This is a genomic window from Paractinoplanes durhamensis (assembly GCF_016862175.1).
Classification (GTDB): Bacteria; Actinomycetota; Actinomycetes; order Mycobacteriales; family Micromonosporaceae; genus Actinoplanes; species Actinoplanes durhamensis.
The window spans coordinates 1-42284 of record NZ_BOML01000094.1; the positions used below are offsets into that span (position 1 = coordinate 1).

Here is a 42284-nt window from a genome sequence, read left to right on the forward strand (position 1 = left end):
CGAAAGATAGCACCCTCATCACCCCGGCCGGAATAACGGACATCAGCGGCATCGTCACCGATGGCACTCTGCTGTATGTCGCCGACCGCAGCAGTATCAAGAGCGTCACGAGCATTCGCGCGTTCCTCTACCCACCTGCCGCCACAACTCCTGTGATCAGTAGCGGGTCCGTATCGACGCTAGCCACCGCCCCCGAAATAGGCGCAGCGAATGGTGTTGCAGTTTTGGGAGGCGCCAGCTTTGCCGCAGACGGCACCCGGATTGTGCGGGTAGACAACGCCACTGGCGAGGTATCTCCGGTGGCCGGCCAGTCGGCGACCTCGGTCAGCTCATGCCAGAGTGGAACGAACGTCATCTTCAACACTTCGTCGACCACGCCGTTGCGGGTTGTCGGCTCGGACGGAAGATTTGTCTACGCCACCGACGTGTGCGGCATCCGCCGCATCGATCCCGGCACTCATGCCGTCACCATGCTGGCACTGAACGGCAACTTCACGTCCCGCACCGCGTCAGTGTCCATCGCCGGAAAATGGATGTACGTGGTCGACAACTACTGGGGATATTTCAACAGAATCGACCTCGACTCCGGAGTCTCCACCCGCATCGGCGGAGACCAGCGCTACTTCGCGGCCGTTGCCGCCGACGACAACTACATCTGGATGGTAAATTCTGACACCTTGTTCCAGATCAACCCCGATACTGGAGCCTTCCTCAACAGCTGGCCCGTCAACATAAACGGCAATGCCCCGAGTGCTTTGTTGTCGGTCGGCGGGTATCTCTATGCCGCCCAGTACGGCCCCGGAAACGCCTACCCCACCCTCGTCCGCATTACCAAATCGGGAGCAACTGCCGGCACCAGCACCACCATCGCCGGAGCCGGTCTGGTCGACATCACCGGCATCAATACCGACGGCAACCGGTTGTACGTCGCCGACCGCGGAGGAGTCAAGACAGTAGCCTAAACCGATAAGCGGTCCGGCTCTCCTGGCGCTTACCCGCCGGAGAGCCGGGCAGCTCAGTACCATTCGTGGAATGACCGGCACTGACGAGCTCACGGAAGACCTGACCGCCATCGACGGATGGCTCCAACGAAATGCCCCAACCAGCCATCGCACGCTGCGACCCGGCCTCGACCACGCACAGCTCGCGGCCCTCAACACTCGCTACGGCTTTCCCCTACACCCTGACCTGCAGACCCTGCTCTCCTGGCATGACGGCTGTACGCACAAGGCTCTGGCATTCCAAATCTGGACCGACTTCATATTCGAAGAATCCGCATTCATGTACGAGGAGACTCAAGATTTCCCTCCCGATTTCTGGGATCCTCACTGGGTGCCAATCGCCACCGACCTCGGACTCAAGATGATCATCATTGACCACAAGCCCCCAGCAGGTCGAGTAATGCTCTTCGACGGCGTCGACGGTATGTACGAGAAGCCGATATCACCCTCGCTGGGATCGATGATTAGCCGAGTTCGTCAGGCTCTGGAGAAGTCCGCACCTCTCAACGGTCGCCGCGCCGCTGTCAGCGACGGCGCCCTCAACTGGCCAGAGATACCCGCGCTGCCGCCTCGGTGACCCGGCCCGGTACACCGCGACCAAGTCGACGCCCGCCAGACCGCGATACCAGGTGCCCCGCGCGGCGACCAGCAGTACTCTCCCCTGGCTGCTCGAGCAACGTAGAGCGCGCAGGTGGTCTGCTATGACCAGGACTGCAGCGACGCGAAGGTGCCGGGTTCAGACACCTGGCAACTCACATGCCGCCGATAGCGCATGTCACCCGGGCGAGGCCCTCGCGTCGACGGGCTCCGACGTGGTGCGCCGACGGGCGGTTGCGGGTACAGCACCCCGCCGGCGCGATCAAGGGTACGAGACCCGCAGCCCAGGAACAGCGCGAGTATCCGGATCTGCCGCGATCCGATCGCTACGGGCGCGTCACGGGACGATCGTGGGTCGCTGAAGCCCAGGGCGTGCATCTTCTCAGCCGTGAAGACGACCATGATTCGGCGCTGCTGGCTCCGCCGCTCGCGCCGCCCGGCACCATCGAGGCCTGGCCGCGGGTCGGGGTCACCTCCGCGCTCGACGTGCCCTGGCAGTTCTGGCTGGCCGGCGACCCGACGGTCAGCACCTACCGGCGGCACACCCCCCGTCGGCGGGAAACGGCCCCGCGCGGCCGCTCGGGCGGCTAGCGTCTCGACTTGATGATCCCGCATCGGTTGTTGGTCGTGTGCAGCGCGATGTGCTCCGCCGGCATGGTCTGGGCGGCCGTGCTGATCGCCGGGCTGCTCGCGGGCGTACGCCTCGTGCCCACGCCCGCCGCCGTCGGCATCGCCGCCGTGCTCGCTATCCCCGGCGTCGTCGCCGGCGTGATCGGCAACCGCTGGAGTTACCGCACCACCCGCCCCCGGGCGCGCTGGGCGCTGACCTCGTGGGTGCCGCCGCACGTGCCGCACTGGGCCGCCATGCTGGCCGGGGTGATCTTCTTCGGCTTCTGGCTCGCCGTCGTGATCGCCTTCGCCGGGCTGGACGGCAACGCCGAGCAGCGCGACGGGCAGTACGTGGTGGAGAACAACGGCCGGGTCACGGTGATCACCGAGGCCGACTACGACCGGCAGCTCGACCACGAGCAGCAGATCTCGCTGGGCATCCTGGGCGCGCTCGCGGTCGGCGGCACGTTCATGACCGCGGCCGTGCTCACCCACCACGCCGCGCCCGAGCCGACCCACACCCAGTCGGCCGGCCTGCCGCTCGCGTGACTTTCGGCCCGTACTTCCGATTCGTTGGACCCGGGCCGGGCCGGGGCGGCCCTGAAACGATCACGACCATGTCCACGATCTCCGAGCCGTTCATGCTCAGCCCGGCGCAGATGGCCAAGGCGGCCGAGGATGCCGCGTACGGCAAGGCCACCAGCCGGCCCCTGAAGTCGTTCCTGCTCGGGCTCACCGGCGGCGCCTTCATCGCGCTCGGGTTCGTCTTCTACACCACCAGCCAGGTCGGGGCGGCGAGTCTTTCCTGGTCGGGCGGGGCGAAGGTGATCGGCGGCATCGTCTTCGCCACCGGCCTCGTGCTGGTCGTGCTGACCGGCGCCGAGCTGTTCACCTCCTCGACCCTGACGCTGACCGCGCGAGCCAGCGGGCGGATCACCTGGGCGCAGCTCTTCCGGAACTGGGGCGTGGTCTACGTCGCGAACTTCGGCGGCGCGCTGACCATGGTGGCGCTCGTCTACCTCGGCGGTGTCTGGCACAACGCGAACGGCGCCTGGGGCGGGGTGGTGCTGCACAGCGCGCTCACCAAGGTCCAGCACACCTACGTCGAGGCCGTCACGCTCGGCATCCTGTGCAATTTGATGGTGTGCCTGGCGGTGTGGGCCGCCTACTCCGGCCGCACCACCACCGACAAGATCCTGGCCGTCACCATGCCGGTCGCGCTCTTCGTCGCCACCGGCTTCGAGCACTCGGTGGCCAACATGTTCATGATCCCGCTCGGCCTGCTGATCAAGGACCACGCCGGTGCCGGCTTCTGGCGCGGCGCCGGACTCGACCGGGCCGACTTCGCCGACCTGACCTGGTCGAACTTCCTGCTGCACAACCTCGCCCCGGTCACCCTCGGCAACATCATCGGCGGTGGCATCATGATCGGCGTCTTCTACTGGACGATCTTCCGCCGGCATTCCTGATTGATCCGAGGGCTGCCCGCGATCCGTTCCCTCTGGCGAACGAAAGCCAGAGGGAAGGGGCAACGGTGCGCAAAGTTGTACGTCTGTTGGCTGTCGGCTGTGTGGTGGCGCTGGCGGGCTGCGCGCCGGCCGCAACCCCTGTCGGTGCGCCGCGGGACACCACGACCGGAGCGGCGCCGGCCCGCTCGGCGACCGCGGACTGCACCAAGGCCACCAAGGTCGCGATCGTGGACCGGAACTCCGGATACGCCTTCAGTCCGGCCGGCCTGACCATTCAGCGCGGTGCGTTCCTCGCGGTCACCAACAAGTCGAACGCGGCGCACCCGCTGGTGACCACCCCGGATGCCGGGATGGTCACCAGCGTCATCGACCTCAAGGAGCGGCAGGTCATCCAGTTCCCCGAGGCCGGCACCTTCACGGTGAAGACCGGGGCCGCGGTGCTGCGTCTCACCGTCGCCGGGGACAGCGGATGCGGCTCCCCCGAGCCGACGCTCACCATCACCGACGGCGAGAAATTCACGCCCGCGACCGCCAAGATCAAGGCCACCGAGAATTTCGCCGTGGTCAACCGGTCGGGGGCCACCCAGTCGGTGAGCTGCACTCCCGGCAACAACAAGGACCACACCCGGCTCGACGCCGGCGAGACACAGATTCTCGCCATCGACGAACCGGGCCGCTACGTCTGCGCCAGCCTTCAGCACCCCGCCGCGAAGGTCACGGTCACGGTCTATTGATACGGCAGGGTCACCGTGGAGAGGGCGCCCAGCGACACCGTGCTCGCCGCCGAGCCGATCGCACTCCAGATCTCCACCTTGACGGTGCCGTTTGTCAGGTTGCCGAAGGTTCCGGTCGTGGTGACCTGGCCGGCCGCCTCGGTGTAGCGCTCCCAGCCGGTCACCGGGTCGGTGGCGAAGTAGCGGAACGTCTCGACCCGGTCGAAGGTGCCGTCGCCGGTCAGGTCGTAGGAGACGCGGACCTGGGTGGCGTTGCCGACCGAGGTGCCGGCGTCGACCGCGATGCCGAACGCGGTCGCGGCGCCGGCGCGGTAGGTCAGGTTGAGGCCGGTCGCGGTGAACGTGGTCGGTGAGTGCGGCTGGTTGTCGTTGCTGCCCGAGGCCTTGGCGACGGTCGCGGTGCCGGCGCTGCCGGCGGCATCGGCCAGTACGCCGCCGGTCTGGAGGTAGCGGACAGGGTTTCCACCGGTCGGCGGAGTGGTGGTCGGGCTACTTGTCGGCGTCGGGCTCGTCGTCGGACTCACAGTCGGACTTGTCGGATTTATCCCGCCGCCGGTCGCGTTGCCGCCCGAGAAGCTTGTCGCGCCGGTGGCGACCGTCCGCCCGGCCGGGGCCGCCACCACCTTGCCGTCCGAGAACGTCACGGTCAGCGCGGCATCGGTGATGTTGGCTACGACGTACGTCCTAGCTCCGTTCTTGCTGAACACCCGGGCCAGCGGATGGTTCGCGGTGACCGTGCGATCGGTCGTGCCGAGCGCAGCGAGGTTACGAATCCAGTGGAACGTATGCGCCCTGGTCTCCCCCTCCTCGGGGGTGTAGCCGGGGTTGGCCCGGAGCTTGGCCAGCGCCGCGTCCCCGTCGCCGAGCGCCAGATACTGCCAGGCGATGTCCTGCCAGAGCGCCGGCTCGTGCCCCGCGTTGGTGACCATCTCGGCGTAGTTGCGCTTGACGTACGCCGGGTCGTTGCCCAGGTAGAAGTGCCCGCCGGTGACCGGCAGCATGTTGATGCCGTGGATCTGCTCCGGCGCCGAGGCGAACCAGGTCGAGTACGCGCCGCCGTCACCCCAGACCATGCCGACCGTCTGATGGCCGAACGCCGCCGGGAAGTTCTCGTCGTGGGTGTCGAACCAGTACTCGTTGATCGCGGCCGACTGGGTGGTCCAGATGAAGATGCCGGCATCCCGGATCGCGGTGTTGCCGGTCGCCTGCCCCCACTGGATCAGGCCGTTGGCGAAGTTCATCCCCTCCGACGAGGACTCCTGGTTGTTGCCGGCGAAGAACGCGCCGTGCCCGGCCGCCCAGTCATGCCCGGCATAAATATCGAAATCTCGGAGGTACGGGAACCGGTTGTCGCCACGGTCGTAGTTGTTGGCGTCGCGGATCAGCAGGTCGACCATCCCGCCGTACTGCGCGGTGGTGGCCCAGGACGGGTCGAACTTGGCCAGCGTCGCGGCCGCCGCGATGAAGTAGCCGTAGTGGAAGTGGTGGTCGTTGAGCTCGGCATCCGACCCGTACGACGCCGGGTAGCCGATCAGCGTGCCCCAGTTCTTGTCGTAGTAGAACAGCTTCTCCGCCTTGCCCGGGGTGGCCGTGAACCAGTCGGTCAGCTTGGCGCGGATGGCCGTCAGCGCCGTGTCCCGCACGTCGGTGCGGCCGAGCTGGTCGGCGATCTCGGCGATCCGGGCGCCGGCGCCGAGCGCCTTGCCGGTCCAGTAGGTGTCGTTGCCGAGCACGTTGACCGGGTTGTCCTTGACCTGGTCGAGGTAGCCGTTGAGGGTGGTCAGGTCGGTGCCGGTGCCGGTGGCGACCGCGGGCACCTCGGGGAGCACGCCGTCGAAGACCGCCGACGTGGTGTAGGACGAGGCGCCGACCAGGATCTTCATCGCGCCGCGGGCGGTCACGTAGGTCGGTGCGATCGGCGTCGCCCCGGTCAGCGCCCGCCACTGGTGCGGGTAGAGGCCGATCACGGTGCCGGTGCCGGAGCCCTCGCGGGCAGTGGTGGTGTAGGCGTACGTCGTGGTGACCCGGCTGCTCGCCTGGTCGTACGCGTAGGACACCCGGGTGCCGATGACATGGTTGTGCGCGTACGCGCCGTAGCTGTCGGCCAGCGCGACCTTGTCCGCGACGCCGGTGGGCAGCACGGCGATCGAGAAGTAGCCCTTGCCGGCCAGGGTGGACGTGATCACCGTGCCGCTGACCGTCCAGGTGGCACCGGTCGGCGCGTACGCGACGTAGTCCTTGCCGGCGACCGAGTAACCGATCCGCGAACCGCTGTTGGACCAGATCGTCGGGGTGCTCTTCGCGGTGATCTGGGCGTTGCCGCCGGTGATCTGGAAGTACGCGAACGGCAGGCCGTGCCCGATGGTCGCCTTCATGGTCCGGGTGCCGTCACTCCAGTACGGCGTGACGGTCCAGTCGGTCCAGCCGTCGACGAGGGTCCGCGGCGCGTTGAGCCCGGCCACCCCGGCGGTGAAATCCTCGGAGTAGATGTAGTGGTACTCGCCCACCCCGGTCGCCGAGCCACTGATCTGCGGCGTGGTGTTGTAGGAGAAGCCGAGCCCGCCCGCGGTCGTGTCGTAGCTGATCGGGTGCGCGTGCAGGTTCTCGCTGTAGGCGCAGTCGAACTTCTTGAAGACCAGCGACGACCACCAGTCGTTGGTGGGCACCGGCCCGGCCGGCGCGTTGGCGGTCATGAACTGGCGGGGGTTGGTGGCGAGGTCGCCGCAGCCGACCGGGAGGCTCCCACCGGCCGGCAGGGTCTCGGTGTAGCTGCCCGCCCCGACCGTGCCCGCTTCGGCCGGCCCGCTGAGGGCCACCGCGCCGAGGCCGGCGACGACAGCAACGGCAAATGCCAGAACGAGGGCCCTTGATCCCATCACGCCTCCACTGAGTCCGACCCGCGGCAGCCGCCCGTGAGAGCGCTCTCTCGTATCGAAAACAGTAAGTTGTGACAGTTAGTTTCGTCAATGTTTCCAGCTCGTGTGCAATGTGAATCGGCCGCCTCCCGACGGGGAAGCGGCCGACTGACGGTTACTTGGCGAACTTGGCGTACTTGGCCCGGAACTTCTCGATCCGCCCCGCGGTGTCGAGCACGCGGTTGCGACCGGTCCAGAACGGGTGGCTGGCGTCCGAGATCTGCACATCGACAACCGGGTAGGTGTTGCCGTCCGTCCACTCGACCGTCTTGGTGCTGGTGGCCGTCGAACGGCTCAGGAACGCGTAGTCGGCGTTCCGGTCGCGGTAGACGACGGCGTGGTAACCGGGGTGGATTCCGTTCTTCATGGCAGACCTCCAGAGGTGATCACCCGCCACAACCAGCCGGCCGACATCGATATTTCGCCGCGGAATGTGTCTTGCCAGACACCCTCTTCAGCGCCTCAGCAACCGCCGCCACCAGGGATAATCCTCGTCCGGATTGACGGTCCACCGGACCTTGCCGGTGGCGTCCCGGTCGACGAAGAGGTGATGATTCCCGGCCCCGATGGCCCGGATGCGTAGCGGGCATCCTCGGCGAACTTGCGATCGGCGTGATCCAGAACCTTACGGAGCGCCGGCACGAGGTCGCGCCGCAAGGAGTAAGCGAGCAGCCCGCACACGCGGTCGCGTCAACCTCCACCAGCCGCCGGATCTCACCCTTATCCACCACCGAATGGTCCAACAGCCGCCACCCGGCGACCGGGTTACGGTCAGTCCTGGCCGGGACTCGCTACCGGCATTCCGGCGATCTTGGCGCATTCGAGCAGTCGCCGGTCGTACGTCACGAACGCGATGAGTTCGGAGCCGGACTCGTTGGCGAGAACCTGAGCGGTAGCGAGATGGATCGCGTCCAGACTGCGCAACATCGGCTCGGTGAACGCTGCCGCGGTCGCCCGGATCGTGCTGTCGATCTCCATCCGAAAGAGCCGGCTGACCGCCGCCGGTACGCCGCTCAAGGCCTGCGGGGCCGATCGGCGCAGCGCCCTCGGTACCTCCACCTCGACGAGAGCGGAGGAGACCAGCGGCACCTTGTCGTGGTTGTTGAGCCAGGTGACGAGGTCGGCGCTGTGCGCCTCCTGCCGCACCAGCTTGACGACGGCGGCGGAATCGAGGTAGATCACCAGCGCTCCTCATCACGCATCTCGGCGACCGTCGCTGCCACGTCTACAACGTCGTCACCTAGTTTTGGCGGAAGCGGGACCGGACCGCTCCCGGCCGGAGGGATCGCGCGTCCCGCCGCCACCAGCCGCGCAAGGGTCGACTGGTCGTCACCGACCGGAACGAGCCGGGCGATCGGATGCCCTCGATCGGTGATCTCGACCGTCTCGCCGGCCGTCACCCGAGCCAGCACTTGGCTCGTGTTCTGGTTCAACTCCCGCACGCCGATGGTGTCCATGACACCAGCGTAGAACATAATGTTCTATAACCGCCAGGTCAGCCGGCGCTGGAGATGATGTGGTGGCGGTGGTGGGGGTCGAGGCCTGGGGGCAGATCCAGGTCGCCGATGAGGGTGCCTCGACAGTCGTCGCAGATGCCGTGGGTCACGCCCGGCAGCAGGGCCGCCTCGGACTCCAGCAGGCCCAGCCTGCGGCATGCCTCCTCGACATCCACCCAGCCGTCGGCGTCGACCCGGGCGCACCACGCGCACATCCGGACCATCTCGCCACTGCGGCGGACGGCCGGGGCCGGGTCGAGCAGCGGGATCGGCGGGCGGGGCCCGCGGCGGGACACCGAGCTGACGATCTCGACCTGGTGGTACGCGTCGCCGGTGACCGTCGCCCTGATCAGCCGGCGCTCGCCGGGGGCGTCGCAGCGGTAGGTCAGGGTCAGCGGGCGGCCGTGGTCGCGGCGGGTCAGGTCGAAGATCGTCTGCCACACCACGACCAGCTCGGGGCTGCTGACGAACGCGTCCAGGCCCTGGCCGAGCAGTGGGGGTACGCAGCCGTCGCCGTCGTTGGCCAGCGCGAACTCGGCCCAGCTCGCGCCGACGCCGCAGAGCAGGTCATCGCCATCGAAGCACCAGCTGACGGCCATCCCCACAGTCTCGCAAAAGATCAGGCCGAAGATGTCAGGTTCGGCTGGCGCCCGCGTCCGGGCCGGCCAGGCGCTGGGCGAACCACACCGGGAGCACCGACAGCACCACCAGGATCGCGGCCACCACGTTGACGACCGGGGCCTGGTTGGGACGGAACAGGTTGTTGAAGATCCAGATCGGCAGGGTGGTGACGCCGGGGCCGGCCGTGAAGGTGGTCACGATGATCTCGTCGAACGACAGCGCGAACGACAGCAGGCCACCGGCCAGCAGTGCCGAGCGGATCAGCGGGAACGTCACGTACCGGAAGGTCTGGCCGGGGGAAGCACCCAGGTCGGCCGATGCGTCTTCCAGCGAAACCCCGGTCCGGCGCAGCCGGGCCAGCACGTTGTTGTAGATCGTCACCACGCAGAACGTGGCGTGGCCGACGATCACCGAGAACAGGCCCTTGCCGATGCCGAGCGGCTCGATCACCGAGCGCCAGGCGCTGTCCAGCGCGATGCCGGTGACGATGCCGGGCAGCGCGATCGGCAGCACGATCAGCAGCGACAGGGTGTCCCGGCCGAAGAACTTGAAGCGCTGCACCGCGAACGCCACCATCGTGCCCAGGATCAGCGCGATCGCGGTGGCGCCGAGGCCCGCCTTCACCGAGGTCAGCAGCGCGGCCCGGGCGCCGTCGTTGGCCCAGGCCGCCGACCACCAGCGGGTGGTGAAGTCGTGCGGCGGCCAGGCGAAGGTGCGGTCGCCGTTGAACGAGTTGACCAGCACCAGCATCAGCGGCACGTAGATGAACAGCAGCCCGAGCGCCATGAACGCGCGCAGCGCCCATCGCGAGAACCCCGACAGCGTCACAGCTCCTCCAACGCGCCCGAGCGGCGGACCGCGATCAGGTAGATGACCATGACCACGACCGGGACGGTGGCGATCGCGGCGGCGAACGGCAGGTTGTTGGCGGCGCCGATGTTCGCGTAGACCAGGTTGCCGATCAGCTGGTTCTTGCCGCCGACGATCTGCACGGTGATGTAGTCGCCGAGCGACAGCGAGAACGTGAAGATCGAGCCGGCGAAGACCGACGGGATCAGGATCGGCAGCACGATCTGCCGGAACGTGCGGCCGGCCCGGGCGCCGAGGTCGGCCGACGCCTCCAGCATCGAGTCGGGCAGCCGTTCGAGACCGGCGTAGATCGGCAGGATCATGTACGGCAGCCAGAGGTACGACAGCACCAGGATCACCGCGAACAGGCCGTAGCCGGGTCCGTTGCCGGGTCCGCCGAGCAGCCAGTCGACCGGGCCGCCGTTGGCCAGCAGGATCCGCCACGCGTACGCCTTGACCAGGTACGACGCCCACAGTGGGGTGAGGATGGCGATGACCAGCCACTTGCGCGACCGCGGCGAGGCGACCTTGGCCATGTAGAACGCCATCGGCACGGCCAGGACCACGCAGATCACCGTCACCGCCGCAGCCACCCCGAGGCTGCGCAACGTGACGTTGCGGTAGACCTCCTCGGTCAGGATGGTCCGGAAGTTGGCCACGGTGAACTGCTTGACGACCTGGCCGGTGAAGCTGTTGACCGTCCAGAAGGCGGAGACCAGCAGCACGGCGAGCGCGCCGAGGTAGGCCACCACCAACCACAGCAGAGGCGCCGAGAGCAACCCGGCGAGCCTCAGCCGTGGGTGGCGGTGGAAAAAGGACCCAAGAGTGGACACATTATCCCTTGATCGTCGTCCAGGCCTGGGTCCAGGCCGAGTAGTCCTTGCAGGTCACGTCGGTCCGGCCGTCCAGGCACCGGGCGATCGGGGTGGTCCAGTACCAGACGTTCTGGAAGTAGGCCTCGTCGTCGGCGTGGAACGTGGTGCAGAAGTTCTTGTCCGCGGTCTGCGCGCAGGCCAGCTTGTTGGCCGGCGCCTCACCGAACCACTCGGCGACGGCCGCGTTGGCCTTCGGCGAGATGATGTGGTTCATCCAGAGGTAGCCGCAGTTCGGGTGCTTGGCCTTGGCCGAGATCATCCAGGTGTCGGACCAGCCGGTCGCGCCCTCGGTCGGCAGGATCGCCTTGACCGGCGCCTTGTCCGCCTCGGCCAGGTTGGCGATGATCTGCCAGGTGGTGCCGAGCACCGAGTTGCCGGCCTTGAAGGCCTGCACCTCCTTGGTGTAATCCGACCAGTACTCGCCGATCAGCTCGTTCTGCTGGGTGAGCAGATCGGTCGCCGCCTTGAACTGGGTGTCGTCCAGCGCGTACGGATTCTTGATGTTGAGCTCGGGCTTGGTCTTCATCAGGTAGAGAGCCGCGTCGGCGATGTAGATCGGCGAGTCGTACGCGGTGATCTTGCCCTTGTACGGCGAGTTCGCGTCGAAGACCGCACCCCACGAGGTGGGCGCTTCCTTGACCACGTCGGTGCGGTACATCAGCAGGTTGGCGCCGCGGCCGTGCGGGATGCCGTAGGCCACGCTGTCGACCGAGTTCCACTGCTTGTTCTTCAGGCCGTCGAAGACGTCCTTGTAGTTCGCGATCAGATCGGTGTTGACCGGGGCGACGTCACCGCCGTAGATGAGCCGCAGCGACGCGTCACCGGAGGCGGAGACCACGTCGTACTCGCCGGTCTTCATCAGCGTGACCATCTCGTCCGAGGTGGCCGCCACCTTGTTGTTGACCTTGCAGCCGGTCTCCTTGGTGAAGTCGGAGACCCAGTCGACGGTCTTGTCGGTGGAGCCGTCCTCGACGTAGCCGGCCCACGAGACGATGTTGACCTCGCCCTCCCCCGCACCGAGGGAAGCCAGCTTGTCGATCTTCGGGACGCTCAGGCCGCCCGGCCCGGAACCGGTGCTCCCGGAGTCGCCGCCACCGCAGCCGGCGAGCACGAGCACGCCGGCCGAGAGAGCTGCCAAAAAGAACCTATGCCGCATCTGCGTTCTCCTTCGATGAGGAAGAGGGGATTTCGATGACGTGCTCGGAATGCCAGCTCAGATGGACCGGCTTCCCCCGCAGTGAGGCCAGCGCCGCGGTCCCGGTGCGCTGGTTCTGTTCGACGACGGTGACCCGCACGCCGGCGTCGAGGTCGACGACGTAGCGGGTCACCGGCCCGGCGTAGATCACCTCGGCGACCGTGCCCGGAACGCCCTCTTCGGCGAGGGCGATCTTCTCCGGCCGAACCGAAAATGTCCCCTTTTTTCCGACAAGAGATTCCGCCACCGACCCGGTCAGCAGGTTCGACGTGCCGACGAATCCGGCGACGAACGCGGTCGCCGGGCTCTCATAGACATCCGAGGGCGTCCCGACCTGGGCGATCCGCCCGGTGTCGAAGACCGCGACCCGGTCGCTCATGGTCAGCGCCTCGTCCTGGTCGTGGGTGACGAAGACGAACGTGATCCCGACGTCCCGCTGGATCTGCTTCAGCTCGACCTGCATCTGCTCGCGCAGCTTGAGGTCGAGGGCGCCGAGCGGCTCGTCGAGCAGCAGCACCTTGGGCCGGTTGACCAGGGCCCGGGCCAGCGCCACCCGCTGCCGCTGCCCACCGGACATGGCGGCCGGCTTGCGCGTCTCGAAGCCTTCGAGCCGCACCGAGGCGAGCGCGGCGAGAGCACGTTCCCGGCGTTCCTTGCGGGACACCTTGCGCACCTTGAGGCCGTACTCGACGTTCTCCAGCACCGACATGTGCGGGAACAGCGCGTAGTCCTGGAAGACCGTGTTGACGTCCCGCTCGAACGGGGCGAGCTTGGTGACGTCCCGCCCGCCGAGTTCGACCGTGCCGGCGGACGGCAGCTCGAAACCGGCGATCATCCGCAGCACGGTGGTCTTGCCCGACCCGGACGGCCCGAGCATCGAGAAGAACTCACCGTCCTCGATGGAAAGGTCGATCCCGGCGACGGCATCGACCGCTCCGAAGGACTTCCGCAGCCCGGTCAATCTGATTGCGGGCGTGCTCTCACTCATGCGCTCACCATCACGAATCGCAGTTCGGTCATCTCCTGGACGGCGTACGCCGGTCCTTCCCTGGTGTTTCCGGCGTCGCGAAGCCCGCCGTACGGCTGCTGATCAACCCGGAAGGTCGGCACCTGATTGATCAGCACCCCGCCGAAGTCCAGCTCCCGCGCCGCCTTCAGCGCGGCGGCGAGATTCGCCGTGAAAACCCCGGCCTGAAGGCCGAAATCGCTGTCATTGGCCAGGACGATCGCTTCTTCCAGATTTGTGTACGGCGTAACTGTCACCACCGGGCCGAACACCTCGCCGCGATAAACTGCCAGGTCGCGGGGCGGATCGGCGACCACCGCCGGGGTGATGGTCGTGCCGTGCCGCTCGCCGCCGCTGACCTCGGCCCCCGCGTCCCGCGCCGCCGCCAGCCACTCCTCGACCCGGATCGCGGCCGCCTCCGAGATGAGCGGCCCGACCTCGGTGTCCTCGTCGAGCGGATCGCCGACCCGCAGGGTGCCGACCGCGGTCCGGATCTCGTGCAGCAGCTTGTCGTAGATGTCCACATGGACCAGGACGCGCTGGGTCGAGATGCAGCTCTGCCCGGCGTAGGAGAAGCCGCCCTGCCGGATCCCGGCGACCACCCGGTCGAGGTCGGCGTCCGGTTCGACGATCACCGGCGCGTTCGAGCCCAGCTCGAGCAGCACCCGCTTGCGCGGCGCGGCGTCCTGGATGCGCCGGCCGACCGGGACGCTGCCGGTGAAGGTGACCAGCGCGACGTCGGGGTGGGTGGCCAGCGGCGTCCCGGCGTCCCGGCCGGTGCCGGTCACCACCGAGATCCAGTCGGCCGGCAGCCCCGCCTCGACCAGCAGGTCGACCAGCCGGATCGCGGAGACCGGGGTCAACTCGGCCGGCTTGAGCACCACCGGGCAGCCGGCCGCCACCGCCGGGCCCAGCTTGTGCGCGACCAGGTTGAGCGGGAAGTTGAACGGCGAGATCGCGGCGACCACGCCGATCGGGTGGCGCATCGCGAACCCGAGCCGGCCGGCACCGCTGGCCGAGGCGTCCATCGGGATCACCTCGCCGCCGAGCTTGCGCGCCTCGACCGCGGAGAACCGCAGCGTGTCGACGCAGCGCGCGGTCTCGGCGCGGGCGTCCCGGATCGGCTTGCCGGCCTCGCGGGCGATGGTGACCGCGAACTCCTCGGTGCGCTCGGCCAGCAACTCGGCGGCGCGTTCGAGGACCTCGGCCCGGCGGTACTGCGGGAAGTCGTTGCGGGCGAGGGCCGCCGAAGCAGCCGCCACCGCTTCGGCGACGTGTTCGGCACCGAGGGCCGGCACGCGCGCGACCGGTGTCCCGTCGAACGGGCTGAGCACCTCGATCCACTCGTCGGCGCTCACCGGGCGCCCACCGATCCGGGCCGGCACCTGCATCAAGGAGACCTCCCGGGTCGGCCGATGTGTTGCAGGACACCGTATGGGGATACGGTCACGACCGTAAATGGACGCCGGAACAGTACTTACGCGCGGGCATTGTGCAGTCGTACAGTCTCGCGGTGACCCTGCGCCTCGGCGACGTCCTCGCCGACCCCGATCTGAGCCTGCGCCTGGCCGACGGCGACCCGGCCGCGCTCAACCAGCCGGTCCGCTGGTGCGCGGTCACCGAGCTGGCCGACCCGCGCCCGTTCCTCTCCGGCGGCGAGCTGGTGCTGACCACCGGGCTCAGCCAGCTCGACGAAGTGCAGCAGCGGCAGTTCGTGACCCGGGTCGCCGATCGGCGGGCGGTCGGGCTCGGCTTCGGCGTCGGGCTCACCCACGACCGGATCCCGGCCGCGACCCTCGCCGAGGCCCGCGACCGCCGGCTGCCGGTGCTGGAGATCCCCTACTCGACGCCGTTCATCGCGGTCGACCGGTTCGTCGCCGACCGGGTCCTCGAGGAGCAGTACGGCCGCTTCGCCGACCTGCTCGACGAGCACGACACGCTGGCCCGCGCGCTGCTCTCCGGCCGTGGCCTGGGCGCGCTGATCGGCTCGCTCCACCACATCCTCGGCGCACCCTGCATGGTCGTCGACGTCTACGGCCGGGTGCTGGCCACCGCCCCGGCCAGCGCGGCCTGGCCGGTGGAACAGATCCTGTTCGCGGCCAAGGCGGGCGCCCCCGGCGACACCCCGATGGCGGTGCCGGTGACGGTCGAGGACACCGTGGTCGCGTACCTCTGCTGCCGTCGGCCCCGGCGGTCGGCGGACGTCCTGCCGTACGCGGTCAGCCTGGTCGGTCTGGAACTTGCCCGCCGCCAGGCGGAGCTGGCCGGCAAGCGCCGCCTGGCCGGCCAGGTCCTCGAGGATCTCGTCCGCGGCACCATCGGCGGCGCCGAGGCCGAGCGGCGGCTGTCCCCGTTCGGCATCCGCGCCCAGGACGAGCACGCGCTGCTGGTGGCCACCGCCGGCGGGCCCGGTGACCTGCGCAAACGCCTGGTCGCGAGCCCGGCCATGAGCGGCGCGACCACGGCCGTGCTGGAGGACTGCCTGATCGCCGTGCTCGACCCCGGCCAGTCGGCGCGGGAGGCGGCGCTGCTGCTGCAGGACTACCTGAGCCGGCACGGTTCGGACGTGCGGGTCGGCATCGGCGGGTGGTATGCGGGGACGGCCGGGCTGCGGTGGAGCTACTACGAGGCGCACGAGGCGATGAACCGCGGGCCGGGCATCAACGAGCGCGAGCAGATGAGCCTGTCCGGGCTGATCGTGGCGAGTGAGGACGTGCCGCTGCGCGACCTGGCCACCGAGATGCTGCGCCCGCTGCACGACTTCGACGCGGCGCACGCCGGCGCCCTGGTCGCGACGCTGCGCGCCTACCTGGACGCGGACGGCTCGGTGGTGACGGTCGCCGAGCGGCTGATCGTGCACCGCAACACGGTCCGCTACCGCCTGGAGCAGATCGAACGGCTGACCGGCCGGTCGCTGACCCGCACCGCCGACCGGGTGCAGCTGTGGCTGGCCCTGTCGGCGTCGGATCTACATCGGTAGGCGCACGGTCACGGTCGTGCCGGACGACTCGTGCGAGGCCAGCGAGATCGTGCCGTGGTGCCGCTCGACCACCACCCGGCACAGCGCCAGGCCCAGCCCCGAGCCGGGGATGCCGGTGTGCCGGGCGTTGCCGCCGCGGTAGAGGCGGCGGAACAGCCTCGCCTGCTCGTTCGGCGGGATGCCGACGCCGGTGTCGCGGACCGTGAGCACGGCCTGATGGCCCTGGTCGATCAGGGTGAGCCCGACCGCCGAGCCGGGCGGGCTGAACTTGATCGCGTTGCCGAGCAGCGCGGCCGCCACCTGCCGCAGCCGGTTCCGGTCGCCCGGCACGGTCACCTCGTCCAGCCGCTCCACCGCGATCGCGATCCCGCGGCCGGCGGCGGCCTCGGCGAGGGCCACGGTCGCGTCGGTCACCACCTCGGCCAGGTTCACCGGCTCGATGGTGAGCTGGAGGTGCCCGGACTCCAGCCCGGCCACGTCCAGCAGGCGGTCCACCAGCTCGCGCAGCCGGGTGTTGTTGCGATGCACCACCTCGAAGAGGTCGCGCAGCTCCCCGAACGGCGTGTCGTCCGCCGACTCGGCGATCAGGTCGATGTACGAGCCGATCGAGGTGAGCGGGGTGCGCAGCTCGTGCCCGGCCAGCGCCATGTACTCGTCGGTCGCCGCGGCCAGGTGCAGGGCGAGCACCTCGGCCCGCCGGTGCTCCAGGAACGCGCCGATCACCGCGGCGATGCCGGTGAGCATCATGCCGAGCGACGGGTCGGCCTCCTGCCGGGTGCGGGAGAAGAACGACATCGCGCCGATCGCCCGGTCGCCGCTGCGCACCGGCACCGCGCCGCCGGACCGGTAGGCGCCGCCCGCGGCCATCTGGGCCACCTCGGGCAGCACCGGAGCGCCCGGCACGTTCAGGTCCGGCACCCAGATGAGTTCGCCGGTCTGCCAGCAGCGGCCGGCCAGCCCCTGGCCGCGGTTGATGCCGCCGGGCATCGGCAGCGCCGGCTCGCCCGGTTCGTTGTACATCGCGGCCAGGCGCATCACGTCGGCACCCTCGTCGGCCAGCCACAGCCGGAGGTACGGCCAACCCAGGCTGCCGCCGATCGCCGCCAGGATGCGGTCGCCGGCGTCCGGCGCGTCCGGGTCGCTGGTCAGTACCTTGAGTACCCGGTTCTTGCACTCCTCGTACTGCCGGGTGCGGTGCCGGGCGGTGGTGTCGTGCGCGGCCGACACCGCGGCCACCACTGTGCCGTCCGCACCACGGACCGGGCGGGCGTTGACCAGGAACCAGTGCGGGCGATCGTACGGGTCGTACGCCATCAGCTCGACGTGGTTGACGTCCTCACCGCGCAGGGCCCGCGCGATCGGCGTCTGGTCATCCGGAACCTCGGTGCCGTCCCCGTAGCGGGTCCGGTGCCGGCGGGCCACGTCCTCGATCGGCACACCCGGGTCGTCGCTGCCGAGCACGTCGGTCAGCGCCCGGTTGACCAGCAGCTGCCGGCCGTCGGCGTCGAACGCGATCAGCCCGGTGTCGACGCACTCCAGCACCGCGTCGAGCATGGCCCGGTCGGGATTCGGTGTGGTCAGCCGGTTGAGGTGCTCGCGCAGCGCGGCGCTCAGCTCCGGCACCCCGAACGGCTTGCCGATCACCCCGAGCGCGCCGGTCTCGCTCAGCCGCGGGTCCCCCGGATGCAGGTATGCGGTGATCAGCACGATCGGGGTGGCCGCCAGTTCGGGGTTCTCGCGGATCGCCGCGCAGAGCTCGATCCCGTTCATGCGTGGCATGTCGACGTCGGCGACCAGCAGGTCCGGCCGGTACTTGCCGACCGCTTCGAGGCCGGCCACGCCGTCGTCGGCCACCACGACGTCATGACCGAGTCGGCGGACGACCTCGGCGATGACGCGTTGATGGTCGAGGTTGTCCTCGACTACGACGACTAACGCCACCGTCGCAGCCTAAAACTGACAAATCACCCCGGGGAGGGTTTCCGGGTAGCTTGATCGGAGTGCCGGGAAACAATGTCGGGCTGCGGTCCGAGCGCGGGCCTGTCCTCGCCGCCGTGATGCTCACGACCGGTCTGGTCGCCATCGACGCCACCATCATCGCCACCGCGGTGCCGTCGATCGTCAAGGATATCGGCGGCTTCACCGAGTTCCCCTGGCTCTTCTCGATCTACCTCCTGGCGCAGGCGGTGTCGGTCCCGATCTACGGCAAGCTGAACGACCTGTTCGGGCGGAAACCGGTCATCCTGTGGGGCATCGGGCTGTTCCTGCTCGGCTCGATCATGTGCGGGGTCGCCTGGACGATGGGCCTGCTGATCGCGTTCCGGATCGTGCAGGGCCTGGGCGCCGGCGCGATCCTGCCGACCACCATCACCATCGTCGGCGACCTCTACTCGGTGCGGGAACGGGCCAAGGTCCAGGGGTACGTGGCGAGCGTCTGGGGCGTCGCCTCGGTGGTCGGCCCGACCCTGGGCGGCGTCTTCAGCGAGTACGTCTCCTGGCGCTGGATCTTCTTCGTCAACATCCCGCTCTGCCTGCTGGCCGCGGTCGTGTTCTTCCGCCGCTTCCACGAGCGCGTCGAACGCGGCCACCCGGTGATCGACTACCGCGGCGCCGGGCTCCTCGCGGTCGGCCTGACCCTGGTCATCCTGGGCGCCCTGGAGGGCGGCCAGGCGTGGGCATGGACCTCCCCCGCCGGCTTCCTGATCCTGGCCGCCGGGTTCGCCGCGCTGGCCGCCTTCGTCGTGGTCGAACGGCGAGCCCCGGCCCCGGTGCTGCCGCTGTGGATCTTCCGGCGACGGCTCCTGGTGACCAGCGGCCTGATCTCGGTCGGCATCGGCGCCATCCTGACCGGCCTGAGCTCGTACGTCCCGACCTACGTGCAGGACGCGCTCGGCACCGGCCCGCTGATCGCCGGTTTCGCCCTGGCCACCCTGACCCTGGGCTGGCCGATCACCGGAAGCCAGGCCGGCCGCGTCTACCTCCGGCTGGGTTTCCGCGCGTGCGCCCTGATCGGCACCACGCTGGTCCTGATCGGCTGCACCCTGCTGCTGGTGCTGGGCCGGCACTCCCCGGTCTGGCAGGTCGCCGCCATCTGCCTGGTGATCGGCCTCGGCATGGGCCTCACCGCATCGCCCACGTTGATCGCCGCGCAGTCCAGCGTGGACTGGGCGGAGCGCGGCGTGGTCACCGGCAGCAACATCTTCCTGCGCTCGGTCGGCAGCTCGGTCGGCGTCGCGGTCTTCGGCGCGATCGCCAACGCGACCGTCGGATCCGGCGCGGTCTCACCCGACGCCCTGACCACGGCCGTGCACCGCATCTTCATCGGCGTGCTCATCATCGCCGTCCTGATCCTCGCGATGGCCGCGTTCATCCCGCACTCCGCCGACCGCGCGATCAACGAGGCCCCGGCCACCGAACCCGCGGCGTGATTGTTCCTTCTGCGATTCAAGCAGCTCGACCAGTTTCAGGGCCCGGTCCGAGCGCTCCTTGCCGCCGACCAGCACCACCAGCGAGGCGATGGTCAGCGGCGCCAGCACCCGGCAGGTCAACCGGTAGCTGACGTACACCACTACGACGGGAAGGGCGGTCGACCGCGACTCCCCGATCAGCTCGATCAACCATTGAGGCACCATGGCAACTCACGCTCCGCGACGAAGCACCCGCATTTTGCGAGGGAGCATGCACTCAGAGTAGCTACAAGGTCATAACAGCACTACTGCCAATATCAGGACGCTCCTCGCGGCGGTCGGTCATGAGCCCTTGACGGTGGCGGTGCCGGCCAGATATCTCGTCCGCTGATCGATCAGGGTGCGCAGCGTGTCCGCCTCGGTGGTGCCCGCCGCCTTGTCGTAGCCGTCCACGGTCGAAAGCACGGTGAGCGCCGCGTCGAGCGCTGTGGTGGCGGCGCCGCTCGCGTAGATCTTCTGATATTCGTCCTGGTAGGCCTCCTGATAGACCTTCTTGAACGCGGCACTGGCCAGGAAGCGCTCCTTGAGCTTGTTGCCGCCGAAGCCGCCCATCCGGCCACCACCGGCGTTGTTCCCACCCGGCGGCTGCATCCCCGCGGGCGGTTCAAAGCCCTCCGGGAGGCCGCCGCCCTGGGCGCCGCCGAAGCCCCGGCCGCCGCCCATGGTGACCGTCTGCGTCGGGTCCTGCTCGGCATCGCCGGTCAGGGTGAGGTTGTAGTCCCAGCCGACGACCTTGAACCTCTTGGTGGTGAGGTCGTAGTACAGGTAATAGTTCTTGCCCGGGCCGGCCATGTCGTCGAAGTTGAGCAGCAGGTTCTGCTCGGCCGCGTAGCGCGCGAACGACTCCACGTCGATGTGCTCGGCGAGGCCCCTGTCGAACTCCGCGTCGCTGCTGTTGTTCACCCAGCGGATCAGCTTGATGACCGGTTCCAGATCCTGGCTGCCGACCATGTTGATCTGCTTGAAATCGTCGGCGTAGTCGGTCTGGTCGTCGCCCTGGTCGGTGAACGAGCTCGAGGCCAGGCTCTTGTAGAGCACGCCGGAACTGCCGATCTCGTCGGCGAAGTTCTCGTCGGGGTGCTCGACCACGAGCCGGGCCACCGTCGGCCGGTCGTTGACGGTGAAGCTTGTGTAGGCGTACTTCTGCGCGGTCTCGCCGGCGGCGGCGAGAACGTTGAGGGAGACCGCCTCATTCATGACCGTCTTGCCGCCGCCCATGCCGGACACCCGCATCGTGACCTCACGGTGGCCCTCGTAGCGACGGCCCTCGACGAACTCGTCGAAGCGGATCAGCCAGGGCAGGTTCTCCGGCTCCTCGGCCTTCAGGCCACTGCCACCGGCGCCGCCGAACCCTCCGAACCCACCGCCGGGTCCCCCAGCGCCGGGCATCTGCTGGCCACCCTGCGGCATCTGGCCACCCTGCGGCCGCTGACCGCCGCCGCGGGCGCCCTCCCGGGCCTGACCGTCGCGGGTCAGTTGGCCGAGCGTGGAATTGCCCTTGAGCCGGATGCCGACGCTCGGGATCGTGACGCCGTCGACGGTCAGGTCGGCCTCGAGCCAGTCCTTCTCGCCGTCCTTGAAGTAGGAGTCGAGCAGTCGCTGGTAGTCGGCGTCGCGGAAGGTCAGCTTGATGCTGTGCGCCTGGTTCGCGTCGAACAGGTCGGCCGAACCCTCGATGTTCTGGGTGACCTCGTCGGCCGATCTGGCGCCCGAGCTGGTGACCAGCGGTGCGACCCGCACGGTGGTGAACACCACGGTCAGCGCCACGCCGACCGCGGCGCAGGTGGCCAGCAGCTTCCAGTAGTGCCGGATCCGCACCGGGATCCGGTGCTTCAGCGCCATCACAGGTCCGTCTGGTCGTACCCGGTCAGCACCGTGACCCGCTGCCCGCCGGTCCGCTCACCGAGGGCCGAGATGAGCTGACCCGGCTCGTGGCCCTTCTTCAGCCGCACGGTGTACATCAACTCGGTCAGCGCGCCGCCGCGGATCGACTCCATGCTGATCAGCTCGAACTCGCTGGTGTGCGCGATCAGCACGTCCTGGATGTTGTCGGTGTAGTTGCCGTCCGGCGGCACCTGGACCTTGACCACCTGCCGCTGCACGTTCGAGGCGAACCAGTTGAACCGGAACATCACCACGATGACCAGGCTGATCACCACGGCCGCGACGATCGCCAGGGTGTAGAAGCGGGTGCCGGTGGCCATCCCGACCCCCATCACCAGGAAGATGAAGCCGACGTCGCGGGTCTCCTTGATGGCGTTCCGGAACCGCACCACCGACAGCGCGCCGACCAGGGCGAATGCACGGGCGATGTTGGAGCCGACGACCAGCATGATCAGCGAGATGAGCATGCCGAGGATGACCAGGGTCTGCACGTAGGACTGGCTGTAGGACACGTTGCGGTGGGTGAACCGGTAGACCCATGCGATCCCGGCGCTGAGCACGAACGACAGCAGCATCGCGATCGCGATGTCACCGACGCTGAACGTGCCGGACAGGTCTTGAATGTCGAAGGGCATTGCCTCAGGCCTCACTGAACTCGGTGTCGGGGATGTGGAAGATCGAGCGCGGAGCATGGCCGTAGGCCTCCACGCTCTGGCAGTACTTGGAGACCCGGACGATCGACATGCTCATCCGGGCGGCGAGATCGGTCAGCCAGTACGGCACCCGCTCGTCGGCCTTGAACTCGACCACCGCGAACTCGGCCGGCACGACCAGCCGGTTCTCCGTCTCGGCGGCGAAGTGGAAGTCGCGGTCCCGGCCGCGGATCCGGCTGTCCACGGTGACCCGGATGCCTTCGTCGGCGCCGCTTCCGACGTACGCCTCCCGCTGGTAACCGGTCATCGCGACCGGCCGCAGGTCGAGCAGCGACACCAACTCGAGCACCTCTTCGAGGAAGGCGCGCTGACCCGGCTCGTGGTCCGGCATGACCCTTTTGTCGCACAGGTCGCGAGCGAGGTGGTACGGCAGCGCGACCCGGCGTTTCTGGGTGACCCGGTTGACCCGCTGCTTGATCTCGACGTGCACGGTGCTGTCGTCGCCGACGCTGAACCGATCGCCGTAATGCCGCAGCCGCAGCTTGCGCCGGAACTTGAGACCCTCGATCTTCTCCCAGTAGAAGCGCAGATCGCGGGTGTCGTAGTAGGTGCTCCACACCCCGTACCCGCCGTCGGCGCCGTGGCTGTCGACGTCGAGGCGGCGGATCAGCTCGGCGCGCAGCTCGGGGATCTGCGTACTCGGCAGCAGGTACTTGATCTCGTACCGGTTGAACGCGTGCAGCGCGGTCGGCGCCCGCAGCGCATGACCGGCATGGTCGTCACTGCGGTGTTCGGCCGCCGGCTCGGCCGGAACGTCGGTGACGGGTTCCGGCGGTGCCGTTCACCACGGTGGTCGCGCGGATCCGCCGAAGCGCCATGCGGCATCCGCTGCTGATCGACGCAGCACTCGGCGCCGTCCTGGCCGCGGCCGACGACCGGCATTTCGAGGGCGGGCCGAGCCACGGCGGCGTCTGGGTCGGCATCCTCGCCTGGGCCGCGGTCGGCTGTCGCCGGCTCTGGCCGGTCCCCACCCTGGCGATCATCGCGGTGGCCACCGTCGCGACCACCCTGCGGACCGATGCGCAACAGCCGGCGCTGATGATCGCCATGGTGGTGGTCGTCTACACGGTGGCGACCGGCCTCGACCGCCTGCGCATGTGGGCGACCGCCACGGCCGTCGCGCTGCCCCTCTACGTCGCCGCGGTGTACACATCGGACAGCAGCTGGTGGGCGCCGCAGAACCTCGGCGTACTGGCCTGGATCGGCCTGGCCACCGCGATCGGCGACGCGAGCCGGCTCCGCCAGGCGTACGTCGCCGAGGTCGAGGAACGTGCCCGCCGGGCCGAACAGACCCGGGACGGCGAGGCCCGCCGCCGGGTCGTCGAGGAACGTATCCGGATCGCCCGCGAACTTCACGACGTCGTCAGCCACCACATCGCGATGATCAACGTGCAGGCGGGCGCGGCCCGGCATGTGCTGTCCCACCAGCCCGAGGCGGCCGACTCCGCGCTCGAGCACATTCGCCGGGCCTCCGACACCGTGCTGCGCGAGCTCGGCTCGGTCGTCGGCGTGCTGCGCCAGGCCGACGACCTCGACTCCGGCACCGAGCCGGTCCGCGGTCTCGCCCGCTTCGCCGAGTTGCTCGGCACCTCCGGGGCGGCCGGCCTGCACGTCGAGCATCAACAGCTCGGCACCATCCGCGAGTTGCCGGCCCTGGTCGACCTGGCCGCCTACCGGATCCTGCAGGAATCGCTCACCAACGCCCAGAAGCACGGCGCCGGCACCGCGTCGGTCACCATCAGATACACCGCGGGGCACGTCGTACTGGAGGTGACCAACACCGCCGGCACGCACGGATCGGCCGGCGGATACGGTCTGGTCGGCATGCGGGAACGCGCCACCGCGACCGGCGGCACGCTCAAGACCGAACGCCGCCCCGACGGCACCTTCCGGGTGCGCGCGGTCCTGCCCGCCCCGATCACGAAAGACCAGCGATGACGATCCGGGTCCTGCTCGCCGACGACCAGGCGTTGATCCGTGCCGGCTACAAACTCATCCTCGACGGCAAACCCGGCATCGATGTGGTGGGTGAGGCCTGCAACGGTGCCGAGGCGGTGCACCTCGCCCGCAGCACGCGGGCCGACGTCGTCCTGATGGACATCCGGATGCCGGAGATCGACGGCCTGGAGGCCACCCGGCGGATCGTCGCCGACGAGGACCTCGACGGCGTACGCATCCTTGTGCTCACCACGTTCGAGAACGACGACAACGTGGTCCGCGCCCTGCGGGCCGGGGCGAGCGGCTTCCTCGGCAAGAACGTGGAGCCGGAGGACCTGGTCCACGCCGTGCGCACGGTCGCCGCGGGCGAGTCGCTGCTCTCGGCGGCCGCCACCCGGTCGCTGATCTCCCGGTTCCTGAGCCGGCCCGAGCTCGAACCGCTGCCCGAGCCGGACCTCAGCCGGCTGGCCGCGCTCACCGACCGCGAGCGCGAGATCCTCGTCCTGGTGGCGCACGGCCTCTCCAACGAGGAGATCGCCGAGCGGCTGCACCTCTCCCCGCTGACCGCCAAGACCCACGTCAACCGGGCGATGACCAAGCTGGGCGTCCGCGACCGGGCCCAGCTGGTCGTGCTGGCCTACCAGCACGGCATCGTCCGGCCGGGCGAGAAGCTGCCGGATTGATCCCGCGCCGGGGGTGCGGCTGGTCCCCAACCCCAGGGGTCGGGCGGCTCCGACGGGGTGGCGTCCCGCCCGCCGGAGCCTGGATCAGGTGGTCAGTTTGCGGGCTTGCGCCGGGTCCTCGGCGGTCAAGGCCAGCTGGGCCAGCTTGCGGCACTCGTCGAAGCTTCGGCCGGCGACTGCGGCGCGGACCGCCGGCAGCGCCCGTGCCGACATGGACAGGCTTGTCACGCCGAGGCCGACCAGGATCGGGGCCAGGGTCGGGTCGGCCGCGGCCTCGCCGCAGATGCCGACCGGTTTGCCCGCCTCGCGGCCGGCCGCGCCGCAAGCCCCGATCAGGTCGAGCAGCGCGGGCTGCCACGGGTCGAGAAGGTCGGCCAGGGTGCCGCACATCCGGTCGGCCGCGAACGTGTACTGGCTCAGGTCGTTGGTGCCGATGCTCAGGAAGTCGACCACCCGCAGCAGGGCGGCGGCGCGCAGGGCGGCGGCCGGCACCTCGATCATCACGCCGGCCCGGGGCAGGCCGGCCTCGTGCGCGGCGTCCGCGAACGCGGCGGCCTCGGCCACTGTGGACACCATCGGGGCCATCACCCAGACGTCGGCGCCGGTGTCCGCCCGTGCCCGGGCGATCGCCGCCAGCTGGGTGGTGAGCACGTCCGGTCGTTGCCGGGCGATGCGCAGGCCGCGGACGCCGAGGGCGGGGTTGGGTTCGCCCTCCTGCCGCAGGAACGGCAGCGGCTTGTCGGCGCCCGCGTCCAGGGTGCGGATCACCACGGTGCGCCCGGCCATCGCCGTGAACACCGCCCGGTACGCGGCGGCCTGCTCGTCCGGGCCGGGTTCGGTGGACCGGTCGAGGAAGAGCAACTCCGTACGGAAAAGACCGACGCCTTCCGCACCCGCCTCGTCGGCGCCGGCGACGTTGGCCGCCGAGCCGATGTTGGCGAGCAGCTTCACCGGATGGCCGTCCGCGGTGCGGCCGGGACCGGTGGGACCGGCCGGCGTCGCGGCGCGGGCGGGCGTCCTGGGGACGGCGGCGACGCCGGTCGCCACGCGGCCGGTATCGCCGTCGACGAGCACCTGGGTGCCGTCGGCGATGTCGAGGACGCCGGGACAGGCCACCACGGCGGGCAGGCCGAGCGCGCGGGCCAGGATCGCGGTGTGGCTGGTCGGGCCGCCGATCTCGGTGACGAGTGCGACGACCTGTTCCGGGTCGAGTTCGGCGGTGTCGGCGGGGGCCAGGTCGCGGGCGGCCAGGACGTACGGGTGTCCGGGCGCCGGGATGCCGGGCATCGGCCGGCCGAGGACCGTCGCGAGCGCCCGGTCGCGCAGGTCGTCGAGGTCGGCGACCCGTTCGGCGAGGTAGCCGCCGGCCTCCTCGAAGGCGGCCCGGAACGAGGCGAACGCGCCGTCGATGGCGTGGCAGGCGTCGTGCCCGCCGTCGAGGACGGCTTCCCGCACGCTCTCGTGCAGTTCCTCGTCGCCGGCCATCATGGCCTGCGCCCGCAGCACGTCGGCGACGGTGGCATTGGTCGCCCGGTCGGCCCGCCGGCCGAGGTCGGCGACGACCTCGGCCAGCGCGGCGAGCGCCCGTTCGACCTCGGCCAGGACGTCCTTGACCGGGGCCGGCGAGGGCAGGGCGGGCACGGTGCCGGCCCGCAGCAGCGGACCGGACGCCACGCCGCCACTGACCCCGATGCCGGCGAGGGCCCCGATGCCGGTGCGGATCTCAGACATCGCCCGGCTCCTCGGCGTCCAGGTCGCGGGCGAGCAGTTCGGCCAGGCCGGCGAGGGCCTCGTCGGCCCCGTCACCGTCGGCTTCGAGGGTGACCTCGGTGCCGCAGCGGGCGCCGAGGGCCAGCACCGACAGCATGCTCCTGGCCGGCACCGGCTTCTTCTCGCCGACCCGGATCGTCACCTTCACCGGGGCCGCCGCGGCGGCTTCCACGAACAGCCGGGCGGGGCGGGCGTGCAATCCACTGGCGGAGCCGACGGCCACGGTTCGCGTGGGCATGGCTACCTCCTCACGGTTCGATGGTGACCTTGATGGCTTCGCCGCGGGAGACGATCCCGAAGGCGTCGAGGGCGCCGTCCAGCGGCAGCCGCTCGGTGATGAGGTCGGCGACCGGCACGGCCCCGGTGGCGACCAGCTGCAACGCCTCGGCGTTGTGCGCGGGGCTGGACCCGTTCGCGCCGACGATGGTCAGCTCGCGGTAGTGCACCAGGTTGGAGTCGCAGGTGATCGTCGGGTTGTCCTTGGGCAGCCCGCCGAAGAAGCTGATCCGGCCCTGCCGGGCGGCCATCTGGATCGCCTGTTCCTGCGCCTTGCCGGAGGCGGCGGCGGTGATGATGACGTCGGCGCCGCGGCCATCGGTGAGCTTGCGGATCTCCTCGACCGGGTCGACCTCCTCGGCGCAGATCGCGGCGTCCGGCTTGACCAGGTCGGCGGCCATGTCGAGGCGCTTGCGGCTGAGCTCGACGAGGAAGACCCGGGCGGCGCCGCGGGAGCGGGCCAGGCGCACGTGCAGGCAGCCGATCGGGCCGGAGCCGACGACCACCACGTCGTCGCCCTCGCCGACGCGGGCCAGGTTCTGCGCGTTGAGGGCGCAGGCCAGCGGTTCGGCGACGGACGCCTCGGCGAACGTGACGCCCTCGGGGATCCGGTTGAGGCCGTCGACCGCGAGCACCTCGGCCGGCACGATCATGAACTCGGCGAAGCCGCCCTCGAAGTGGTAGCCCATCGACACCTGGTTCGGGCAGATGGTCATCCGGCCGCGGGTGCACTCGGCGCACTTTCCGCAGGGGATGGCCGCGATGACCTGGACGCGGTCGCCGGCGGCCCAGCCCTCGACGCCGTCGCCGATCGCGACGACCTCGCCGGCGATCTCGTGGCCCATGACCCGGGGCGGCTTGATGTGGTGGTGCCCGAACTTGTAAATCTTGACGTCGGTGCCGCAGGTGGAGCAGTTGCGCACCCGGATCTTGACCTCGCCGGGGCCGGCGACCGGTTCCGGCGCGTCCTCGATCCGGACGTCGCCGGGGGCGTGGAATCGTACGACCTTCATGATGCATCCTCCTTGACCGGCCCGATGAGCCGGAGTACTTCGTCGATGTCGGTGGCCTCGCGCAGCGCGCGGGCCTGGTCTTCGTCGAGCAGGATCTCGGCGAGCGCGGCGAGCAGCTCGACGTGGCCGTCACCGCGGGCGGCGATGCCGATGCAGACGCGCACCGGTTCGCCGCCCCAGTCGACGCCCTCGGGGAAGCGCAGCACCACGAGGGCGTCGCGCTTCACGAGTTCCTTGCCGGCGAGGGTGCCGTGCGGGATGGCGACACCCTCGCCGACGTACGTGGAGATCGACCGCTCCCGGGCGAGCATCGCGTCGATGTAGCCCGGTTCCACGGCACCGATCTCGACGAGGGTCTCGCCGCAGCGGCGGACCGCCTCGTCCCGGTCGGCGGCCGTCTCGGTGAGGCGGATCGCCGACCGGTCGAGCAGCGCGTGCTCAGACATGGAGGTCGGTTCCCTGCTGGATCGCCTTGACGACGCGGGTCACGGCCGGGTCGCCGAGGAAGATCTGGAACGGCACGATCAGCTTGTCCGGTGCGCCGGCCCGGGCCCGGTCGGCCAGGCCGCTGTGGCACATGACGACGTCGGCGTCGGCCGGGATCGCGCTGACCGGGGTGTGCTCGACCGTGACACCGGTCTTGCCGAGCTGCTTCTTCAGGGTGCTGGCGAGCATCACGCTGCTGCCCATGCCCGCGTCGCAGGCGACGACGAGCTTACGGATGTCCTTGCCGTTGATGGTGGCCATGGTCGTCACGCTTTCTCGGTGGCGGGAGCGGCCGGCTCGGCGGCCTCTTCGATGGACTCTTCTTCGGGTTCCTGGTCGGACTTGAGCTTTCCGAAGCCGAGCAGGGCCGAGGCGGCGGCGAAGGTGACCGCGGCGGCGATCAGGACGCCGAGGATCATCCCGAGGTAGCCGCCCTTGGCGGTCACCGCGAAGTAGGCGAAGATGCTGCCCGGCGCCGGGCTGGCGACCGTGCCGGAACCGGTGACCATGAAGGTGGCCACGCCGGACATGCCGCCCAGGATCATCGCGAGGATCAGGCGGGGCTTCATCAGCACGTACGGGAAGTAGATCTCGTGGATACCGCCGAGGAAATGAATGATGATCGCGGCGGGGGTGGTCGGGCGCAGCGAGCGCGGGCCGAAGAACATGAAGGCCAGCAGCAGGCCCAGGCCGGGGCCGGGGTTCGACTCGATCATGAACAGGATCGACTTCCCGTGCTCGGTGACCTGCTGGACGCCGAGCGGGGAGAACACGCCGTGGTTGATGGCGTTGTTGAGGAACAGCACCTTGGCCGGCTCGACCAGCACCGAGGCGAACGGCAGCAGGTGGTGGCTGACCAGGTAGTCGACGGCGTGACCGGCGCCCTTCGTGAGCGCGTCGACCACCGGGCCGATGCCCACCTTGCCGAGGATCGCGAAGGCGCCACCGATGATGCCGGCCGAGAAGTTGTCGACGAGCATCTCGAAGCCGGGCTTGATCTTGCCGTCGATCAGGTTGTCGAAGAGCTTCAGCGCGTACGCGGTGAGCGGTGCGATGATCATGGCGCCGAGGAACATCGGCACGTCGGCGCCGACCACGACACCCATGGTGGCGACCGCGCCGACGACCGCGCCGCGCTGGCCGTGGACCATCCGGCCGCCGGTGTATCCGATGAGGACCGGCAGCAGGTATTTGATCGTCGGGTCGACGAGTTCGGCCAGGCCCTTGTTGGGCAGCCAGCCGACCGGGATGAACAGGGCCGTGATCAGGCCCCAGGCGAGGATCGCGCCGATGTTCGGCATGACCATGCCGGCGAGGTAGCCGCCGACCTTCTGCACGCGGGCTCGAAGCCCGGTTCCGGTGACCGAGGGGGTGTATGGAGACGACATGAGAGGACTCCGTTTTTGGGTGTGTTTCGCCGGCCCCCGGTCGAAACGACCGGCGGCTGTGGGGTGGGGGCGTCAGCCCCGGGTGAGAAGCGGCCGCACGAGGTCGAGCCGCCGGTCGATGACGATGTCGGTGCGGTTCAGGTCGGCCGGGCCGGGCATCCGGCTGCCGGGCAGGCTCACCGCGGCGGCGCCCCAGGCGAGGCCCTCGGCGAGCGCTTTCTCGCCGCGCGCGCCGGCGGCGAGGAAGCCGGCCAGCAGCGCGTCGCCGGCGCCGACCGTGCTGCGGGGCGCGCTCACCGGCGAGACGCCGGTCAGTACGCCGGTCTCGTCGACGAGCACCGCGCCGTCGGCGCCCAGGCTCGCCAGCACCGCGCCGGCGCCGGCGGCGCGCAGCTCGCGGCACGCCTCGACGACGTCGCCGAGCGAGTGCAGCTCGGCGCCGATCGCCTCGGCCAGTTCCTCCCGGTTCGGCTTCACCAGGGCGGCGCCGGTCCGGACCCCGCTCAGCAGGGCGGCTCCGCTGCTGTCCACGGCGAGCCGGGCGCCGCTGTCGATCAGCCGTACGCAGAGCCGCTCGAACGCCGGGAGGGTCGGGCCGGGCGGCAGGCTGCCGCAGATCACGACCCACTCGCCGGGCCGTGCGGCGGCCAGCACTACGTCGCTGACCTGGGCGAACTCGACCGCGGACATCTCCGGGCCGGGCTCGTTGACTTTGGTGACCGTGCCGTCCGGCTCGGCCAGGGTGATGTTCGACCTGGTCCGGCCCGTGATCGGCACGGCGATCGTGTCGACGCCCTCGGCGCCGAGCAGCGCGACGAGCTGGTCGCCCTCGGCGCCACCGGCCGGCATGATCGCCCTCGTGTGGACACCGTTGGCCAGCAGTGCGCGGGAGACGTTGACGCCCTTGCCGCCCGGATCGATGCGCGACCCGCCGGCCCGCAGCACCTCGCCGCGGACGAGTTGGTCGACCTCCAGCGCCCGGTCGACGCTGGGATTGAACGTGACAGTGACAATCATGCTTTTACCACCCGAACGCCCGTGCTCCCGATCTCGTCGGCGAGCACGGCGTCTATGCCGTTGTCGGTGATGAGCAGGTCCAGGTCGGAGACTTCGCCGAACCGGGCCAGATAGTCGTTGCCGATCTTGGTGTGATCGGCGAGGAGGACGACCCGCCGGGCGGCCGCGATCATGGCCCGCTTCACCGCGGCCTCGGCCGTGTCCGGCGTGGTCAGGCCGCGCTCGATCGAGCAGCCGTTGGTTCCCATGAAGGCGACGTCGGCGTACATCTCGGCGAGCGGGCGCAGCGCCCAGTCGTCCACCGTGGCCAGGGTCTTGCCGCGGAGCCGCCCGCCGAGCAGGAGCACCGTGAGGTTGGGCTTGGGGCCCAGGGTCGCGGCGAGCACCGGGGAGTTGACCACCACGGTCAGCTCGCGGTCGGCGGGCAGCAGCCGGGCGAGGTGGGCGGTCGTGGAGCCGGCGTCGAGGATGATCGCGCCCTCGTCCGGCAGTTCGGCCAGCGCCGCCTTGGCGATCCGCTCCTTCTCGCCGATCAGCACGGTGTCGCGGGTGGCCAGGGCCGGCTCGAAGCCGATCCGGTCGACCGGGATCGCCCCGCCGTGCACCCGATGCAGCATTCCGGCCCGCTCCAGCACGGTCAGATCCCGGCGGACCGTCTCGGCGGTGACGTTGAGGCTTTCGGCGAGGGCCATCACATCGACCCGGCCGTCCGCGCGGGCGAGCCGCAGGATCTCTTGCTGACGCTCCTCCGCGTACATCATCATCACCGCCCCGGTTGGATGTTGTTTTACCTTTGTTTTCTTCCGCTTGTGCCCGAAAGCAATATGACGCCAAAGGTTTCGCCGACGTTAGGGACCTTCGGCCTCAGAATCGGCCGGAAGGCGGCTCGATCAGCGCGCGGCGGGGCGGCGGCGGGCGGGCGGCCACGTCGAGCGGCGGGCCGGTGGCGCGGTCGAACCGCGGACCACCAGGCGGGTCGGCACCGTGATCCCGTCGCCGTCCGCCTCCCCGCCGAGCAACCGCAGCACCATCCGGCCGGCCAGCTCGCCCTGGCGGCGGACCGGCTGGGCCACCGTGGTCAGGTCGGCCAGCTCGGCGTGCGGATGGTCGTCGATGCCGACCACCGAGATGTCCTCGGGGATACGCAGGCCGGCCCGGCGCAGGGTGCGGACGGCGCCGAACGCGACCTCGTCGGAGTGGGCGTAGACGGCGGTCGGCGGCGTGCGCAGGCTGAGCAGCCGGGACATGGCGTCGGCGCCGCTGACGCCGCCCCACGGGACGGTCACGGTCAGCGCCGGGTCGGCCGGGATCCCGGCCTCGGTCAGGGCCTCGGCGTAGGCGCGGGTGCGGCCGGGGGCGACCGGCCAGTCGGGCTGCTCCGGGTCGAGGGTGGCGATCATGCCGATCCGGCGGTGGCCGAGGAAGACCAGGTGGTCGACGGCCTGACGGCCGGCGGCGGCGTCGTCGATGCAGACGTACGGATAATTCTCGATCTGGCCGCCGGCGGCCACGATGTGCACGCCCATCAGCGCGAGCCGTTCGCGTTCGGGCTCGTCGACCGGAAGGCCGATCACCACGAGCGCGTCGACCTTGCGGCGGGCCGGCAGCCGGCGGAAGAAATCGTGCCGGTCGGCGGCGTCGCCGACGTGGTAGAGCAGCACATCCAGGTCGGCGTCGCGCAGCACCGCCTCGAGGCCGTCGAGCATCGCGGCGAAGAACCAGCGGGAGATGTGCGGCACCACCACGCCGACCCGGTCGGTGGCGCCGCCGGCCAGCCGGGACGCCTCGGGCGAGACGACGTAGGCGAGCTCCTCGGCGGCGGCCAGCACGCGGGCCCGGGTCGCCGTGGCGACGTGCGGATGGTTGGCCAGCGCGCGCGAGGCAGTCGCCATCGACACACCGGCTCGGCGTGCGACATCCGCCATGTTGATCTTCGACGCCGGCGGCACGTCTGCACCTTAGCACCAACTTTGGAAGCGTTTCCGGAGCTGCGTTTACAGATTGTGCAGGCGTTGTTGACAGAGACGTAGGTCACATCGAGGGTGATTCTGCAAGCGGTTCCAACGCCCGACGAAGGGATGGCACCGTGCTCAAGAGACTTGCCGTTCTCCTGCTTTTCGCCTCGCTGCTCACCGGCTGCGGGAGCGACAACAACAGCTCGACCACGCTCTCCTACTTCATCGCCGACGCCGCGCAGGCCGACGTCGCCGCCCGGTGCGCCACCGAATCCGGCGGCGCCTACGCCTTCGACATCCAGCGTCTGCCCAACAACGCGGCCGGCGGCCGGGAGCAGCTGCTCCGGCGGCTCGCCGCCCAGGACCGCTCGCTCGACATCGTCAGCGTCGACCCGCCGTTCATGGCCGAGTTCGCCAACGCCGGCTTCCTGCGCCCGTTCACCGACTCCGAGAAGCAGGAGTTCTCGGCCGGCGTGCTGAAGGGCCCGCTCGAGCAGTCGACGTTCCGCAACACGCTCTTCTCGGCTCCGCTCTACGGCAACACCCAGCTCCTCTGGTACCGGAAGTCGGTGCTCCAGAAGGCCGGCGTCGACCCGGCCGCCGGCCCGGTCACCTGGGATCAGCTGATCAAGGGGGCGAGCCAGGCCGGGGTCACCTTCGCCGCGCAGGGCCGCCGCAACGAGAGCCTGATGGTCTGGGTCAACGCCCTGATCGCCTCGGCCGGGGGTTCGATCCTCGCGCCCGGCTCCGAAAACCTGCCGGCCGACCAGGTCAAGACCGGCCTCGACAGCCCGGCCGGCACGGCCGCGGTCACCGTCATGCACGACCTCGCGGTCTCCCCGGCCGCACCGGCCGGCTTCAGCACGGCCGGCGAGGAGGACTCGCGGGCCGCCTTCCAGGAGGCCAACGGCGGGTTCATGGTCAATTGGCCGTACGTGTGGGCCGCCTTCGACGCCGCCATCAAGGAGGGGTCGCTGCCGGCCAACTTCAAGGACGACGTCGGCTGGGCCGCCTACCCGCGGGTCGAGGCGGGCCGGGAGAGCGCACCCCCGTCCGGCGGCCTCGGGCTGTCGATCAGCGCGTTCAGCCACCGGCAGGACCTCGCGGTGCAGGCGATCCGCTGCCTCGCCTCGAAGCAGAGCCAGACCGAGTTCATGGTCAGCGCGGGTAACCCGGCCGCCCTGTCGTCGGTCTTCGACGACCCGAAGATCCGGGAGATGTTCCCGATGGCCGACCAGATCCGCGAGGGCATGGACACCGCGACCCCGCGCCCGGTCAGCCCCTACTACGGCGACGTCACCGGCTCGATCCAGACCGCGTTCCACCCGCCGGACGCGCTGAACCCGCAGACCACCCCCCGGGAGGCCAACAGCCTGCTCGAGGACGTCCTGTCCAACAAGCGACTGATCTAGGAGCGGCCATGAGTACGACTACGCCCGCCGCGCCCACGACGAAAGCCGCGGCAACCAAGACAACCCATCGACGGGTACGCCTCACCGACCGCGCCCGCAAGGAACGAAACCTGGGCTGGATGCTGGCCGGGCCGGCGTTCTTCGTGATGGTGGCGGTCACCGGCTACCCGATCCTCAACGCGATCTGGCTGTCGATGTTCGACTACCGGCTCACCGACCCGGGCGCCAAGAGCTTCGTCGGCCTCGGCAACTACGCCACGATCCTCACCGACGGGCTGTTCTGGCGGCAGTTCGGCGTCACCGTGATCATCACGGTGGTCACCGTCGCGGTCGAGCTGGTGCTCGGCTTCGCCCTGGCGATGGTCATGCACCGGGCGCTCTACCTGCGCACCGCGCTGCGAACCGCCATTCTTGTTCCGTACGGGATCATCACGGTGGTCTCGTCCTACGCATGGGCGTACGCGTTCAGCAGCACGTACGGCTTCGTGAACCCGACGTTCGGGCTCGGCGAGTTCGACTGGTTCGGCGGCACCTGGTCGGCGCTGTTCACGGTGTGCGTCGCCGAGATCTGGAAGACCACCCCGTTCATGTCGCTGCTGCTGCTCGCCGGCCTCGCCCAGATCCCGGACGACTACCTGGAGGCGGCCAAGGTCGACGGCGCCAAGGCCTGGCAGCGGGTCAAGCGGGTGATCCTGCCCAACATGAAGGCGGCCATCATGGTCGCCCTGCTGTTCCGCACGCTGGACGCGTTCCGGATCTTCGACAGCGTCTTCATCATGACGGCCGGCGCGCAGAACACCGAGACGCTGTCGTTCCTCGCCTACCGGCAGACCATCAGCCGGGTGATGATCGGCCTCGGCTCGGCGGTCAGCGTCATCCTCGCGATCCTCGTCGTACTCATCGCGGTGATGTTCGTGAAGGTCTTCCGCACCGATCTGTCGCAGCAGAGGGGGGACCGCAAGTGAAGGCCAGCCGCAGCACTCAGCTCTTCTGGATCGCCGGGGCCATCCTGATCATTCTGTACGCGCTGATCCCGGTGTTCTGGATCGTGTCGCTGAGCTTCAAGGCCGGCGACGACATCACCAACAAGCAATTCCTGCCGACCGTGTGGAGCTGGGAGAACTACAAGACGGTCTTCGCCTCGGACCTCTTCACGACGGCGCTGCGCAACTCGGTCGGCATGTCCATCATCGCGACCACCATCTCGGTTATTTTGGCGACGCTCGCGGCGTACGCCATCAGTCGTCTTGAATTTCCCGGGAAGCGTCTCGTCCTCGGCGTGGCCTTGGCCATCACGGTTTTCCCGGTTATCGCGATCGCGACGCCGCTGTTCAATCTGTGGCGCACGATCGGCCTCTACGACACCTGGCTCGGGCTGATCATCCCCTATCTCTCCTATTCGCTGCCGCTGTCGGTCTATGTGCTGTCCGCGTTCTTCCGCGAGATCCCGTGGGAGATGGAGCAGGCCGCCCAGGTCGACGGCGCCACCGCCTGGCAGGCATTTCGCCGGGTGATCGTGCCGCTGGCCGCACCGGGCGTCTTCACCGCGGCGATCCTGACCTTCTTCGCGGTCTGGAACGACTTCGTCTTCGGCATCACCCTCACCTCCAGCGAGGCGGCCCGGCCGGTACCCGCGGCACTCGCATTCTTCCAGGGCGCCTCGCAGTTCTCCCAGCCGACCGCGCCGATCGCGGCGGCGGCGGTGGTCGTGACGATTCCGGTCGTCATTCTCGTGCTGCTTTTCCAACGCAAGATCGTGGCCGGTCTCACCAACGGCGCCGTGAAGGGCTGAGCTATGTCTGCCATTGAAATGCGCAACATCGTGAAGGAATACGGCGACGGATTCAAGGCGGTCAACGACGTCAGCCTGGACATCGCCGACGGCGAGTTCATGATTCTGGTCGGGCCGTCCGGCTGCGGCAAATCCACCCTGCTGCGAATGATCGTGGGCCTGGAGGACATCACCTCCGGCGACATGCTCATCGGCGGCGACCGGGTCAACGAGAAGGCCCCCCGCGACCGCAACCTGTCCATGGTGTTCCAGAATTACGCGCTCTACCCGCACCTGACGGTCTTCGAGAACATCGCATTCCCGCTGCGCCTGATGAAAGGCATCAGCGAGGACGAGATCAAGCGCCGGGTGTCCGAGGCGGCCGGGATGCTCGAACTCAACGAGCACCTCGACCGCAAACCGGCCAACCTCTCCGGCGGGCAGCGGCAGCGGGTCGCGATGGGCCGGGCGATCGTCCGGCAGGTCAACGCGTTCCTGTTCGACGAGCCGCTGTCCAACCTCGACGCCAAGCTGCGCGGGCAGATGCGCACCGAGATCTCCCGGATGCAGCGCCGGCTCGGCACCACCACCGTCTACGTCACCCACGACCAGACCGAGGCGATGACCCTCGGCGACCGGGTCGCCGTGCTGCGGCGCGGCTACCTGCAGCAGGTGGCGTCGCCGCGCGAGCTGTACGAACAGCCGGTCAACATGTTCGTGGCCGGGTTCATCGGGTCGCCGCCGATGAACTTCATGCCCGCGGTCGTGACCGGCGACCGGCTCAAGCTGCCGTTCCTCGAGGTCGGCCTTCCTAGCTCTGCGGCCGGCCAGGTCAGCGACGGGCAGTTGCTCATCGCCGGCATGCGGCCCGACCACTTCGAGGACGCCCGGCTGCTCGACCCGGTCAAGCGCGAGCGCGGCGCGATCTTCCGGGCCCGGGTCGACGTCACCGAGTGGCTCGGCGACTCGCAGTACGCGTACCTGCCGTTCGAATCCAACCCCGAGGTCGCCAAGCAGCTCGCCGATCTGGCCGCCGAGCTCGACAGCGAGGCCCTGCGCACCCAGCTGATCATCTCGATCGACGCGATGAGCCGGCTGCGGGAAAATCACGAGGGCGAGTTCTGGGCCGACACCGACCGGATGCACCTCTTCGACCCGAAGACCGGCATCAACCTCACCCGCGACGAAGCCGCGGCGGCCGACCTGGCCAGCCTCGAGCAGGAGGAACTGGCTGACCGGCGGGGTGAGCTCGCCAAGTGAGGGCCGGTCCGTGGTGGCGGCACGCGGTCATCTACCAGGTGTACGTGTGGAGCTTCGCGGACGCGGACGGCGACGGGATCGGCGACCTGCCAGGTGTCCGGTCCCGCCTGCCGTACCTCCGCGACCTCGGCGTCGACGCGATCTGGCTGAACCCCTTCTACCCCTCGCCGCAGGCCGACAACGGGTACGACGTCGCCGACTACCGGGACGTCGACCCGCGGTTCGGCACGCTCGCCGACCTGGACGCGCTGTTCGCCGACGCGCACGCGCTCGGCCTGCGGGTGATCATCGACCTGGTGCCCAACCACACCTCCCACCTTCATCCCTGGTTCCTCGCCGACCGCCGGGATCGCTACCTGTTCCGGGACGGCCGCGGCGACGAGCCGCCCAACAACTGGCGCAGCGCGTTCGGCGGCCCGGCCTGGACCCGGGTCGCCGACGGCCAGTGGTATCTGCACCTGTTCGCGGCCGAGCAGCCCGACCTCGACTGGACCAACCCGGCGGTGCGCGCCGAGTTCGAGGACATCCTGCGGTTCTGGTTCGACCGCGGCGCCGACGGGTTCCGGATCGACGTGGCGCACGGCCTGGCCAAGGACCCGCAGATGCCGGATCTCACCGAAGGGCACGTCGATGTGGGGTACGCGGCGGTCGGGCACCCCTACTTCGACCTGGACGAGGTGCACGACGTCTATCGGGACTGGCGGCGGATCAGTGACTCGTACGCCGGAGATCGGGTCTTCGTCGGGGAGATCTGGGTGCAGAGTGCCGAGCGACTCGCTCTCTATCTGCGCCCGGACGAGCTGCACACGGCGTTCAACTTCAGCTTCCTGACCGCGCCGTGGGACGCGAAAGCGCTGCGTGCGGCGATCGACAACACCCTTCGTTCGCTGGCCTCGGTCGGTGCGCCGCCGACCTGGGTGCTCTCCAACCACGACGTCGTCCGGCACGTCACCCGCTACGGCGGCGGCGCGATCGGGCTGCGACGGGCCCGGGCGGCGGTGCTGCTCATGCTGGCGCTGCCCGGCTCGGCCTACGTCTACCAGGGCGAGGAGCTCGGCCTGCCCGAGGTGACCGACCTCCCCGATGACGTACGCCGGGATCCGACCTTCCTGCGCACCGGCGGGCGCGAGCTCGGCCGCGACGGCTGCCGGGTGCCGTTGCCGTGGTCGGGCAGCTCACCGTCGTACGGCTTCGGGCCCGGACCGGCCGCCTGGCTTCCGCAGCCGGAGTCCTGGGCCGCGCACACCGCCGAGCGTCAGGACGGTGACCCGGCCTCGATGCTCAACCTGTACCGGGCGGCGCTGCGGCACCGGCTCCCCTGCTTCGGCTCCTTCGGCGACGGTTCGCTGACCTGGCTGCCGTCGGCGCCGGACGTGCTGGCTTTCCGGCGCGGACCGGGCGCGGTCTGCGTGGTGAACGTGGGCGACGATCCGGCGCCGCTGCCCTCGCTCGGCGGGACCCTCGTGCTGGCCAGCGATCCTTCGGTCACCGCGGAGACCATCGGCGGCGCGAGCGCTGCCTGGTTCACCGTGGCCGGACCCGATACAGCGACATGACCAGGGCGGCGAGGCCGAGCAGGTAGAGCGCGCCGTGGGCCGCGGGCCGGACGGCATCCCAGTCGAGGCCGCCCTGCCACGGGTCGAGGCTCCAGGAGATCGGATCTTTTGTTAAATCCGCGGGCTGGGCGGGGACGACGGCCACCATAGTGGCGCTCAGGCCCGGCCGGCTGAGGCGTATGCGCTCCTCGGCCTCGCGGATCAGGGCGGGGTCGGCCTGCCCGATGCTGACCTCGTTGCCGCTCACCTGCGCGGCGCTGTCACACACGGCCAGGAAGACGACGGTGTCGGTGTGGCCGGCCGGCAGCCGGCCGCAGGTGACGGTGCGATCGGGCTCGGTGAGGTCGGCGGCGGCGCCCACCGCGGTGCCGGCCAGCGCCAGGACGGCCAGCAGGCCGGCGCCGGCCAGACCGTAGCCACGGTCCGACGCGAGGGCCGCATTCGTCGCGACCAGCACCAGCAGCAACGCCACCACGGGCAGGCCGACGTAATAGGCCGGGCTGGTATTGGCGTACCAGGCGAGGCCCGCCAGGCCGACCACTGCCGCGGGCCACAGCCGGCGCTGCCGGAGTCCGGCCGCGGCCGCTCCGAGCACCGCCACTCCCAGCATCGCGGCGGCCGCCGTCAGCAGCACCACCGCGAGCACGCCGGCGTGCCTGCCCACCTCGGTCGGCCAGCCGTAGCCCCCGCCGTCGGCGTCGATCACCCCGGCGGCCAGGGTCAGCGTGGCGAGGCCGGCCAGGCCGGCCCGTCCCGGCCAGGAGCCGACAGCGCCGCCCTTCTCGACCGCCAGGCCGAGCAGCGCGGCAGTCGCCAGCGTGCCGGTGTAGGGCAGCAGCTCGCGGTGCAGGGCCAGCTGTGCGGTGAGCGCACCGGCGCTGATCAGGAAGAGCCAAACCCATCGCATCGGGGCATGCTAATGGTCGGCGGGCGGTCGGCGTGGGGGTCGCCAGTTCTCGGCGATCCGATCCATCGCCTCCACGTCGGGCATCGCGCCGGGCAGCGGCGTCGTGCCGCTGCGCAGGCCGTCGAGCATCAGCGTCAGGTAGCGGCGCCACAGGCCCGGCTCGACCGGCTCGGTGTACTCCAGCAGCGCCGCCAGCATGAACTGGATCAGGCCCAGATCGGCGCCACCCACGTCGGGACGCACCACGCCGGCCTGCTGGCAGCGGACGACCAGCGCCTCCACCACCGGGGCCAGGCGCTCGCGGACCTCGGCCACCCGATTCCGGCCGTACGCCCGGCTGAACGCGATGTCGCGCAGGCCGCGGTCGTCGGCCATCGCGGCGATGGCCCGCTCGGCGAAGCGGTTCAGGCCGGCCCAGGGGTCCGGGTCCTCCATCGCCTCGGCCGCCCAGCCGACGATCACTTCCAGCCGGCTGTCGAACAGCGCCTCGACCAGGTCCTCCCGGGTCGGGAAACGGCGGTAGACGGTGCCGACGCCCAGGCCGGCATGGTGCGCGATGTCGTCGAGCATCACGTCCACCCCGCGGGCGGCGAACACCTCCTGGGCGGCCTGCAGGATGCGCTGCCGGTTGCGCTCGGCATCCCTGCGTAGGGGCTTCGTCACATCGACAGCGTAGTCGAAACAGAGGCTTAACCTCCACATGGAGGAAGTGCCTCAACTTCGGGGTACGCTCGCCGAGAAGTGGAGGACTGCCCTCAACTAATCGGAGACGTACATGACGACCACTCCCCTCGAAGAAGCGCCGGTCACCACGGCCTCGCCGCACCATGCTCGGCGGTGGCTCATCCTCGGCGTACTCGGCCTGGCGCAGTTGATGGTCGTTCTCGACGCGACGATCGTGAACATCGCGCTGCCGTCGGCCCAGCAGGCCCTGGGCTTCTCCAACGAGAACCGGCAGTGGATCGTCACCGCCTACGCCCTCGCGTTCGGCGCGCTGCTGCCGCTCGGCGGCCGCATCGGTGACCTGCTCGGCCGCAAGACCACCCTGGTGACCGGCCTGATCGGCTTCGCCGCGGCCTCCGCGATCGGCGGCGCCGCCACCGGCTTCGGCATGCTGGTGAGCGCGCGGGCCGCCCAGGGCGTCTTCGGCGCGCTGCTCGCCCCGGCCGTGCTGTCGCTGCTGACCACGACGTTCACCGACGCGCGCGAGCGGGCCAAGGCGTTCGGCATCTACGGCGCCATCGCCGGGGCCGGCGGCGCGATCGGCCTGCTGCTCGGCGGCGTACTCACCGAATACCTCGACTGGCGCTGGTGCATGTACGTCAACGCCTTCATCGCGGTCGCGGCCGTCGCCGGCAGCGTGGCCCTGCTGCACAACCAGCGCCACGACGGCCCGCGGCCGCGCCTCGACGTCCCCGGCACGATTGCCGTCTCGGCCGGCCTGTTCGCCCTGGTCTACGGCTTCGCCAACGCCGAGACGCACGACTGGAGCGACGTCATGGTGTGGGGCTGGCTGATCCTCGCGGTGGTGCTGCTCACCGCGTTCGTCGCCATCGAGACCCGGGTCGCGCACCCGCTCATCCCGCTGCGCGTGCTGGTCGACCGGACCCGCGGCGGCGCGCTGATCGCCGTACTCATCCTCGGCGTCGGCATGTTCGCCGTCTTCCTGTTCCTCACCTACTACCTGCAGCAGAACCTCGGCTTCTCACCGATCCGCTCCGGCGTCGCCTTCCTGCCGATGATCGGCGCCCTGGCGGTCACCGCCACCACGGCCACCGCCCTGGTCGTGCCGCGGGTCGGCCCGCGCCCGCTGGTGCCCACCGGCTTCCTGATCGCGGCGGCCGGCATGCTCTGGCTGACCGGCCTGGCCACCGACTCCACCTACGCCGCCGACATCCTCGGCCCGCTGCTGGTGATGGGCGTCGGCATCGGCCTGGCCATGGCGCCGGCGATGACCGCGGGCACGTCCGCGGTGCACGCCGACGACGCGGGCGTGGCATCCGCACTGGTCAACACCGCCCAGCAGGTCGGCGGCTCGATCGGCACCGCGGTGCTGAGCACGATCGCGGCCTCCGCCGCCACCGACTACGTGGTCGGCAAGACCCCGAGCCAGGAGCTCATGGCCGCGGCCGCGGTCAACAGCTACACCACCACGTTCGCCTGGGTGGCCGTCTTCTTCACGATCGGCGCCGTAATCGCCGGCCTGCTGCTGCGCTCCGGCCCCTTGCAGATCGACCCGGACGCCACCCCCACCGCCCACATGTAAGCCCCACCCCACGCCACCCTGAGCCGCTGCCCGCCCCGACCAAAAACCCGACCCGGCAACCCCGGCCTCCCGACCCGACCCGGCCTCCCGACCCGACCCGGGCCAAGAGCCGGGCCGGGCCGAGAGCCGGGCCGGGCCGAGAGCCGGGCCGGGCCGAGAGCCGGGCCGGGCCGAG

At 69.9% G+C, this 42284-nt stretch carries 41 protein-coding genes and 1 pseudogene; 17 read left to right on the top strand and 25 right to left on the bottom strand.

The window, feature by feature from the left end:
* The 6 genes and pseudogenes from Adu01nite_RS46090 to Adu01nite_RS46115 form a co-directional block, all read left to right on the top strand.
* Nucleotides 1–962, top strand: a 962-nt coding sequence (locus tag Adu01nite_RS46090; protein WP_203735757.1) for a YncE family protein, incomplete at its 5' end; no start/stop codon positions are given.
* Between the two features lie 70 nt (nucleotides 963–1032).
* Nucleotides 1033–1578: an SMI1/KNR4 family protein gene (locus tag Adu01nite_RS46095; RefSeq protein WP_203735758.1), complete on the top strand. Its 546-nt coding sequence runs from the start codon at nucleotides 1033–1035 to the stop codon at nucleotides 1576–1578.
* A 434-nt stretch (nucleotides 1579–2012) separates the two neighbouring features.
* Nucleotides 2013–2189: pseudogene (locus tag Adu01nite_RS46100) on the top strand (DNA-3-methyladenine glycosylase); the annotation flags it as partial.
* Between the two features lie 12 nt (nucleotides 2190–2201).
* On the top strand, nucleotides 2202–2756 hold the full coding sequence (locus Adu01nite_RS46105; RefSeq protein ID WP_239133219.1) for a hypothetical protein: 555 nt from the start codon (nucleotides 2202–2204) through the stop codon (nucleotides 2754–2756).
* A 68-nt stretch (nucleotides 2757–2824) separates the two neighbouring features.
* Nucleotides 2825–3676, top strand: coding sequence for a formate transporter FocA (focA, locus tag Adu01nite_RS46110; protein ID WP_203735759.1), 852 nt, complete (start codon nucleotides 2825–2827; stop codon nucleotides 3674–3676).
* A gap of 65 nt (nucleotides 3677–3741) precedes the next feature.
* Nucleotides 3742–4410, top strand: a complete 669-nt coding sequence (locus Adu01nite_RS46115; RefSeq protein ID WP_203735760.1) for a cupredoxin domain-containing protein — start codon at nucleotides 3742–3744, stop codon at nucleotides 4408–4410.
* Here the strand turns inward: Adu01nite_RS46115 and Adu01nite_RS46120 are convergent.
* From Adu01nite_RS46120 to Adu01nite_RS46165, 10 genes are all read right to left on the bottom strand, one after another.
* A complete protein-coding gene (locus tag Adu01nite_RS46120) occupies nucleotides 4404–7286 on the bottom strand; it encodes a glycosyl hydrolase (protein ID WP_203735761.1) in 2883 nt (960 codons plus the stop codon). The two genes, Adu01nite_RS46115 and Adu01nite_RS46120, sit on opposite strands and share 7 nt — an antisense overlap.
* Nucleotides 7287–7440: 154 nt before the next feature.
* Entirely contained in the window at nucleotides 7441–7692 is a 252-nt protein-coding gene (locus Adu01nite_RS46125; protein WP_203735762.1) for a type B 50S ribosomal protein L31, read from the bottom strand.
* A 404-nt stretch (nucleotides 7693–8096) separates the two neighbouring features.
* Entirely contained in the window at nucleotides 8097–8507 is a 411-nt protein-coding gene (locus tag Adu01nite_RS46130) for a type II toxin-antitoxin system VapC family toxin (protein ID WP_203735763.1), read from the bottom strand.
* Nucleotides 8504–8782: a type II toxin-antitoxin system Phd/YefM family antitoxin gene (locus tag Adu01nite_RS46135; protein WP_203735764.1), complete on the bottom strand. Its 279-nt coding sequence runs from the start codon at nucleotides 8780–8782 to the stop codon at nucleotides 8504–8506. The genes Adu01nite_RS46130 and Adu01nite_RS46135 overlap by 4 nt, the downstream gene beginning before the upstream one ends.
* A 38-nt stretch (nucleotides 8783–8820) precedes the next feature.
* Nucleotides 8821–9420, bottom strand: coding sequence for a hypothetical protein (locus Adu01nite_RS46140; protein ID WP_203735765.1), 600 nt, complete (start codon nucleotides 9418–9420; stop codon nucleotides 8821–8823).
* A gap of 34 nt (nucleotides 9421–9454) precedes the next feature.
* Nucleotides 9455–10270: an ABC transporter permease gene (locus Adu01nite_RS46145; protein ID WP_203735766.1), complete on the bottom strand. Its 816-nt coding sequence runs from the start codon at nucleotides 10268–10270 to the stop codon at nucleotides 9455–9457.
* Nucleotides 10267–11070, bottom strand: a complete 804-nt coding sequence (locus Adu01nite_RS46150; RefSeq protein ID WP_239133216.1) for an ABC transporter permease — start codon at nucleotides 11068–11070, stop codon at nucleotides 10267–10269. Before Adu01nite_RS46150 ends, Adu01nite_RS46145 begins: the two co-directional genes overlap by 4 nt.
* A 55-nt stretch (nucleotides 11071–11125) precedes the next feature.
* Entirely contained in the window at nucleotides 11126–12322 is a 1197-nt protein-coding gene (locus Adu01nite_RS46155) for an ABC transporter substrate-binding protein (RefSeq protein WP_203735768.1), read from the bottom strand.
* The gene (locus Adu01nite_RS46160) at nucleotides 12312–13349 is read right to left on the bottom strand and encodes an ABC transporter ATP-binding protein (protein WP_203735769.1); all 1038 of its coding nucleotides are present in this window, start codon (nucleotides 13347–13349) and stop codon (nucleotides 12312–12314) included. The genes Adu01nite_RS46155 and Adu01nite_RS46160 overlap by 11 nt, the downstream gene beginning before the upstream one ends.
* Nucleotides 13346–14758 carry an aldehyde dehydrogenase family protein gene (locus tag Adu01nite_RS46165; RefSeq protein ID WP_239133217.1) on the bottom strand — a complete coding sequence of 471 codons (1413 nt, stop codon included), beginning with the start codon at nucleotides 14756–14758 and terminating at the stop codon, nucleotides 13346–13348. Before Adu01nite_RS46165 ends, Adu01nite_RS46160 begins: the two co-directional genes overlap by 4 nt.
* 122 nt (nucleotides 14759–14880) lie before the next feature.
* Here Adu01nite_RS46165 and Adu01nite_RS46170 point away from each other — a divergent pair, with 122 nt between their 5' ends.
* Nucleotides 14881–16347 (top strand): PucR family transcriptional regulator, encoded by a 1467-nt coding sequence (locus Adu01nite_RS46170; protein WP_203735770.1) that lies wholly within the window; start codon nucleotides 14881–14883, stop codon nucleotides 16345–16347.
* Here Adu01nite_RS46170 and Adu01nite_RS46175 read toward each other — a convergent pair.
* Nucleotides 16336–18288 carry a hybrid sensor histidine kinase/response regulator gene (locus Adu01nite_RS46175; protein WP_203735771.1) on the bottom strand — a complete coding sequence of 651 codons (1953 nt, stop codon included), beginning with the start codon at nucleotides 18286–18288 and terminating at the stop codon, nucleotides 16336–16338. The genes Adu01nite_RS46170 and Adu01nite_RS46175 overlap by 12 nt on opposite strands.
* Nucleotides 18289–18347: 59 nt before the next feature.
* Between Adu01nite_RS46175 and Adu01nite_RS46180 the strand changes: the two genes are divergently transcribed.
* Nucleotides 18348–19775 (top strand): MFS transporter, encoded by a 1428-nt coding sequence (locus tag Adu01nite_RS46180; RefSeq protein ID WP_203735772.1) that lies wholly within the window; start codon nucleotides 18348–18350, stop codon nucleotides 19773–19775.
* 321 nt (nucleotides 19776–20096) lie between these two features.
* On the opposite strand, the gene Adu01nite_RS46185 is transcribed toward Adu01nite_RS46180, so the two are convergent.
* The 3 genes from Adu01nite_RS46185 to Adu01nite_RS46195 are packed head-to-tail and all read right to left on the bottom strand — an operon-like array spanning nucleotide 20097 to nucleotide 23111.
* A complete protein-coding gene (locus tag Adu01nite_RS46185) occupies nucleotides 20097–21656 on the bottom strand; it encodes a CotH kinase family protein (protein ID WP_203735773.1) in 1560 nt (519 codons plus the stop codon).
* On the bottom strand, nucleotides 21656–22333 hold the full coding sequence (locus Adu01nite_RS46190; protein ID WP_203735774.1) for a DUF4956 domain-containing protein: 678 nt from the start codon (nucleotides 22331–22333) through the stop codon (nucleotides 21656–21658). The genes Adu01nite_RS46185 and Adu01nite_RS46190 overlap by 1 nt, the downstream gene beginning before the upstream one ends.
* Nucleotides 22334–22337: 4 nt before the next feature.
* On the bottom strand, nucleotides 22338–23111 hold the full coding sequence (locus Adu01nite_RS46195) for a polyphosphate polymerase domain-containing protein (protein ID WP_203735794.1): 774 nt from the start codon (nucleotides 23109–23111) through the stop codon (nucleotides 22338–22340).
* On the opposite strand from Adu01nite_RS46195, the gene Adu01nite_RS46200 reads away from it, so the two are divergent.
* The 3 genes from Adu01nite_RS46200 to Adu01nite_RS46210 are packed head-to-tail and all read left to right on the top strand — an operon-like array spanning nucleotide 22992 to nucleotide 25032.
* Complete coding sequence (locus tag Adu01nite_RS46200) at nucleotides 22992–23246, top strand: hypothetical protein (protein WP_203735775.1); 255 nt, start codon at nucleotides 22992–22994, stop codon at nucleotides 23244–23246. The two genes, Adu01nite_RS46195 and Adu01nite_RS46200, sit on opposite strands and share 120 nt — an antisense overlap.
* The gene (locus Adu01nite_RS46205; RefSeq protein WP_203735776.1) at nucleotides 23186–24349 is read left to right on the top strand and encodes a sensor histidine kinase; all 1164 of its coding nucleotides are present in this window, start codon (nucleotides 23186–23188) and stop codon (nucleotides 24347–24349) included. Before Adu01nite_RS46200 ends, Adu01nite_RS46205 begins: the two co-directional genes overlap by 61 nt.
* Nucleotides 24346–25032: a response regulator gene (locus Adu01nite_RS46210; RefSeq protein WP_203735777.1), complete on the top strand. Its 687-nt coding sequence runs from the start codon at nucleotides 24346–24348 to the stop codon at nucleotides 25030–25032. The genes Adu01nite_RS46205 and Adu01nite_RS46210 overlap by 4 nt, the downstream gene beginning before the upstream one ends.
* Nucleotides 25033–25116: 84 nt before the next feature.
* On the opposite strand, the gene ptsP is transcribed toward Adu01nite_RS46210, so the two are convergent.
* The 9 genes from ptsP to Adu01nite_RS46255 form a co-directional block, all read right to left on the bottom strand.
* Nucleotides 25117–26763, bottom strand: a complete 1647-nt coding sequence (gene ptsP, locus Adu01nite_RS46215) for a phosphoenolpyruvate--protein phosphotransferase (protein ID WP_203735778.1) — start codon at nucleotides 26761–26763, stop codon at nucleotides 25117–25119.
* Nucleotides 26756–27040, bottom strand: a complete 285-nt coding sequence (locus tag Adu01nite_RS46220; RefSeq protein ID WP_203735779.1) for an HPr family phosphocarrier protein — start codon at nucleotides 27038–27040, stop codon at nucleotides 26756–26758. The genes ptsP and Adu01nite_RS46220 overlap by 8 nt, the downstream gene beginning before the upstream one ends.
* A gap of 10 nt (nucleotides 27041–27050) precedes the next feature.
* The gene (locus tag Adu01nite_RS46225) at nucleotides 27051–28091 is read right to left on the bottom strand and encodes a zinc-dependent dehydrogenase (protein WP_203735780.1); all 1041 of its coding nucleotides are present in this window, start codon (nucleotides 28089–28091) and stop codon (nucleotides 27051–27053) included.
* Nucleotides 28088–28537 carry a PTS mannitol transporter subunit IIA gene (locus Adu01nite_RS46230; protein WP_203735781.1) on the bottom strand — a complete coding sequence of 150 codons (450 nt, stop codon included), beginning with the start codon at nucleotides 28535–28537 and terminating at the stop codon, nucleotides 28088–28090. The genes Adu01nite_RS46225 and Adu01nite_RS46230 overlap by 4 nt, the downstream gene beginning before the upstream one ends.
* Nucleotides 28530–28838: a PTS sugar transporter subunit IIBC family protein gene (locus Adu01nite_RS46235; protein ID WP_203735782.1), complete on the bottom strand. Its 309-nt coding sequence runs from the start codon at nucleotides 28836–28838 to the stop codon at nucleotides 28530–28532. The genes Adu01nite_RS46230 and Adu01nite_RS46235 overlap by 8 nt, the downstream gene beginning before the upstream one ends.
* Nucleotides 28839–28843: 5 nt before the next feature.
* Nucleotides 28844–29965, bottom strand: coding sequence for a mannitol-specific PTS transporter subunit IIC (mtlA, locus tag Adu01nite_RS46240; RefSeq protein ID WP_203735783.1), 1122 nt, complete (start codon nucleotides 29963–29965; stop codon nucleotides 28844–28846).
* Nucleotides 29966–30037: 72 nt separating this feature from the next.
* A complete protein-coding gene (gene pfkB / locus Adu01nite_RS46245; RefSeq protein WP_203735784.1) occupies nucleotides 30038–30982 on the bottom strand; it encodes a 1-phosphofructokinase in 945 nt (314 codons plus the stop codon).
* Nucleotides 30979–31740, bottom strand: a complete 762-nt coding sequence (locus Adu01nite_RS46250) for a DeoR/GlpR family DNA-binding transcription regulator (RefSeq protein WP_203735795.1) — start codon at nucleotides 31738–31740, stop codon at nucleotides 30979–30981. Before Adu01nite_RS46250 ends, pfkB begins: the two co-directional genes overlap by 4 nt.
* A 132-nt stretch (nucleotides 31741–31872) precedes the next feature.
* Complete coding sequence (locus Adu01nite_RS46255; protein WP_275414793.1) at nucleotides 31873–32907, bottom strand: LacI family DNA-binding transcriptional regulator; 1035 nt, start codon at nucleotides 32905–32907, stop codon at nucleotides 31873–31875.
* A 161-nt stretch (nucleotides 32908–33068) separates the two neighbouring features.
* Between Adu01nite_RS46255 and Adu01nite_RS46260 the strand changes: the two genes are divergently transcribed.
* The 5 genes from Adu01nite_RS46260 to Adu01nite_RS46280 are packed head-to-tail and all read left to right on the top strand — an operon-like array spanning nucleotide 33069 to nucleotide 38936.
* Entirely contained in the window at nucleotides 33069–34349 is a 1281-nt protein-coding gene (locus Adu01nite_RS46260; RefSeq protein ID WP_203735785.1) for an extracellular solute-binding protein, read from the top strand.
* Between the two features lie 8 nt (nucleotides 34350–34357).
* Entirely contained in the window at nucleotides 34358–35314 is a 957-nt protein-coding gene (locus Adu01nite_RS46265; protein WP_203735786.1) for a carbohydrate ABC transporter permease, read from the top strand.
* Nucleotides 35311–36141, top strand: a complete 831-nt coding sequence (locus Adu01nite_RS46270) for a carbohydrate ABC transporter permease (protein WP_239133218.1) — start codon at nucleotides 35311–35313, stop codon at nucleotides 36139–36141. The genes Adu01nite_RS46265 and Adu01nite_RS46270 overlap by 4 nt, the downstream gene beginning before the upstream one ends.
* A gap of 3 nt (nucleotides 36142–36144) precedes the next feature.
* On the top strand, nucleotides 36145–37380 hold the full coding sequence (locus Adu01nite_RS46275) for an ABC transporter ATP-binding protein (RefSeq protein WP_203735787.1): 1236 nt from the start codon (nucleotides 36145–36147) through the stop codon (nucleotides 37378–37380).
* Nucleotides 37377–38936: a glycoside hydrolase family 13 protein gene (locus Adu01nite_RS46280; protein WP_203735788.1), complete on the top strand. Its 1560-nt coding sequence runs from the start codon at nucleotides 37377–37379 to the stop codon at nucleotides 38934–38936. The genes Adu01nite_RS46275 and Adu01nite_RS46280 overlap by 4 nt, the downstream gene beginning before the upstream one ends.
* Here the strand turns inward: Adu01nite_RS46280 and Adu01nite_RS46285 are convergent.
* Both Adu01nite_RS46285 and Adu01nite_RS46290 read right to left on the bottom strand, forming a co-directional pair.
* Nucleotides 38905–39843, bottom strand: a complete 939-nt coding sequence (locus Adu01nite_RS46285; RefSeq protein WP_203735789.1) for a hypothetical protein — start codon at nucleotides 39841–39843, stop codon at nucleotides 38905–38907. The two genes, Adu01nite_RS46280 and Adu01nite_RS46285, sit on opposite strands and share 32 nt — an antisense overlap.
* Nucleotides 39844–39852: 9 nt before the next feature.
* The gene (locus tag Adu01nite_RS46290; protein ID WP_203735790.1) at nucleotides 39853–40506 is read right to left on the bottom strand and encodes a TetR/AcrR family transcriptional regulator; all 654 of its coding nucleotides are present in this window, start codon (nucleotides 40504–40506) and stop codon (nucleotides 39853–39855) included.
* 112 nt (nucleotides 40507–40618) lie between these two features.
* Here Adu01nite_RS46290 and Adu01nite_RS46295 point away from each other — a divergent pair, with 112 nt between their 5' ends.
* The gene (locus tag Adu01nite_RS46295) at nucleotides 40619–42109 is read left to right on the top strand and encodes an MFS transporter (protein ID WP_203735791.1); all 1491 of its coding nucleotides are present in this window, start codon (nucleotides 40619–40621) and stop codon (nucleotides 42107–42109) included.
* Nucleotides 42110–42284: the final 175 nt, after the last annotated feature.

Coding starts and splice junctions, on each gene's coding strand:
- Adu01nite_RS46165 (WP_239133217.1), bottom strand. CDS start 14,758: ATGCAGGTGCCGGCCCGGATCGGTGGGCGCCCGGTGAGCGCCGACGAG.
- ptsP (WP_203735778.1), bottom strand. CDS start 26,763: ATGTCTGAGATCCGCACCGGCATCGGGGCCCTCGCCGGCATCGGGGTC.
- Adu01nite_RS46190 (WP_203735774.1), bottom strand. CDS start 22,333: ATGCCCTTCGACATTCAAGACCTGTCCGGCACGTTCAGCGTCGGTGAC.
- Adu01nite_RS46210 (WP_203735777.1), top strand. CDS start 24,346: ATGACGATCCGGGTCCTGCTCGCCGACGACCAGGCGTTGATCCGTGCC.
- Adu01nite_RS46120 (WP_203735761.1), bottom strand. CDS start 7,286: ATGGGATCAAGGGCCCTCGTTCTGGCATTTGCCGTTGCTGTCGTCGCC.
- Adu01nite_RS46140 (WP_203735765.1), bottom strand. CDS start 9,420: ATGGCCGTCAGCTGGTGCTTCGATGGCGATGACCTGCTCTGCGGCGTC.
- Adu01nite_RS46275 (WP_203735787.1), top strand. CDS start 36,145: ATGTCTGCCATTGAAATGCGCAACATCGTGAAGGAATACGGCGACGGA.
- Adu01nite_RS46285 (WP_203735789.1), bottom strand. CDS start 39,843: ATGCGATGGGTTTGGCTCTTCCTGATCAGCGCCGGTGCGCTCACCGCA.
- Adu01nite_RS46255 (WP_275414793.1), bottom strand. CDS start 32,907: ATGGCGGATGTCGCACGCCGAGCCGGTGTGTCGATGGCGACTGCCTCG.
- Adu01nite_RS46135 (WP_203735764.1), bottom strand. CDS start 8,782: ATGGACACCATCGGCGTGCGGGAGTTGAACCAGAACACGAGCCAAGTG.
- Adu01nite_RS46160 (WP_203735769.1), bottom strand. CDS start 13,349: ATGAGTGAGAGCACGCCCGCAATCAGATTGACCGGGCTGCGGAAGTCC.
- Adu01nite_RS46225 (WP_203735780.1), bottom strand. CDS start 28,091: ATGAAGGTCGTACGATTCCACGCCCCCGGCGACGTCCGGATCGAGGAC.
- Adu01nite_RS46185 (WP_203735773.1), bottom strand. CDS start 21,656: ATGGCGCTGAAGCACCGGATCCCGGTGCGGATCCGGCACTACTGGAAG.
- focA (WP_203735759.1), top strand. CDS start 2,825: ATGTCCACGATCTCCGAGCCGTTCATGCTCAGCCCGGCGCAGATGGCC.
- Adu01nite_RS46125 (WP_203735762.1), bottom strand. CDS start 7,692: ATGAAGAACGGAATCCACCCCGGTTACCACGCCGTCGTCTACCGCGAC.
- Adu01nite_RS46230 (WP_203735781.1), bottom strand. CDS start 28,537: ATGTCTGAGCACGCGCTGCTCGACCGGTCGGCGATCCGCCTCACCGAG.
- Adu01nite_RS46095 (WP_203735758.1), top strand. CDS start 1,033: ATGACCGGCACTGACGAGCTCACGGAAGACCTGACCGCCATCGACGGA.
- Adu01nite_RS46105 (WP_239133219.1), top strand. CDS start 2,202: ATGATCCCGCATCGGTTGTTGGTCGTGTGCAGCGCGATGTGCTCCGCC.
- pfkB (WP_203735784.1), bottom strand. CDS start 30,982: ATGATTGTCACTGTCACGTTCAATCCCAGCGTCGACCGGGCGCTGGAG.
- Adu01nite_RS46295 (WP_203735791.1), top strand. CDS start 40,619: ATGACGACCACTCCCCTCGAAGAAGCGCCGGTCACCACGGCCTCGCCG.
- Adu01nite_RS46250 (WP_203735795.1), bottom strand. CDS start 31,740: ATGTACGCGGAGGAGCGTCAGCAAGAGATCCTGCGGCTCGCCCGCGCG.
- Adu01nite_RS46265 (WP_203735786.1), top strand. CDS start 34,358: ATGAGTACGACTACGCCCGCCGCGCCCACGACGAAAGCCGCGGCAACC.
- mtlA (WP_203735783.1), bottom strand. CDS start 29,965: ATGTCGTCTCCATACACCCCCTCGGTCACCGGAACCGGGCTTCGAGCC.
- Adu01nite_RS46220 (WP_203735779.1), bottom strand. CDS start 27,040: ATGCCCACGCGAACCGTGGCCGTCGGCTCCGCCAGTGGATTGCACGCC.
- Adu01nite_RS46155 (WP_203735768.1), bottom strand. CDS start 12,322: ATGCGGCATAGGTTCTTTTTGGCAGCTCTCTCGGCCGGCGTGCTCGTG.
- Adu01nite_RS46235 (WP_203735782.1), bottom strand. CDS start 28,838: ATGGCCACCATCAACGGCAAGGACATCCGTAAGCTCGTCGTCGCCTGC.